We start from the raw sequence: 55709 nt of genomic DNA, 5'->3' as shown, positions 1-55709 counted from the left end.
CGGCCGAGGGGGTGCGGCCGGGATTGCGGCGCAGGATGCGGTTGGCGACGTCCAGCCAGGCCAGCGCGCTGGCCTCGATGATGTCGCGGCTGATGCCGCTGCCCTGGTATTCCACCCCCTCGTGGTGGACGCTCAGCGTCGCCTCGCCCTGGGCATCCGCACCGAGGCCGACGCTGTGCACGCTGTAGCTCTCCAGCGACAGCTTGACGCCGGTGGCGTTGGCCAGGGCCGCGAACAGCGCGTCCACCGGGCCGTCGCCCAGCGCGCTTTCGCTGACCTTGCGCCCTTCCGGGTCCGACAGCTCGACCTGGGCGCTGGCGCGCTGGCCGCGGTCGCTGATCGTCATCGACGCCAGGCGGTAGCCCTGGCCGGTCACGCCGCCGCTGATCAGCCGCTCCAGGTCGTCGTCCTCGACCACGCGCTGCTGTTCGCACAGCGCCTTGAACTGCGCGAACACCTGGTCGAGCTGCTCGTCCTCCATGGTGTAGCCCAGCGCGCGCAGGCGGTGCTCGAGCGCGGCGCGGCCGCTGTGGCGGCCCAGCACCATCTTGGTGTCGGGCCAGCCGACGTCGGACGGGTTCATGATCTCGTAGGTGCTGCGGTTGCGCAGCATGCCGTGCTGGTGGATGCCCGACTCGTGCGCGAATGCGTTCTCGCCCACGATCGCCTTGTTGCGCTGCACCGGCATGCCGATCAGGCGCTGCAGCAGCTGCGAGGTCGGGACCAGCCGGGTGGTGTCGATGCGCGTGTCGAGCTCGTAGAAGGCGTTGCGCACCTTCAGCGCCATCACCACTTCCTCGAGCGCGGCGTTGCCGGCGCGCTCGCCGATGCCGTTGATGGTGCATTCGATCTGGCGCGCGCCGCCCTCCATCGCCGCCAGCGAGTTGGCCACGGCCAGGCCGAGGTCGTTGTGGCAGTGGGCGCTGAACACGACGTCCTTCGCCCCGGGGATGTTGGCGATCATGCGCGCGAACAGGCCGCGGATCTCCTCGGGCGTGGTGTAGCCCAGGGTGTCGGGCACGTTGATCGTGGTGGCGCCCGCGGCGATCGCCACGCCGACCGCCTCGTGCAGGAAGTCCTCCTCGGTGCGGGTGCCGTCCTCGGGCGAGAACTCGACGTCGTCCACGTAGCGGCGGGCCAGGGCGACGTGGGTGGCGATCGAGTCGATCACCTGCTGCTTGCTCATCCGCAGCTTGTGCTCGCGGTGCAGCGGGCTGGTGGACAGGAACACGTGGATGCGCGGCCTGGCGGCGCCCTCGAGCGCGCGCGCGGAGGCCTCGATGTCGGCGGGCAGGCAGCGAGAGAGCACGGCCAGGGTGGTGTCGCGCAGCTCGCGCACGATCTGCGCGGTGGCGTCTCGGTCGGACTGGGAGCTGGCGGGGAAGCCGGTTTCGATGACGTCGACGCCCAGTTCGGCCAGCGCACGCGCCATCACCACCTTCTGCTGCGGGGTCATGCTGCAGCCCGGGGACTGCTCGCCGTCGCGCAGGGTGGTGTCGAAGATGCGTACGAACTCGGGGTTGGTGTTCATGCGAGGAGTTCCTCGGGAAGATCTTTGCCGATGGTACCCGCCGCGGACTCGGTCCGGGGCCGGGGGATGGTGCGTTCGGGGAGGACGCCGGCGGGAAGCGGGGCCTGCTTCGCCGCCGGCGATGGAAGTCGCTCGCGCACGCGCCGGCGCGGCTTGCGCGGCGGGCGCGGGCGGACCTCCGAGAGCAGGGTGGCCAGGACCGGGGCGTCGAGGTTGCCCCCGGAGACCACGGCGCACTTGCGCTTGCCGGCGACGCGCTTGCCGGCGGCCAGGGCCAGGGCGCCGGCGCCCTCGGCGATGATGTGCTCCTCCAGCGCCAGCCGGACCAGGGTCTCGCGCAGCTCGGCCTCGCGCACGATCACCACGTCGTCCAGCAGTTCGCGCAGCAGGCGCTCGGTGAGGTAGCCCGGCTCCTTGACCCGGACGCCGTCGGCCAGCGTCGGCCGCGGGTCGACCGGGGCGCGGTCGCCGCGCAGCGCGCGGGCCATGGCGTCGACGCCTTCGACCTGGGCGCCGACGATGCGCACGCCCTGCGACTTCAGCGCCAGCGCCACGCCGGACGCGAGGCCGCCGCCGCCGATCGGCACCAGCACCACGTCCGGGTTCATTGCGGCGATCTCCAGGCCCACCGTGCCCTGGCCGGCGATCACGTCGGGGTCGTCGAAGGCCGACAGCAGACGGAAACCGTTCTGTTCGGCCAGCTCCCTGGCGAACGCCTTGGCCTCGTCGTAGGTGTCGCCGTGCAGGCGCACGGTGGCGCCCCAGTGGGCCACGCCGGCGACCTTGGTGTCGGGCGCGGTGCGCGGCATCACCGTGATCGCCGGGATGCCGAGGCGGTAGGCGGCCCAGGCCATGCCCTGGGCGTGGTTGCCGGCCGAGGCGGTGATGACGTAGCGGTCGTCGCCGCGTTCGCGCGCGGCCAGCAGCGCGTTGAGCGCGCCGCGGACCTTGTACGACCCCGTGCGCTGCAGGTTCTCGAGCTTGAGCCAGGTGCCGAAGCGTTCGGCGTAGTGGGTCGGGGTGACGTCGAGGTACCTGCGCAGCCGGGCCTGGGCCGCCAGCACGTCGCTGGCGGTCACCTGGGTGGCGGCGGCTACGGCGGGGTCCATCAGACTTCCGTCAGCCAGTGGCGCCAGGCTGCTTCCCGGCCGCGCACGACGCGCGCGTACAGCGCCTGCAGCTCGCGCGTGACCGGGTTGTCGCCGTACTGGCGGTCCTCGATCTGGGCCACCGGCGCGACCTCGGCGGCGGTGCCGCAGGCGAACACCTCGTCGGCCTCGAGCAGCTCGGCCAGCGGCACCGGGCGCGCCTCGGCGCCGGTCAGGCGCAGCAGGGTGTCGCGGGTGATGCCGTCCAGCGAATCGCCGTGCGCGACCGCGGTGAGCCGGCCGTCCCTGACCATGAACACGTTGGCCCCGGTGCACTCCACGACCAGTCCGTCGCGGTCGGTGAACAGGGCCTCGTCGAAGCCGCGCGCCTTGGCCTCGCGCTTGGCCAGGATCGAGTTGACGTAGCCGCCGCACAGCTTCAGCGGGGGCAGCGAATCGGACGGGTTGCGGCGCCAGTTCGACACGCCCAGGCGGGCCCGGCTGCCGTTGAGGTGCACCTGGGTGGCGGTGGTGGCGACCATCAGGTGCGGAACGTGGCCTTCCACGTCGAGGCCGAAGCTGCCTTCGCCGAACCACGCCAGCGGGCGGATGTAGGCGTCGCGGTGGCCGTTGGCGCGCAGGGTCGCGAGCACCGCGGCGGTGGCCTGGGCCGGGTCGAAGGGCAGGCCGAACATCTCGGCGCCGCGGCGCATGCGTTCCAGGTGCTCGGGCAGGCGGAACACGGCCGCGCCGCCGTCGTCGAGGGCGTAGGCGCGGATGCCCTCGAACACGCCGCTGCCGTAGTGCATGGCGTGGGTGGTCAGCCCGGCCTGGAGGCCGTCGGCGGGGACGAGTCCGCCGTCGAACCAGGCCAATGCGACGGACGCGGCGGCCTGCGGGCGGGGGGCTTCGGCGAGGGGAGTGACGGTGGCGCTCATGGTTCGGTATCCGGTGGTGGGGGTCAGCGGTCTGGCGTGGTGCGGGAGGTCCGCGTTACGGGCAGGGCTGTACCGATACCGAGACGCAGTCGTAGAGCTTGGCCAGCTGCTGCTGCAGCGAACTGTCGGAGCGTTCGCCCTCGACCGTCATCCGCAGCGTCCAGTTCCCGTCCTCGGGGTTGGTGGTGCCGTCCACCGCCAGCGGGCGGAAGCCGCGGCGCTCGGTGGTGCCGAGCACGCGCGCCAGCACGCCCTCGGCGCGGCGCAGGGTCAGTTCAAGCTGATAGCGCATTGTTCGGCTCCTGGGAGGCGGACGGGGCGGATGCGGACGGCGCCGCGACCGGCGCGCCGGTGTCCAGCGTGCCGGCGTCGTCCGGGTCCATCATCTGCGCGTTGTTGTGGTTCGGCGGCACCAGCGGCCAGACGTTGGCGGCGGTGTCGATCGCCACGTGCAACAGCGCCGGGCCTTCCGCGGCCAGCAGCGCCTTGAGCGCGTCCTCGACGTTCGCGGCCTTGTCCACGTGCAGCGCCTGGATGCCGAACGCGCGCGCGACCTCGGCGAAGTCCGGGTTGTCGGACAGGTCGATCTCCGAATAGCGCTTCTCGAAGAACAGCTCCTGCCATTGGCGGACCATGCCCAGCGCGGAGTTGTCCAGCAGCACGATCTTCACCGGCAGGCGATAGCGGCGGATCGTCGCCAGCTCCTGGATGTTCATCATGAACGAGCCGTCGCCGCTCACGCACACCACCAGCGCGTCGGGGTTCTCCGCCTGCGCGCCCATCGCCGCCGGCAGGCCGAAGCCCATCGCGCCGAGCGAGCCGCTGGTCAGGTGCTGGCGCGGGTGCTGGAGGCGCCAGTGCTGGGCCACCCACATCTGGTGCTGGCCGACGTCGCAGGTGACGACCGCGTGCGGCGCCAGCTCGCTCAGGCGCCTGAGCAGGGCCGGCGCATACACCGACTCCCCGGGCGCGTCGTAGCGCGGGGCGCAGCGCGCCTTGCGCTCCATGCACAGGTCGCGCCAGGCCTTGCGCGCGACCGAGTGCCGGCCTTCCATCTGCGCCGCCAGCGGCGCGGCCAGGCGCGACAGGCTCTGGTTCAGGTCGCCGGGCACCGAGACGTCGGCATGGCGCAGCTTGCCGATCTCGCTGCAGTCCCCGTCCAGGTGGACCACGCGCGCGTTCGGCGCGAACTCGGCCAGCTTGCCGGTGGCGCGGTCGTCGAAGCGGGCGCCGACCACGAACAGCAGGTCGCACTCCTGGACTGCCATGTTGGCGGCGCGGTTGCCGTGCATGCCCAGCATGCCGAGATTGGACGGGTGGTTCGCGGGCAGGGCGCCCAGGCCGCGCAGGGTCAGCACGGTGGGCAGGCCGGTGAGGTCGACGAACTCGCGGAACGCCTCCACCGCATCGCCCAGGACCACGCCGCCGCCGGCGTAGACCACCGGCTTGCGGCACTGCGAGATCAGCGCGGCGGCCTCGTGCAGCGCCGCGTCCGGCGGGCCGGGCACCGGCTCGACCGGCAGCGGCGAGTGCACCGGCAGGTGCGAGGCGTCGGCCTGCTGGATGTCCTTGGGCAGGTCGATCAGCACCGGTCCGGGGCGCCCGCTGCGGGCGATCCGGAACGCCTCGGCGAACATCCGCGGCAGGTCGTCGACGCTGCGCGGCAGGAAGCTGTGCTTGACGATCGGCATGGTCATGCCGAACACGTCCAGCTCCTGGAACGCGTCGGTGCCCATCAGGAAGGTCGGCACCTGGCCGGTGAGCACCACCATCGGCACCGAGTCGAACATGGCGTCGGCGATGCCGGTCACCAGGTTCGACGCGCCCGGGCCGGACGTCGCGACGCAGACGCCGACCCGCCCGCTGGCGCGCGCGTAGCCGTTGGCGGCGAACGCCGCCCCCTGCTCGTGGCGCACCAGCACGTGCTTCAGCGACGCGCCGTGCAGCGCGTCATAGAACGGCATGATCGTGCCGCCGGGGTAGCCGAAGAGCGTGTCGACGCCCTCGGCCTCGAGTGCCTGCACCAGCCAGTGCGCACCGTTCATCACGCGGCCTCTTTCTGGTCCTTCGGGGAGTTGTCCAGCCACACCATCTTCGCGCGCAGCTTCTTGCCGACCTGCTCGATCGGGTGCTCGAGGTCGGCCTGCTTGTAGCGGTTGTAGTTCGGCAGGCCCGCCTCGTACTCGGCCACCCAGTTCTTGGTGAAGGTGCCGTCCTGGATGTCCTTGAGCACTTCGCGCATGCGCTGCTTGACCGACTCGTCGATCACGCGCGGGCCGCTGACGTAGTCGCCGTACTGCGCGGTCTCGGACACGAACTCGAGCATGCGGGTGATGCCGCCCTCGTAGAACAGGTCGACGATCAGCTTCAGCTCGTGCAGCACCTCGTAGTAGGCGATCTCCGGCTGGTAGCCGGCCTCGACCAGCACCTCGAAGCCGGCCTGGACCAGCGACGAGGCGCCGCCGCACAGCACGGCCTGCTCGCCGAACAGGTCGGTCTCGGTCTCTTCCTTGAAGTTGGTCTCGATCAGGTTGGCGCGCGCGCCGCCCAGGCCGTCGGCGTAGGCCAGCGCCAGCTGGCGGGCGTTGCCGCTGCGGTCCTGGTGGATCGCGTAGATGCAGGGCACGCCGCGGCCGATCTCGTACTCGCGGCGGACCAGCGCGCCCGGGCCCTTGGGCGCGACCAGGATGACGTCGAGGTCGTCGCGCGGGGCGATCATCCCGTAGTGCACGTTCAGGCCGTGCGCGAACAGCAGGCACGCGCCCTGCTTCATGTTCGGCGCCAGCGCCTCCTCGTACACCTTCCGCTGCACCATGTCGGGGGTGAGCACGGCCACCAGGTCGGCGTCCTTCACCGCCTCGGCAGGCGACCTGACCATGAAGCCGTCGGCCTTGGCCTTGGCCTCGGTCGGGCCGCCCGGGCGCAGCCCGACGGTCACGTCGAAGCCCGAGTCGCGCAGGTTCAGCGCATGGGCGCGGCCCTGGCTGCCGTAGCCGACGATGGCGATGCGGGGCTTGGGAAGGGAGGACTGGGTCATGTCGGTTCTCTTGGCGGTGACGGTGTTGGTTGGAGGCTGGCTGGGCAACAAAAAACCCCGCCCTTGCGGTGCGGGGTTCTGCGATTCGGCGCCTTGTGCTTACGCGCCCGATCGACCCGCACCTGTCGGCGAGGTAATAAGGGCGAGTACGAGAATGCTCGACGCGGCAGGCGCGTCGGGGACATTCGGGGCGGTGGTGTGGCAATGCAGCATTCGCGCAAACTAAACCCCGGTTTCGCGGCTTGTCAAGCGCAAACCGCGTGCGCCTGGCGGCAATTTCGTTGCCGGGGAAATCGTTGCAACCGTAACGGTGAAAACTCCCGACAATGCCGCTTTGACGCAATGCGTCATTCCCCCGCGCAGCTCAATGCCTGATTACCGCTCGAAAACCTCCACCCACGGTCGCAACATGGCCGGCGCCCGCGCCCTGTGGCGCGCCACCGGCATGCGCGACGGGGATTTCCAGAAACCCATCATCGCCATCGCCAATTCCTTCACCCAGTTCGTGCCCGGGCACGTGCACCTGAAGGACCTCGGCCAGCTGGTCGCGCGCGAGATCGAACGCGTCGGCGGCGTGGCCAAGGAGTTCCACACCATCGCGGTGGACGACGGCATCGCGATGGGCCACGACGGCATGCTGTACTCGCTGCCCAGCCGCGAGGTCATCGCCGATTCGGTCGAATACATGGCCAATGCGCACTGCGCGGACGCGCTGGTGTGCATCTCCAACTGCGACAAGATCACCCCGGGCATGCTGATGGCCGCGCTGCGGCTCAACATCCCCGCGGTGTTCGTCTCGGGCGGGCCGATGGAGGCGGGCAAGACCCGCCTGGCCGACCACAAGCTCGACCTGATCGACGCGATGGTCATGGCCGCCGACCCGAGCGCGTCCGACGAGCAGGTGGCGGCGGTCGAACGCAGCGCCTGCCCCACCTGCGGCTCGTGCTCGGGCATGTTCACCGCGAACTCGATGAACTGCCTGACCGAGGCCCTGGGCCTGTCGCTGCCGGGCAACGGCACCGTGGTGGCCACCCACGCCGACCGCGAGGCGCTGTTCAAGCGCGCGGGCGTGCTGGCGGTGGAGTTGTGCCATCGCTGGTACGGCGCCGGGGACGAACGCGCGCTGCCGCGCGGCATCGCCACGTTCGAGGCGTTCGAGAACGCGATGACGCTCGACATCGCCATGGGTGGTTCGACCAACACCATCCTGCACCTGCTGGCCGCCGCCCAGGAGGCCGGGGTGCCGTTCACCCTGCACGACATCGACCGGCTGTCGCGCAAGGTGCCGCAGCTGTGCAAGGTCGCCCCGAACACGCAGAAGTACCACATCGAGGACGTGCACCGGGCCGGCGGCATCATGGCCATCCTCGGCGAACTGGCGCGCGGCGGCCTGGTGCATACGGACGTGCCGACCGTGCATGCGCCGACCCTGGGCGAGGCGATCGAACGCTGGGACGTGGCGCGCACCTCCGACGCGGCCGTGCACGCCTTCTACCGCGCCGGCCCCGCCGGCATCCCGAGCCAGGTCGCCTTCAGCCAGGACACGCGCTGGCCGGAGCTCGACCTGGACCGCGCCGAAGGCTGCATCCGCGACGTGGACCACGCCTATTCGAAGGACGGCGGCCTGGCCGTGCTCCACGGCAACATCGCCGTCGACGGCTGCGTGGTGAAGACCGCCGGTGTGGACGAGTCGATCCTCGTGTTCGAGGGCCCGGCGCGGGTGTACGAGAGCCAGGACGCCGCGGTGCAGGGGATCCTCGGCGACGAGGTGCGGCCGGGCGAGGTGGTGGTGATCCGCTACGAGGGCCCGCGCGGCGGGCCGGGCATGCAGGAGATGCTGTACCCGACCAGCTACCTGAAGTCGAAGGGGCTGGGGAAGCAGTGCGCGCTGCTCACCGACGGGCGTTTCTCCGGCGGCACGTCGGGCCTGTCGATCGGCCATGTCTCGCCCGAGGCAGCCGCCGGCGGCACGATCGGCCTGGTCCGGGACGGCGACCGGATCCGCATCGACATCCCGGCGCGCTCGATCGAGCTGCTGGTGGACGAGGGCGAACTGGCCACGCGCCGCACCGCGCAGGACGCCGCCGGGTGGAAGCCCGCGCAGACACGCGCGCGCAAGGTCAGCGCGGCGCTCAAGGCCTACGCCCTGCTCGCCACCAGCGCCGACAAGGGCGCGGTGCGCAACCTCGCGATGCTCGAGGGCTGAGGGCCCCGCCCGTGCGGGCCGCGGTCGCCGGTCAGCCCTCCCAGGCCGGCAGCTTCTTCTTCACCGCCACGTTCTTCAGGGTGACGTAGGCCGGGATCCCGTCCCTGCCGTAGGGCGGCGGCGCCTCGCCTCGGATCAGCGGCTCGAGGTAGGTGCGCGCCTTGTCGGTGATGCCGTAGCCGTCGCGGCGGATGAAGGCCTTCGGGAAGGTCTTCTCGTGGTTGGCGACCTTGTGCAGGGGCGCGCTGCCGATCTTCCAGCGGTACGGGCGGTCGGAGGTGCGCACGATCACCGGCATGGTCGCATTGCGGCCCTCGAGCGCGAACTTCACCGCGGCGCGGCCCACCGCGATGGCCTGTTCGAGGTCGGTCTTCGAGGCCAGGTGGCGGGCGCTGCGCTGGAGGTAGTCGGGCAGGGTCCAGTGCACCTTCAGGCCCAGCTGGTCCTTGACCCGGCCGGCCAGGTACGAGGCCACGCCGCCGAGCTGGGTGTGGCCGAAGGAGTCCTGGCCGCCGCCGGAGTCGGCCACGAAGCGGCCGTCCGCGGTGCGGACGCCTTCGCTGGCCACCACCACGCACCAGCCCACGCGGTCGACCACCTTGCGCACGTTGGCCAGGAAGTCGGCTTCGTCGTAGGGGCGCTCGGGGAACAGGATCAGGTGCGGCGCCTCGTCCGGGCCCTTGCCGGCCAGCCCGGCGGCCGCGGCGAGCCAGCCGGCGTGGCGGCCCATGGCCTCGTAGATGAAGACCCGGGTCGACGTCTCGGCCATCGCCGCGACGTCGAGCGCGGCCTCGCGCACCGAGACCGCGGTGTACTTGGCCGCCGAGCCGAAGCCCGGGCAGCAGTCGGTGACCGCGAGGTCGTTGTCGATGGTCTTGGGCACGCCGATGCAGGTGAGCGGATAGCCGAACTCCGCGGCGAGCCTGGAGACCTTGGCGGCGGTGTCGGCCGAATCGTTGCCGCCGTTGTAGAGGAACCAGCGCACGTCGTGGGCGCGGAACACGTCCAGCAGGCGTTCGTACTTCGCCCGGTCCTGCTCCACCGACTTGAGCTTGTAGCGGCACGAGCCGAACGCCCCGCCCGGGGTGTGGGCCAGGCCGCGGATGGCCGCCGCCGTCTCCTTCGAGGTGTCCACCAGGTCCTCGCGCAGCGCGCCGAGGATGCCGTTGCGCGCGGCCAGCACCTTGACCCCGCGGGCCCGCGCTTCGCCGATCACGCCCGAGGCGGTGGCATTGATGACGGCGGTGACACCGCCGGACTGGGAGTACAGCAGGGTTCCTGAAGCCATGGGCACCTTCCTGCGGGTGGTCGGATGGAGGGGGTCGATGGGTTAAAGTGGCGCCTGATCCGCGGCGACGGGCGAGTGTAGCAACGCCCGGGACCGCGTCCGGCCTTCGTCCTGTGGGGATTTCGTCGATGCGATTGGTACTGTTGGGAGCGCCCGGCTCGGGCAAGGGAACCCAGGCGGCGCGCCTGAAGGAGTATCTGCAGGTGCCGCACATCTCCACCGGCGACCTGCTGCGGGCCGAAGTGGCCGCCGGCAGCCCGCTGGGCCTGCAGGCCAAGGAGGTGATGGCCCGCGGCGAGCTGGTCAGCGACGACATCCTGCTGGGCATGCTGCGCGAGCGCTTCTCGCGCGACGACACGAAGGCCGGCTTCATCCTCGATGGTTACCCGCGCAACCTTGCCCAGGCCGCCGCGCTCGACGAGCTGCTGGGCAGCCTCGGGCAGAAGTTCGACGCCGCGATCCAGCTGACCGTCGACAACGAGCAGATCATCGAGCGCCTGGCCGGCCGCGCCAAGGCCGAGGGCCGCGCCGACGACAACCCCGAGTCGGTGCGCAAGCGGCTGGAGGTCTACGACGCCCAGACCGCGCCGGTGATCGAGTTCTACCGCCAGCACGGCCAGCTCACCGTGGTCGACGGCGTCGGCTCGCTGGACGAGGTGTTCCAGCGGATCATCGAGGCGATCGCGCCGGCCAAGGCGGTCGGCTGAACCCGGAACGGCGGCGACCCGTCGCGGGTCGCCCGGCGGGCATGCCCGCGCCGGGCAGGCCGCTGGCTGGAGCCGGGGGCGCCATCGTCCGCGGCGCGCGCCCGCGGCGATGCGAGGCCGCGGCCGGCGATGCCCGTGCCGGCCCGCTTCGCGCGGCGGTCGCGCGCCCGTCCAGCCGCGCCGCGCGGCATTGGGTAAAGTGCGCGGCTGTCATGCCGTACGCAGGTCCGCCTTGAAACTCCACATCCTCGGCATCGCCGGCACCTTCATGGGCGGCGTCGCCGCACTGGCGCGCGAACTCGGCCACGAGGTCGAGGGCAGCGACCAGGCCGTGTATCCGCCGATGTCCACCCAGCTCGAGCGCCTGGGCATCGGGCTCAGACAGGGCTACCTGCCCGAACACATCTCGGCCGACTGCGACACGGTGGCGATCGGCAACGCGCTCTCGCGCGGCAATGCGGCCGTGGAGGCGGTGCTCGACAGCGGCCGCGCCTACACCTCGGGCGCGGAGTGGCTGCGCGAGCAGGTGCTGCCAGGGCGCGACGTGCTGGCGGTGGCCGGCACCCACGGCAAGACCACGACCTCGACCCTGCTGGCGTTCCTGCTGCAGGCGGCCGGGCGCGAGCCGGGCTTCCTGATCGGCGGGGTGGCGGAGGACTTCGGCGTCTCGGCGCGCCTGGGCGCGCCCGGCGACGCGACGCGGCGACCGCTGTTCGTGGTCGAGGCCGACGAGTACGACACCGCGTTCTTCGACAAGCGCAGCAAGTTCGTCCATTACCGGCCGCTGGTGGCGATCCTCAACAACCTCGAGTACGACCACGCCGACATCTTCCCCGACGTGGCGGCGATCCAGCGCCAGTTCCACCACCTGGTGCGGACCGTGCCCGGGCGCGGCCGGCTCATCGTCAACGGCCACGACGCGCGCCTGCGCGAGGTGCTGGAGATGGGCTGCTGGACGCCGGTCGAGCGCTTCGGCTTCGAGGGCGGCTTCGAGTGGCAGGCGCGCAAGCTGCGCGCCGACGGGAGCGCGTTCGAGGTGCTGCACGGCGGCCGGTCGCTCGGCACCGTCGAATGGCCATTACTCGGCGACCACAACGTGCTCAACGGCCTGGCCGCCATCGCCGCCTGTGCGGCGGCGGGCGTGGACGTCGCCCCGGTGCTCCCGTCGCTGGCGCGGTTCCGCGGGATCAAGCGGCGCCTGGAGGTGCTGGGCTCCGCGCGCGGGATCACCGTGTACGACGACTTCGCCCACCATCCCACTGCGATCGCGACCACGCTCGCCGGCCTGCGCGCCCGGGTCGGCGGTGCGCGGATCGTGGTGGCGATGGAGCCGCGCAGCAATTCGATGCGCCTGGGCGCGCATGCCGACGCGCTGGCGCCGTCGCTCGACGATGCCGACGAGGTGGTGTTCCTGGCCCGGCCCGAACTGCCGTGGGATGCGCAGAAGGTCGTGTCGCGGGTCCGCGGGCGCGCACGCGCGGTCGCCGACGTGGACGCGCTGCTGGCGGCGCTGGGCGAGGCGGCGGGCGAGGACGGCCACGTGGTGTTCATGTCCAACGGCGGTTTCGACGGCGCGCAGCGCCGGTTCCTCGCCCAGCTGGGTGGCGCCTGAGCGGGCGTCACCGGCCCCGCCCCGGCGTTGGGGGAGAATCCGGCCCGTGCCTCCCGCCTCTCGCCATGCCAGAGACCCTGCCCCTGTTTCCCCTGAACGCGGTGCTGCTGCCGGGTGCCGCGCTGGACCTGCGCGTGTTCGAGCCGCGCTACCTCGACCTGGTGCGCGAATGCGGACGCACCGGCAGGGGCTTTGGCGTCTGCCTGATCGCGCGCGGGGTCGAGGTGGGCGCACCGGCCGTGCCGGCCGACTGCGGCACCGAGGCCCGGATCGAGGACTTCGGCACCGGCGCCGGGGGACTGCTGCAGCTGCGCCTGCGCGGCGCGCGCCGGTTCAGCGTGCTCGCCACCCGGGTGCGCGGCAACGGCCTGGTCGAAGCCGACGTGGACTGGCGCGTGCCCGATCCGCCCGACCGCCTGCGCCCGGAGCACGCGCTGCTGGGCGAGGTGCTGCGCCGGATCCTCGAGCAGGTCGACGCCGGCGCGCGGCCGCCGGAGGAGCGCTTCGACGAAGCGGCGTGGGTCGGCTGGCGCCTGGCCGAACTGCTGCCGCTGCTGCCGCCCCAGCGCCAGCGCCTGCTGGAGGAGGACGATCCGGCGCGGCGCCTGGACGAGTTGCTACGGCTGCTGTCCTGACGCCGGCGCGCCGGTGCGCAGGCGCAGCACCGGCATCCCGCCCTGCGGATGCGCTTCCTCGCGCACCTCAAGCCCCGAGAGCGAGTCCCTGAGCGCGAGGTAGGGCGCGTCGTCGTCCACCGCGGGCAGCCAGATTCCGAACAGGCCCGACAGCGGGCGCTGGAACTCCAGGATCTGGGTCACGCCGATCCACAGCGGGGTGCCGTCGTCCAGCCGGGCCGGGGCGCGCCACAGGCGCAGGACGTGGAGGCGGCCGTCGCCGGCCTCGCGGCGCATGAGCAGCGCCTCGGCCTCGGTACCCAGCGTCGCGGGCAGCACCGGCTGCTCCTGCGGCGGCAGGTCGTCGTCGAGCAGTCCCAGGGTGCCGGTCCAGTCGGCCTGCGGCTGCGCCTGCCAGCCGCGTGCTTCCAGGTGCGCGCGCAGCGGCTCCAGCGGACCGGCGACCTGCAGCTCCAGGCTCCAGCGCCGGCTCGGGTCGCGCTCGCGCCGGTGCGCCGGCAGCTGGGCCCAGTCGCGTTCCCACCAGTGCCTGGCGTTGAACACCAGCGCCGGCGGCGGTGCGTGGAAGCGCTCCAGCAGCGGGTCGACGGCCCGCGGCGCGTGCCACAGCGCGGCCACCGCGAAGCTGAGGTAGAAGAGCGTGGCCAGCGGCCGCATCCAGAACGAGCGTTCGACCCGGCGCCGGTAGGCGATGCCCAGCAGCAGCAGCCAGACGATGCCCAGCAGCATCCCGCCGACCACGTCGCTGAGCCAGTGCGCGCCCAGGTACAGGCGGGCGAAGCCGAGCAGCGCCGCGACCAGGCCCGACACCATGTACGGCCAGACCCGGGTGCGGCCGGGCAATTCGCGCGCGATCAGGACCGCGAAGAAGCCGAAGGTGATCGTGGCCATCGTCACCGAGACCGAGGGAAAGCCGAAGCCGCTCGGCGCGGTCGGCGGCAGCGGCATGTCCACCAGGTACGACAGCCCGGTGGTCAGCACCAGCCCGAACGCCAGCGCGGCCACCCAGTGCGCCGCCGCGCTCCAGCGCCGCCGCCAGACCAGCCAGGCCAGGGCCAGGCTCGCGGCCGGCAACAGCACTTCCCAGTCGCCGATCGAGGCGATTCCCGCCATCAGGCGGTCGGCCAGCGGATTGCGCAGCTCGTACATCAGCTGGAACACCGACAGGTCCAGCGCCAGCGGCTCGTCGCGCATCCACACCGTCACCAGCAGCGCGAACCAGGCCCAGCCGATCGCCAGCAGGCAGGCGGCCAGGATCGCCAGCGAAGCCGACTCCGGGCGCTTGGGGTCGATCAGCGCGGCCGCGTAGCGGCCCATGCGCGGATGCGCGCGGGTCCACAGCAGCGCGCGCGCCAGGAGCTGGTTGGCGTGGCGGTCGAACCAGCGGTAGGTGTAGAGCACCGCCGCCCAGGCCAGCCCCAGCACCAGCACCAGCACGCCGAGCACCATCACCAGCCGGTCGGCCACCGCCGCCACGGCGTCGTAGGAGGCGCCGAAGATCCAGCCCGGGGCAAGGAACAGGCCGGCCCACAGGTAGCACGCCAGCAGGCTCATCGGCACGTAGCGCCGCAGCGGCATCCCCAGCATGCCGGCAATGGCGGGCACGAAGGCGCGGATCGCGCCCACGAAGCGCGCGATCAGAATGCCTTTGGCCCCGTGCCGCCGGAACACCTGCTCGCCGCGGTCGAGCAGCTGCGGATAGCGCCGGAACGGCCAGTGGTCGCGCAGCTGCGGCCCCCAGCGATGGCCGACCCAGTAGCCGATGCCGTCGCCCAGGAACGCGCCGATCGCCGCGCAGGTGATCGCGTAGGTGCCGTCGATGTGGCCCAGGCCGATCAGGGCGCCGATCCCGAACAGCAGCGGCAGCGCCGGCACCAGGATGCCGAGCACGACGACCGAATCGCAGAACGCGATCAGGAAGATGAGGCCGCCGGCCGCGATCGGGTGCGCGCTGATCCAGGCGAGCGTGGCGTCGAACCAGCCGGAGTCCATCGGCGGATTATGACAGCCGCGCCGTGGCGCTCGCCTACACTGTCGCCATGCAACGCGACGCCGCCACCGAGCTCCGCGCCCTCAAGGCCGACAGCTTCGGCCGCATCTCCCTGATGCAGGGGCCGGAGGGCACCTTCGTGCGCCGCGACCTGGCGCACGTGCCCGCGTGGCTGCGGCTGCCGGCCTGGTGGCTGGCCCGTCGCGAGGCGCTGGCGCTGGAGCGGATCCGCGGCATGGCCGACGTGCCGCAACTGCTGGGCTGGGACGGGCGGCGGCTCGACCGCAGCTTCATGGCGGGCGCGGCGATGTACCAGCGTCCGCCGCGCGGAGACGTGGCCTGGTTCCATGCCGCCCGGCGGCTGCTGCGGGAACTGCACCGGCGCGGCGTGGCCCACAACGACCTGGCCAAGGAGGCGAACTGGCTCGTGCTCGAGGACGGGCGCCCGGCGCTGATCGACTTCCAGCTCGCCAGCCGCGGCGATCCGCGCTCGCGGTGGATGCGGCTGCTGTTCCGCGAGGACCTGCGCCACCTGCTCAAGCACAAGCGCATGTACTGCCGCGAGGCGCTCACTCCCGTGGAGCAGCGCGTGCTGCGGCGCAACTCGTGGGTGCGCGACCTGTGGTTCCGCACCGGCAAGCCGGCCTACCGGTTCGTGACCCGGCGGATCCTGAAGTGGGAAGACAACGAGGGGCAGGGGCCCAAGCCCTGAACGCCGCCCCGCATCGAGATGGAGCATCCATGAACACGCTGTCCGGCAAGACCCTGTTCATTACCGGCGCCTCGCGCGGCATCGGCCTGGCGATCGCGCTGCGCGCCGCGCGCGATGGCGCCAACGTGGCGATCGCCGCCAAGTCCGCGGTGCCCAACCCGAAGCTGCCCGGCACCATCCACACCGCGGCCGGGGCGGTGGAGGCGGCGGGTGGCCGCGCGCTGGCGCTCCAGTGCGACATCCGCGAGGAGGCCCAGGTCCAGGCCGCGGTGGCAAAGACCGTCGAGGCCTTCGGCGGCATCGACATCCTGGTCAACAACGCCAGCGCGATCTGGCTGCGCGGCACCCTGGACACGCCGATGAAGCGCTTCGACCTGATGCAGCAGGTCAACGCCCGCGGCACCTTCCTGTGCGCCCAGGCCTGCCTGCCGCACCTGCTGCAGGCGCCCAACCCGCACATCCTCACGCTCGCGCCGCCGCCCTCGCTGGACCCGAAGTGGTGGGCGCCGCACACGGGCTACACGCTGGCCAAGATGGGCATGAGCTTCGTCACCCTGGGCCTCGCGGCGGAATTCGCCGACCGCGGCATCGCGATCAACGCGCTGTGGCCGCGCACCCTGATCGCCACCGATGCGCTGAACATGATCCCCGGCGTCAGCACGACCAACGCCCGCCGCCCGGAGATCGTGGCGGACGCCGCGCACGCGATCCTGGTGCGTCCGGCCGCCGGCTTCACCGGCCGCTTCCTGGTCGATGACGAGGTGCTGGCCGAGGCCGGGGTGACCGACCTGTCGCGCTACGCCGTCGATCCCGCCCGGCCGCTGCTGCCCGACCTGTTCCTGGACTGAGGCGACGCGGCGTCGCGCGCGCCCGCCGGGGACGCACGCTCCTACAATGTCCACCCCTGCCATCCGGAACGCACCATGAAGTACCTGCACGCGATGATCCGGGTCCACGACCTGGACAAGACCAGCCGCTTCTTCACCGAGGGACTGGGGCTGAGGCAGACCCGGCGCATGGACAACGAGGCCGGCCGCTTCACCCTGGTCTACTTCGCCGCGCCGGAGAATCCGGAGGTCGAGGTCGAACTCACCTACAACTGGCCGCCCGAGGACGGCTCGCCGCCGGAGGACTACGGCAGCGCGCGCAATTTCGGCCACCTGGCCTTCGAGGTCGACGACATCTACGCGATCTGCGCCCACCTGCAGTCGCTGGGCGTGACCATCAACCGCCCGCCGCGCGACGGCCGCATGGCCTTCGTCCGCACACCGGACCTGATCTCGATCGAGCTGCTGCAGAAGGGCGACCCCCTGCCGCCGGCCGAGCCCTGGGCGTCGATGCCGAACACCGGTACCTGGTAACGCGGCGGGCCCGCGACGCGCAGGCGTGCGTCGCGGCCTGGTTCAGTCCGCCAGCGCCTGCGCCAGGTCGGCGACCAGGTCGCCGCCGTGCTCCAGCCCCACCGAGAGGCGCAGCAGGCCACCGGGCGTGGGCGAATCCGGACCCTCGATCGAGGCGCGGTGCTCGACCAGCGACTCGGTCGAGCCCAGCGAGGTGGCGTTGGTGAACAGGCGCAGCCGCGCTGCCACCGCCAGCGCGGCCTCGCGTCCGCCCGCCACCTCGAACGACAGCATCCCGCCGAAGTCGCGCATCTGCGCCGCGGCCACCGCGTGCTGCGGATGCGAGGCCAGGCCGGGATAGTGCACCGCCGACACTTTCGAATGCGCGGCCAGGAACTCCGCGACCGTGCGCGCATTGCGGCAGTGCCAGTCCATCCGCGCCGGCAGCGAACGCACGCCGCGCAGGATCATCCACGCGGCGAACGGCGAGGCCGTGGCGCCGGCGAGCAGCCGCAGCCGGTGGCAGGCGTCGGCATGGTCGCCGTCGTCGGCGAAGCACAGCACCCCGCCCATCACGTCGCCATGGCCGCCGAGGTATTTCGTGGCCGAGTGCAGGACGATGTCGGCGCCCAGCGCCAGCGGCTGCTGCAGCACCGGCGAGGCGAAGGTGCCGTCCACCAGCAGGCGCGCGCCGCCGGCGTGGGCGATGTCGGCCAGCGCGGCGATGTCGCTCACCTTCAGCAGCGGGTTCGACGGCGTCTCCGCCCACAGCAGGGCGGTGTCGGCGCGCATCGCGGCGCGCACCGCGTCCAGGTCGGTGACGTCGACGATGGTGTGGGTGAGCCCCCAGCGCGGGAACTGCTGCGCGGCCAGGACCCGGAACGAGAAATAGCTGTCGTCGCACAGCAGGACGTGGCTGCCGGGCGGCAGCGCCTGCAGTGCGGTGGCGCCGGCGGCCATCCCGGTCGGGAACAGCAGCGCGCGCGCTGCGCCGTCCAGCGCCGCCAGCACCTGTTCGGCATCGCGCTGGGTGGGATTGTCGTAGCGCTGGTAGAGGAAGCCGTGCGGCAGCCGGCCGTCGGGCGCGTGCTCGAACGTCGTGGCCAGCTGCAGCGGCGGCGACAGCGCGCCGCTGGCGGGATCCGGGCGGCTGCCGGCGCGGGCGGCGAGGGTTTCGATGTGGGTCATGGTGGATCGGCCGATGCGCGCGGAGGTGCCGCGGCGACGCGTCGATGGTACGCGAGCGCACGCAGTGCGGCCGCGGCGTGGCGGCGCGGCAGGCGTGGGCCGATAATGTCGTCCCGGCCGCCGCCGGCTCCAGCCTTCCAAGGAATCCTCGCCGCCATGAACGCCCCGACGCCGGCCCCCGGCGACACCGCCTCCCTGATCGACCTCGGCCACCGCTACTACCTGCCGGTGTACAAGCAGCGCGAAGTGGTGCTGGAGCGCGGCCAAGGCGCGCGCCTGTGGGACAGCGAGGGACGCGAGTACGTCGATTTCGCCGCCGGCATCGCCGTGTGCGGACTGGGCCACAACGATCCGGACCTGCACGCCGCCCTGGTCGGGCAGGCCGGCAAGCTGTGGCACACGAGCAACGTGTTCTTCAGCGAGCCGCCGCTGCGCCTGGCCGAGGATCTGGTGACCGCGAGCCGCTTCGCCGAGCGTGTGTTCCTGTGCAATTCCGGCGCCGAGGCCAACGAGGCCGCGATCAAGCTGGTGCGCAAGTGGGCCGCGGCGCAGGGCCGCGCACCGCGCGACCGGGTGATCGTCACCTTCCGCGGCAGTTTCCACGGCCGCACCCTGGGCGCGGTGACCGCCACCGCGCAGCCGAAGTACCAGGAAGGCTACGAGCCGCTGCCCGGCGGTTTCCGCTACGTCGATTTCAACGACATCGTGCAGCTGGAGACCGCGATGGCCGCCGGCGACGTCGCCGCGGTGATGCTCGAGCCGGTGCAGGGCGAGGGTGGGGTCACGCCCGCCGCCTCCGGCTTCCTCAAGCAGGTGCGCGAACTGTGCGACAGCCACGGCGCGCTGCTGGTGCTGGACGAGATCCAGGCGGGCATGGGCCGCACCGGTACCCTGTTCGCGCACTGGCAGGACGACGTGGTGCCCGACATCGTCACCCTGGCCAAGGCCCTGGGCGGCGGCTTCCCGGTGGGCGCGATGCTGGCCGGCCCGAAGGTCGCCGGGGCGATGGGCTACGGTGCCCACGGCACCACGTTCGGCGGCAATCCGCTGGCGGCGGCGGTGGCGCGGGTGGCGCTGCGCAAGCTGGCCTCGCCGCAGATCGCGGCCAACGTCGCGCGCCAGTCGCGCGCGCTGCGCGAGGGGCTGGCGGCGATCGGCGAGGAATACGGCGTCTTCGCCGAAGTGCGCGGCCGCGGCCTGATGCTGGGGGCCGTGCTCGGGCCGGAGTTCGCCGGCCGCGCCGGCGAGATCCTCGACCTCGCCGCGCACGAGGGCCTTCTCGTGCTGCAGGCAGGCCCCGACGTACTGCGCCTGGTCCCGGCGCTCAACATCACCGATGCCGACGTGGCCGAGGGCCTCGCGCGCCTGCGCGGCGCGGTGGCCAAGCTCGCCGCCTGAACGCCTGCGGGCGTCCGCGGCCCGCCCGGGCCAGGCCGCAGCGCTCCGGCCGGCAGCCCGGCCGGGCGAAGCCCGTCCGGGATCCGGGCGATCCATGCCCTGGCGCGCCCCGGACGCGGCCTTCGGCCGTTCCGCGCCGCCCACGATGTGCGCCATGGCCTGCGACCGGGTCGCCCGGGTAAGCGCGGCGCACCCGGGACCCCGCCTGCCGGCCTTGTCCGTCCGCTCAGGCCAGGCCGAAGCGCTTCAGCACCCGGCCCAGGGCCCGGGCATCGCGCACGCTGTCGGCGTGCAGCCCGGCGGCGCGCGCGCCCTGGACATTGCTGAACAGGTCGTCGACGAACAGCGTGTCGGCCGCGCTCCAGCCCAGCCGCTCCAGCGCCAGCAGGTAGACCCGCGGATCGGGCTTGCGTCCGCCCAGGCTGCCGCTGCAAAGCACCCGGCCTTCCAGGCGCGGCGCCAGCGGTCCGACGACGCGCGGCACCACCCGCGCGGCCAGTTCGCCGTTGTTGGTCAGCACTGCCATCGGCAGTGCCGGGTCCAGCGCCAGCAGCCGCGCCAGGACGCGTGCGTCGGCCGTAGTGGCGGCCAGGCGCGCCTCCAGCCAGGCCTGTTCGTCCACCGCCGCGCCGATGCCTTCGCCCAGTTCGCGCAGGTAGTCGGCGGTGGCGACCTGTCCGGCGTCGTAGCGCGCTTCCAGTCCGGACTCGTACAGTGCCTGCCACACCCGCGAAAAGCGCGTGCCCGCATGCGCGGCCAGGTGCGCCACGCGGACCTCGCGCCGGTAGCGGGCGAGCACATTGTCGAAGTCCAGCAGCAGCCGGCGCGCGCGCGGCCTCACCGGCATCGCGGCCTCCGCGGACCGGCGCCGGTCATTGCTCCGGGGGCAGGGCGCGCCCGCACTTGCGGCAGTGCCATGCGTCGGCCTCGTGGTCGGGCAGCCCGCACTCCGCGCAGCGCACGCGGCGGCGCCGCGGCTGGAGCGAGCGCGCGAGCTCGGCGGTGTAGATGCCGGTCGGCACCGCGATGATGCTGTAGCCGATCACGATCAGGACCGAGGTCACGAAGCGCCCGAACGGCGTGGTCGGCGCGATGTCGCCGAATCCCACCGTGCCCACGGTCACGATCGCCCAGTACATGCCGGCGGGGATGCTGCTGAAGCCGTTCTCCGGCCCTTCGACCACGTACATCAGCGCGCCGAAGATCACCACGATGGTGAGCAGGGCCGCGATGAACACGAAGATCTTGCGCCGGCTGCGCAGCAGGGCCTCGACCAGCACCCCCGCCTCGCTGGAGTACTCCACCAGCTTGAGCACCCGGAACACCCGCAGCAGGCGCAGGGCCCGGATCACCGCGAACGAGGCCGTGGCCGGGAACAGCAGCGACAGGAACGTGGGCAGGATCGCGAGCAGGTCGATGATCCCGAAGAAGCTGCGCGCATAGCGCAACGGCCGCTTCACCACCCACAGCCTGACCCCGTACTCCACTGCGAAGGCGATGGTGAACATCCATTCCGCCGCGTACAGCCAGGCGTGCCAGCGCGCCTTGACGGTGGGCATGCTGTCGAGCAGCACGACCACCACGCTGGCCAGGATCACCAGGATCAGCACCAGGTCGAAATTGCGTTCGTCCGGTGCGTCGTGGTGGAAGATCAGACGGAACCAGCGGTAACGCCGGCCTTCGGTCGACGCCGGCAGGTACTCGCGCTCGAACAGGCTGCCGTCGCCGCGCGCGCGTCCCTCCGGTTCAGCGGGCGCGGGCATCGCCGATGTCCCGGAACGCTTCGCGCGCCGCTTCGAGGGTCGCGTCGATCACCGCCTCGTCGTGCGCGCTGGAGACGAAGCCCGCCTCGTAGGCGCTCGGCGCGAGGAACACGCCGCGCCCGAGCATGGCGTGGAAGAAGCGGTTGAACGCGGCGGTGTCGCAGGCCGTGGCCTGGGCGTAGGTCTCCACCTTCTCGCTGGTGAAGAACAGGCCGAACATCGCGCCGACCCGGTTGGTGGTGACCGCCACCCCGGCCTCGTGCGCAGCGGCCTCGAGGCCTTCGCACAGGCGGGCCGTGGTCGCGGCGAGGCGCGCGTGGAAGCCGGGCGCCTGCACCAGCTCCAGCATGGCCAGGCCGGCGGCCATCGCCACCGGATTTCCGCTCAGCGTGCCGGCCTGGTAGACCGGTCCGGCCGGGGCGACCTGCGACATCAGCTCGCGGCGCCCGCCGTAGGCGCCCACCGGCATGCCGCCGCCGATGATCTTGCCGAAGGTGGTCAGGTCCGGGACGACGCCGTAGTGCGCCTGCGCGCCACCGAGCGCGACCCGGAAGCCGGTCATCACTTCGTCGAAGATCAGCAGCGCGCCGTGCCGGGTGCACAGCGCGCGCAGGTGCTGCAGGTAGCCGTCGCGCGGCGGGATGCAGTTGGCGTTGCCCACCACCGGCTCGATGATCAGGCCGGCGATCTCCGCGCCCGATTCCTCGAACAGGGCCGTGGCCGCGTCGAAATCGTTGTAGGGCAGGGTGAGGGTGAGGTCGGCCAGCGCCTTGGGCACGCCCGGGGACGTGGGCACGCCTAAGGTCAGCGCGCCACTGCCGGCCTTCACCAGGAAGGAGTCGCCGTGGCCGTGGTAGCAGCCCTCGAACTTCACGATCTTCGCCCGCCCGGTGGCGCCGCGCGCCAGGCGGATCGCCGACAGCGTGGCCTCGGTGCCGGAATTGACCATGCGCACCATCTCGCACGAGGGCACCAGCCGGGTGATGGCCTCGGCCATGGTGACTTCGGCCGGGCACGGCGCGCCGAACGACAGGCCGTCGGCGATCGCCTTCTGCACCGCCTCGCGCACCGCGGGGTGGTTGTGGCCGACGATCATCGGGCCCCACGAACCGACGTAGTCGATGTAGCGGTTGTCGTCGACGTCGTACAGGTAGGGGCCGTCGGCGCGCTGGACGAAGAACGGCTCGCCGCCCACCGAGCGGAAGGCGCGCACCGGCGAGTTGACGCCGCCGGGCAGCAGCTGCTGCGCGCGGGAGAACAGGGCGTGGGAGCGATCGTGGTTCATGCGGGATCCTGCTGGAGCGGATGGCGGCGGCTTCAGCCGTCGCGGGTATGCGGGGGGAAGAAGGCGGCCCGGAAGGCACGCGCGGCGGCGGCGGGATCGGCGGCGCCGAAGACCGCGCCGACCACCGCCGCCAGGTCGGCCCCGGCGGCCACCAGGGACGGCGCATTGTCGACCGTGATGCCGCCGATCGCCACCCGCGGCACGCCGAGGCCCGCGGCCTCGCGCAGCAGCGCGACGGTGGCGCGGCGGGTGGTCGCCTTGGTCGTGGTCGGGAAGAACGCGCCGAAGGCGACGTAGTCGGCGCCGGCCGCCACCGCCTCGCGCGCCAGCGCCAGCGAGTCGTAGCAGGAGGCTCCGAGGATGGCGTCCGGCCCGAGCGCCGCGCGCGCCTCCCGCAGCGCACCGTCGTTCTCGCCGAGGTGGGCGCCGTCCGCGCCGATGTCGGCGGCCAGCCGCCAGTCGTCGTTCACGATCAGGGGCACGCCGTGCGCGCGACAGGCGCCGAGCAGGGCCAGGGCCTGTTCGCGTCGCAGGTCCGGACCCGCCTGCTTGTTGCGGTACTGCAGCCAGGTGGCGCACGGCAGCACCGGTTCGACCTGCGCCAGCAGCGCGCCGGTGTCGGCAGTGTCCGGAGTGATCGCGTACAGGCCGCGGGCAGCCCGGCCCGGGCCGCGTCCGCCACCGGGCATTCCGCCCTCACGCATGGAATGGGACAATGCCGTGCTTCCTCGACGACCTGGCGCCCATTATCCGATGAACGACACGCCCTACCGCAGCTGGATGTGCGTCGTGTGCGGTTTCATCTACAACGAGGCCGATGGCCTGCCGGACGACGGCATCCCGCCGGGCACCCGGTGGGAAGACATTCCCGAGACCTGGACCTGCCCGGACTGCGGCGTGACCAAGGACGACTTCGAGATGGTGACCCTGTGACCAGGGGCCGGCGTCGCGTTCAGTGCAGGCGCGCGCTGGCGAGTCCGGTCTCGACCAGCCGCCTGCGTACCGTCGCGGCGTCGCCGGCGTGGGGACGCAGCAGCAGGTAGCGCTGCAGGTCCTCGCGCGCGCCGGCAAGGTGGCCCAGCTCCAGGTAGCCGATCCCGCGCTCGCGCAGCGCCTCCGGATCGCCCGGCAGCAGCCGCAGCACGCGGTCGGCGCAACGCACCGCGCGCTCCCAGTCGGCGCGCTCCTGGTAGACCGCGTGCAGGTTGCGCAGCACGCGCACCAGGATCGCCCGGTTGGTGGCCGGGTAGAGGATCCGCGACAGGACCTCGTCGTCGGGCGCGTTGCCGCCGAGGTGGGCCTTCGCGCGCTGGCGCAGCTCGTCGACGTCCAATGGACGCCCGCGGTTGAACGGATCCATCACCAGCACCCCGTCGTCCACCGGCAGCCGCACCAGGAAGTGCCCGGGGAACGAGATGCCGTCGAGCGGCAGCCCCACTTCGCGCGCCACCGCCATCTGCACCAGCGCGAGCGAGACCGGGTTCCCGAGTCGCCGTTCGAACACCTCGTTGAGGTAGCTGTTGCGCGGGTCGTAGTACTCGTCGTGGTTGCCCGCGTAGCCGACCTCCTCGAACAGGTACTGGTTGATCGCGCGCATCTTCAGCGCCGGATGCGCTTCGCGCTCCACCGCCCCGCGCAGGTGCGCGGCGTGGCCCTGCACGCGCAGCGCGTAGCGGCGGGGGTCGAGGTCGGGGTACTCGTCGCGCGCGATCAGCAGCGCGACGCCCAGCAGCGGAAGCGCGTCGTCGTCGTAGACGGCGAGCGAGTCCCAGTCCGGGAGTTGGTCCTTCGCGTCCATGCCGCAAGACTGCGCCGCGCCGTGCGTGCGCGCAAGCCTCGGCGGCGGGTTACGGCCGGGGCTGGATGTCCGGGGAAAGCCGCAGCCGCATGCCGTCGGTCAGGCCCAGGCGCGCAGCCTCGCCCGCATTGAGTTCCAGCACGTAGCGTGCCGGACGCCCGCTCGGGTAGGGAGGGCAGGCGTTGCCCGCAGAACACGGCGGCACGTCGCGCTGCTGGGACACCAGCGCGAGCGACGCGTCGAAGTACAGGATGTCGAGCGGGATCCGGGTGTTCTTCATCCAGTACGCCTGCGGTTCCTCGCGCTCGTGGATGAAGAGCATGCCGCGGCCTTGCGGAAGCGAATCGCGGAACATGAGTCCGCGCTGCCGTTCGGCGTCGTCGTCGGCGATCTCCACCACGTAGCGCTCGCCGGCCAGTTCCACCCACGGTTCGCCGCCGCCGGCGCAGGCGCACAGCGGGAAGCACAGGGCGAGGACGGAGACCAGGGTCGAATGGCGCATCGGCGGGCTTCCGGCAGGGCGCGAGGCCCGCAACATCGACCAGCCACCCGGGCGAGTCAAGGCGCGCCGGCACGAGGGGCTAGGCAAGGGCCGCGTGACGGTGCAGAATGCGCGCCCCGCACAGCCGGGCCCGCCGCCAACCCGCGACGGGCGGCCCCCGAAGCCGGCCTGGATCGCCCCTCACGGGGTGTTGACGGAACGGAAAAACGGGCTAGAATGTGCGGCTCCCTTCGACGAAACGGCCTCGCGGCCCGGAAGCTGAAGGGGGCGTCAAGAACCCCGTCACGGGGTGTTGACGAAAGCAAAAACCGCGCTATCATGTGCGGCTCCCTGAGGCGAAACGCCGACGGGCTCGGAAGCGAGGCGATGAGGCCTGTTTCCCGGATCTTTGACAGTGTGCGCAGGTGACTTGTGCGGGCGTCTGGCAAGTGGATGGTTGTCCATCTTGCAGACGTTCGAACAGAACCAAGTCGATTCAAAGCATGCAAATGCAGCGAGTAATTTGGCCTGGACGACGACTGCACTCAAAGCTTTGGACTTCGGTCCGAAAATTTAAGTGAAGAGTTTGATCCTGGCTCAGAGTGAACGCTGGCGGCAGGCCTAACACATGCAAGTCGAACGGCAGCACAGGGGAGCTTGCTCCCCGGGTGGCGAGTGGCGGACGGGTGAGGAATACGTCGGAATCTGCCTTTTTGTGGGGGATAACGTAGGGAAACTTACGCTAATACCGCATACGACCTACGGGTGAAAGTGGGGGACCGCAAGGCCTCACGCAGAAAGATGAGCCGACGTCGGATTAGCTAGTTGGCGGGGTAATGGCCCACCAAGGCGACGATCCGTAGCTGGTCTGAGAGGATGATCAGCCACACTGGAACTGAGACACGGTCCAGACTCCTACGGGAGGCAGCAGTGGGGAATATTGGACAATGGGCGAAAGCCTGATCCAGCCATGCCGCGTGGGTGAAGAAGGCCTTCGGGTTGTAAAGCCCTTTTGTTGGGAAAGAAAACTTTCCGGCTAATACCCGGAGAGAATGACGGTACCCAAAGAATAAGCACCGGCTAACTTCGTGCCAGCAGCCGCGGTAATACGAAGGGTGCAAGCGTTACTCGGAATTACTGGGCGTAAAGCGTGCGTAGGTGGTTCGTTAAGTCTGATGTGAAAGCCCTGGGCTCAACCTGGGAATTGCATTGGATACTGGCGGGCTAGAGTACGGTAGAGGGTGGCGGAATTCCTGGTGTAGCAGTGAAATGCGTAGAGATCAGGAGGAACACCCGTGGCGAAGGCGGCCACCTGGACCAGTACTGACACTGAGGCACGAAAGCGTGGGGAGCAAACAGGATTAGATACCCTGGTAGTCCACGCCCTAAACGATGCGAACTGGATGTTGGGTTCAACTAGGAACTCAGTATCGAAGCTAACGCGTTAAGTTCGCCGCCTGGGGAGTACGGTCGCAAGACTGAAACTCAAAGGAATTGACGGGGGCCCGCACAAGCGGTGGAGTATGTGGTTTAATTCGATGCAACGCGCAGAACCTTACCTGGCCTTGACATCCACGGAACTTTCCAGAGATGGATTGGTGCCTTCGGGAACCGTGAGACAGGTGCTGCATGGCTGTCGTCAGCTCGTGTCGTGAGATGTTGGGTTAAGTCCCGCAACGAGCGCAACCCTTGTCCTTAGTTGCCAGCACGTAATGGTGGGAACTCTAAGGAGACCGCCGGTGACAAACCGGAGGAAGGTGGGGATGACGTCAAGTCATCATGGCCCTTACGGCCAGGGCTACACACGTACTACAATGGGAAGGACAGAGGGCTGCGAACCCGCGAGGGCAAGCCAATCCCAGAAACCTTCTCTCAGTCCGGATCGGAGTCTGCAACTCGACTCCGTGAAGTCGGAATCGCTAGTAATCGCAGATCAGCATTGCTGCGGTGAATACGTTCCCGGGCCTTGTACACACCGCCCGTCACACCATGGGAGTCTGTTGCACCAGAAGCAGGTAGCCTAACCGCAAGGAGGGCGCTTGCCACGGTGTGGCCGATGACTGGGGTGAAGTCGTAACAAGGTAGCCGTATCGGAAGGTGCGGCTGGATCACCTCCTTTAGAGACCAAAGACAGCTAATTGCCTGTCAGGCGTCCGCACAAGTAACCTGCACAATCCGCACAAGACAGACTGGGTCTGTAGCTCAGGTGGTTAGAGCGCACCCCTGATAAGGGTGAGGCCGGTGGTTCGAGTCCTCCCAGACCCACCACTTCGGGCCTCGGCACCAGCTGGGGTGGGGTCCGCTGGCACAGGCAGACGGCAAACCGCCGCCTGGCCAGGTCGCAAACGGGGCCTTAGCTCAGCTGGGAGAGCACCTGCTTTGCAAGCAGGGGGTCGTCGGTTCGATCCCGACAGGCTCCACCACTCCCCAGGTACCGCGGATTGCAGCGCACACATAAAGATTTGAAGCCGCCCGGCGCTGAAGCCGAGCGGTGTTCTTTGAAAACAAGGGAAGTAGCGAGCGTTTGAGACGAAACTGTCCAGACGTGTCGTAGAGGCTAAGGCGGGAATCGAAAGATTCCTTATTTGAGTCGTTGCAATATTCGCGTCTGGAGCTTGTAACTCCAGGCACTGCGACCCCGAGGCGACTTGGGGTTATATGGTCAAGCGAATAAGCGCACACGGTGGATGCCTTGGCGGTCAGAGGCGATGAAGGACGTGGCAGCCTGCGAAAAGTGTCGGGGAGCTGGCAACAAGCTTTGATCCGGCAATGTCCGAATGGGGAAACCCACCCCGCAAGGGGTATCGTGCAGTGAATCCATAGCTGTACGAGGCGAACGCGGTGAACTGAAATATCTAAGTAACCGTAGGAAAAGAAATCAACCGAGATTCCCTTAGTAGTGACGAGCGAACGGGGAACAGCCCAAAAGTCTGTGTGGTTCTAGCCGAACGGTCTGGAAAGGCCGGCCATAGAAGGTGACAGCCCTGTATGCGAAAGGGCCACGCAGATGAAACTGAGTAGGGCGGGGCACGAGAAACCCTGTCTGAACATGGGGGGACCATCCTCCAAGGCTAAATACTCCTGACCGACCGATAGTGAACCAGTACCGTGAGGGAAAGGCGAAAAGAACCCCGGTGAGGGGAGTGAAATAGACCCTGAAACCGTGTGCGTACAAGCAGTAGGAGCCCTTCGGGGTGACTGCGTACCTTTTGTATAATGGGTCAGCGACTTATTGTCTGTGGCGAGCTTAACCGTGTAGGGGAGGCGAAGGGAAACCGAGTCTGATAAGGGCGCATAGTCGCAGGCAATAGACCCGAAACCGGGTGATCTAGTCATGCCCAGGGTGAAGGTACCGTAACAGGTACTGGAGGCCCGAACCCACTCCCGTTGCAAAGGTAGGGGATGAGGTGTGATTAGGAGTGAAAAGCTAATCGAACCCGGAGATAGCTGGTTCTCCTCGAAAGCTATTTAGGTAGCGCCTCGCATGTATCTTCTTGGGGGTAGAGCACTGTCATGGCTAGGGGGTCATCGCGACTTACCAAACCATTGCAAACTCCGAATACCAAGACAGACTGTGCGGGAGACACACGGCGGGTGCTAACGTCCGTCGTGAAAAGGGAAACAACCCAGACCCACAGCTAAGGTCCCAAATTACCGCTAAGTGGAAAACGATGTGGAAAGGCACAGACAGCCAGGAGGTTGGCTTAGAAGCAGCCACCCTTTAAAGAAAGCGTAATAGCTCACTGGTCGAGTCGGTCTGCGCGGAAGATTTAACGGGGCTAAGCGGTAAACCGAAGCTTGGGGTGCACACTTCTTGTGTGCGCGGTAGAGGAGCGTTCCGTAAGCCTGCGAAGGTGGATCGAGAGGTCTGCTGGAGGTATCGGAAGTGCGAATGCTGACATGAGTAACGATAATGCGGGTGAAAAACCCGCACGCCGAAAGCCCAAGGTTTCCTTGCGCAACGTTAATCGGCGCAGGGTGAGTCGGCCCCTAAGGCGAGGCAGAAATGCGTAGTCGATGGGAAGCTGGTTAATATTCCAGCACCTCGCGCAAGTGCGATGGAGGGACGGAGAAGGTTAGGCAGGCCGGGCGTTGGTTGTCCCGGTGAGAGAGTTGAGGCGGTCCCCTTAGGCAAATCCGGGGGGGCAACGTTGAGACTAAGGACCAGCCCTTTAGGGCGAAGCTGCTGATATCACGCTTCCAGGAAAAGCTCCTAAGCTTCAGCTTGCGCAGACCGTACCGTAAACCGACACAGGTGGGTAGGATGAGAATTCTCAGGCGCTTGAGAGAACTCGGGTGAAGGAACTAGGCAAAATAGCACCGTAACTTCGGGAGAAGGTGCGCCTCCTCTGGTGAATAGCTGGGGGGGGCCGAAGTGACCAGGCCGCTGCGACTGTTTATCAAAAACACAGCACTCTGCAAACACGAAAGTGGACGTATAGGGTGTGACGCCTGCCCGGTGCCGGAAGGTTAATTGATGGGGTCAGCCGCAAGGCGAAGCTCTTGATCGAAGCCCCGGTAAACGGCGGCCGTAACTATAACGGTCCTAAGGTAGCGAAATTCCTTGTCGGGTAAGTTCCGACCTGCACGAATGGCGTAACGACAGCGGCGCTGTCTCCACCCGAGACTCAGTGAAATTGAAATCGCTGTGAAGATGCAGCGTTCCCGTGGCAAGACGGAAAGACCCCGTGAACCTTTACTATAGCTTCACACTGAACGTTGAGTTCGTCTGTGTAGGATAGGTGGGAGGCTGTGAAACCCTGGCGCCAGCTGGGGTGGAGCCAACCTTGAAATACCACCCTGATGTGCTTGACGTTCTAACCTAGGCCCGTGATCCGGGTCGGGGACCGTGTGTGGTGGGTAGTTTGACTGGGGCGGTCTCCTCCCAAAGAGTAACGGAGGAGCTCGAAGGTACGCTCAGCGCGGTCGGACATCGCGCACTGTGTGCAAAGGCATAAGCGTGCTTGACTGCAAGATCGACGGATCAAGCAGGTACGAAAGTAGGACTTAGTGATCCGGTGGTTCTGTATGGAAGGGCCATCGCTCAACGGATAAAAGGTACTCCGGGGATAACAGGCTGATACCGCCCAAGCGTCCATAGCGACGGCGGTGTTTGGCACCTCGATGTCGGCTCATCACATCCTGGGGCTGTAGTCGGTCCCAAGGGTATGGCTGTTCGCCATTTAAAGTGGTACGCGAGCTGGGTTCAGAACGTCGTGAGACAGTTCGGTCCCTATCTGCCATGGGCGTTGGAGATTTGAGAGGGGCTGCTCCTAGTACGAGAGGACCGGAGTGGACGAACCTCTGGTGTTCCGGTTGTCACGCCAGTGGCACTGCCGGGTAGCTATGTTCGGAAGCGATAACCGCTGAAAGCATCTAAGCGGGAAGCGCGCCTCAAGATGAGATCTCCCGGGGCACAAGCCCCCTGAAGGAACCATCAAGACCAGGTGGTTGATAGGCTGGGTGTGTAAGCGCAGCAATGCGTTGAGCTAACCAGTACTAATGATCCGTGAGGCTTGACCATATAACCTCAAGTGGCCTTGGACTCTGCGACGACGTCGCGACAGCCAGGACCAGACCGTTCGCTACTTCCCCCCTTTGAGAGCGTGTGCGCTGCACGTCCGTGGGCAATCCCACCGATGCGCCGGCGACCCTCCACCCTCTCCCTGGTGACAATAGCTTTGTGGAACCACCCGATCCCATTCCGAACTCGGAAGTGAAACGCAAACGCGCCGATGGTAGTGTGCATCCGCATGCGAGAGTAGGTCATCGCCAGGGTCTTTACCCAAAACCCCCAGCCGGGAACGGCTGGGGGTTTTTCTTTGCGCGTCGCACCGCGCCCGCCGCAGCGCATGCGCAGGGCGCCGACTTCCGACACTCCGACGGGTCGGGCGCGTGTGCTACGTTCGATGCAATTCCGCGGAGAATATCCATGACCAGACTGATTCCAGCAGCCGCGACACTGGCGCTTGCAGCAGGCCTCGCGGCGGGCCTGGCCCACGCGAACGAGGAGATGGCGGTGTCCGATCCCCACCAGTGGCTCGAGGGCGTCGAGGACCCGATGGCGCTCGACTGGGTGAGGCAGCAGAACGCGAAGGCGGAAGCCGAACTGGCCGGGACGCCAGAGTTCCGCCAGCTCGAGTCCGAGCTGCTGGCGATCTACGACTCCGACGACAAGATCCCGGGCGTCTACAAGCAGGGCGACTGGTACTACAACTTCTGGCGCGACCGGAACAACCCGCGCGGCGTCTGGCGCCGCACCACGCTCGAGGAGTACCGCAAGCCGCGCCCGCAGTGGGAGGTCCTGATCGACCTCGACGCGCTCAACCAGGCCGAGGGCGAGAACTGGGTCTGGCACGGCGCGAACTGCCTTCGCCCGGACTACACCCGGTGCCTGGTGGCACTTTCGCGCGGCGGCGCGGACGCCGACGTGACCCGCGAGTTCGACCTGTCCACCAAGTCCTGGGTGAAGGACGGCTTCTATCGCGACGAGGCCAAGGGCGCACTGCGGTGGATCGACCGGGACACGGTGTACGTGTTCACCGATTTCGGTGAGGGCAGCCTCACCAGCTCCGGCTACCCGCGCATCGTCAAGGAGTGGAAGCGGGGCACCCCGATCGCCGATGCCAAGGTGGTGTACGAGGGCCAGGACGGCGACATGTACATCTCGGCCGGCCGCGACCATACCCCCGGCTTCGAGCGCGACTTCGTGGTCCGCACCATCGCCTTCTACAACGACGAGCTCTACCTGCGGAACGCCGACGGCAGCCTGAGCAAGGTGGACGCGCCGAACTCGGCGCAGAAGTCGGTGCAGCGCGAGTGGCTCGGCCTGGAACTGCGCGAACCCTGGACCGTGAACGGCAGGACCTACAGGGCCGGTTCGCTGCTGGTCGCGAAGTTCGACGACTTCATGGCCGGCAAGCGCGAGTTCGAGGTGCTGTTCGAGCCCACCGGTACCACGTCGCTGGCGGGCGCCTCGTTTACCCGCAACCACCTCGTGCTCAATGTCCTGGACGACGTCAAGAACCGCCTGTTCGTGCTCACCCCGGGCGCGAACGGCTGGACCCGCCGGCCGCTGGCCGGACTGCCCGAGTTCGGCACCGTGTCGGCCCAGGCCGTGGACGCGGACGAGTCCGACGCCCTGTGGATCACCGTCACCGACTTCCTCACCCCGACCACGCTCATGCTGGGCGACGCGGGCGAGGGCGCGGCGCCTCCGGAAGTGCTCAAGACCATGCCGACGTTCTTCGATGCCTCGAAGCACGTGGTCGAGCAGCATTTCGCCACATCGAAGGACGGCACCCGCGTGCCGTACTTTCTGGTGCGACCGAAGGACATGGCGCACGACGGCAGCAACCCGACCCTGCTGTACGGCTACGGCGGGTTCGAGATCTCGCTCACGCCGGGCTATTCCGGCGGCATCGGCAAGGGCTGGCTGGAGAAGGGCGGCGTGTACGCGGTCGCCAACATCCGCGGCGGCGGCGAGTACGGGCCGCGCTGGCACCAGGCCGCGCTCAAGGCCAACCGCCACCGCGCCTACGAGGATTTCGCCGCGGTCGCGCAGGACCTGATCCAGCGCCGCGTGACCTCGCCGGCGCACCTGGGCATCCGCGGCGGCAGCAACGGCGGCCTGCTCACGGGCAACATGCTGGTCCAGTACCCGGAGCTGTTCGGGGCGATCGTGATCCAGGTGCCGCTGCTCGACATGCAGCGCTACAACAAGCTGCTCGCGGGCGCGTCGTGGATGGCCGAGTACGGCGATCCGGACAAGCCGGAGGAGTGGGAGTTCATCCGCACCTTCTCGCCCTACCACCTGTTCGATCCGGCGAAGGACTACCCGCCGACGCTGCTGCTCACGTCCACCCGCGATGATCGCGTCCATCCGGGCCACGCCCGCAAGATGATGGCCAGGATGCTCGAGGCCGGCAAGGACGTGCGCTACTACGAGAACATCGAAGGCGGGCACGGCGGCGCGGCGGACAATCGCCAGGCCGCGCACATGGACGCGCTCTACCTGACCTTCCTCTGGCAGCAGCTCGGCCGCAAGTGAGCCGCTCCCCGCGCCCGGCCCGTCCGGGCGCGGCCCCCGAACCCCGCCGGACGCCCCGATGAGAACCGCATTCCTGCTCGCAACGACGATCCTCATGACCCTTTCCAGCCTCCCTGCCATCGCCGCCGCCCCCACGCCGCCCGACGTCGAGAAGCGTCCCCACGTGGTGCGCGCCCCGCATGGCGCCGAGCGCCAGGACGAGTACTACTGGCTGCGCGACGACAAGCGCGAGGATCCGGCGATGCTGGCCTACCTCCAGGCCGAGAACGCCTATGCGGACCAGGTGCTCGCGTCGCTCAAGCCGGTCCAGGAACAGCTGTACTCGGAAATCGTCGGCCGGATCAAGCAGGATGACAGCTCGATTCCGGTGCGCGAGCGCGGCTGGTGGTACTACGCGCGCTACGAAACCGGCAAGGACTATCCGATCCACGCCCGCCGCAAGGACGGGCCCGGCGTGGACGCGCTCTCGATCCAGCAAGCCAACGAGGCCGGCGACTTCGCCGGAGAGGAAGTCCTGCTCGACGTCAACGTGCTGGCCGAGGGCAAGGACTACTACGCCGTCGGCGCGATCGAGGTCAGCCAGGACAACACGATCATGGCCTGGGCGGACGACACCAACGGCCGCCGCCAGTACACCTTCCGCTTCCGCAACCTGGTCACGGGCGAGGACTACCCGGAGGAGATCAAGGGGACCTCCGGCGACCTCGTGTTCACCGACGACGCGCGGGTCGTGCTCTACGTCGAGAACGATCCGGAGACCCTGCTCACCAAGCGGGTCAAGCGCCACGTCATCGGAACCGACCCGGCCACGGACACCGTGGTCTACGAGGAGCCGGACGACAGCTACTACATGGGCATCGACCGCACCCGCGACGACCGCTACATCGTCATCGGCGTGAGCAGCACGGTGTCCGACGAACTGCGTTACGCGCCGGCCGCGGACCCGCGCGAGTTCACCGTGCTGGCGCCGCGCGAGCGCGACCTGGAGTACAGCGCCGACCACCTCGACGGGCGCTGGGTGATCCTGACCAACGCCGACGGCGCGAAGAACTTCAAGCTGGTCCAGGCGCCGAGCGGCTCCCGCGACCGGCGCGACTGGCAGGACGTGGTCGGCCACGACCCCGACGTGCTGCTCGAGGACTTCGAGCTGTTCGACGGCTTCATCGCGCTGGGCGAGCGTTCGCAGGGACTGGAGCGCGTGCGCATCCTGCGCGCCGACGGCAGCGCCGAGTACGTCAAGGCCGACGAACCGGCCTATTCGATGGGTCTGGCCGCCAACAGCGAGCACACCACCACGCGCCTGCGCTACACCTACACCTCGCTGACCACGCCCGCCACCACCTACGAGCTGGACGTGGCCACCGGCGAGCGCCGCCTCCTCAAGCAGCAGCCGGTGATCGGCTACGATGCCACGCAGTACGTCACCGAGCGGGTGTGGGCGCCGGCGCGCGACGGCGAGAAGATCCCGGTCTCGCTGGTGTACCGGAAGGGTTACGCGAAGGACGGCACCGCGGCCCTGCTGCAGTACGCCTACGGCAGCTACGGGATCTCCTCCGACCCCGGCTTCAGCGTCACCGCGATCAGCCTGCTCGACCGTGGCGTGGTCTACGCCATCGCCCACATCCGCGGCGGCCAGGAACTGGGACGGCGCTGGTACGAGGACGGCAAGCTGCTGAAGAAGGTCAATACCTTCACCGACTTCATCGACGTCACCGACTTCCTGGTGGCCGAGGGCTACGCGGCGAAGGACCGCGTCGCCGCCTACGGTGGCAGCGCCGGCGGCCTGCTGATGGGCGCGGTGGCGAACATGGCGCCGGACAGGTACCGCGTGATCCTGTCCCAGGTCCCGTTCGTGGACGTGGTCACCACGATGCTCGACCCGAGCATCCCGCTGACCACCAACGAGTACGACGAGTGGGGCAACCCGGAGCAGCGGGAGTACTACGACTACATGGCCACGTACTCGCCCTACGACAACCTCAAGGCCCAGGCGTATCCGGCGATGTTCGTCGGCACCGGCCTGTGGGACTCGCAGGTGCAGTACTGGGAGCCGGCCAAGTACGTGGCGCGGCTGCGCGACCTCAACACCGGGACCGCGCCCGTGGTGTTCCGCATCAACATGGAGGCCGGCCACGGCGGCAAGTCGGGCCGGTTCCGCCGATTCCGCGAACAGGCGGAGATGTACGCCTTCATGCTCGACCAGCTCGGCGTGAAGTAGCGCGGGCGACCGGGGTGGCGGGAGCGGTAGCATGCGCGCATGCGCCCGCCGTCCCGTCTCCGCTGGGCCTGGTGGCTGGTGGCATGGGCCAGCCTGGGCCTCGGCCTGCTCGGCATGTTCCTGCCGGTCCTGCCGACGGTGCCGTTCATCCTGCTCGCGGCATTCGCCGCGGCCCGGGGGTCGGAGCGGCTGCACCGCAGGTTGCTCGCCGATCCGCGCTTCGGTCCGATGATCCGCGACTGGCGGGCGGGGGGCACCGTCCGGCGCCGCGCCAAGTGGACGGCGACCTGGACCATGCTGGCCTCGGCGCTGGTGCTGGTGGGCCTGGTGCTGCTGCGTGGCGGTGACCGGTGGTGGATTGCGGCGCTGCCGATCGCCTGCATGGCCGCCGTCGCGACCTGGCTGTGGCGTCGCCCCGAGCCGGCACCGCGGCGCGATCCGGGACAGGACTGAACGCCACGGGCACGGGACTCGTCCTGCCCCCGCGGCCCGGGCTACACTGCCGCCATGCGCCGATCCTCCATGCTCCTCGCGCCGATGGCGCTGCTGTTCGCCCTGGTCCTGGCCGCCTGCGGCAACAAGGGCCCGCTGGTATATGCGCCGGCGCCGGATGACGAGGACGTCGAAGAGGTCGAGGAGTCCGGGGAGCCCGAGGCCATCGACGATGCCGGGACGTCGGAGGACGGTGACCCGGCCGATGCCGAGGCCCTGCCGCCCGGCGACGCGCCCGTCGATCCGCCGCCCGCGGGCGACGACAACGGTTGATCCGGTGGCCGTGCCCGCCACCCGCCCGCTCCACGAAGCCATGTCGCGCCCTCCGCTGCGCTTCACCAAGATGCACGGCGCCGGCAACGACTTCGTGGTGCTCGACCTGCGCGACGGCACGCCGCCGCCGGCGCCGGCGTTGTGCCGGGCGCTCGCGGACCGGCATGCCGGCGTGGGCTGCGACCAGATCCTGACCATCGAAGCGCCGGCGGATGCCGCTGCGGTGGCGCGCTACCGGATCTGGAATGCCGACGGCTCGGCATCGGGCCAGTGCGGCAACGGGGCGCGCTGCGTCGCCGCCTGGCTGGTGCGCGAAGGCGCGGCCCGCGGGCCGCGCTTCCTGCTCGAGAGCCCGGCCGGCGTGCATGCGGTCGAGTCGATGGGGGGAGGGCATTACCGGATCGCCATGGGCGTGCCGCGTTTCGCCCCCGCGTCGGTCCCGATGCACGGCGTCGAGCGCGAGTCCACCGGCTACGAGGCCGACGTGCCGCCGCTGGGACGCCTGCGCTTCGGTGCGGTCTCAATGGGCAATCCGCATGCGGTGCTCGAGGTCGACGACGTGGACCGCGCCGAAGTCGCGCGGATCGGGCCGGCGCTCCAGGCCAGCGGCATGTTTCCCGAGTCGGCCAACATCGGCTTCGCCCAGATGCTCGACCGTGGCCGGATCCGGTTGCGCGTGTACGAGCGCGGCGTCGGCGAAACCCTGGCCTGCGGCAGTGGCGCGTGCGCGGCGGTGGCGGTGCTGGTCCGCGCCGGCAGGATCGACCGCGACGTCGCGGTGTCGCTGCCGGGCGGAGAGCTGCGGATCACGTGGCCGGACGATGGCGCCGAGGTGCTGATGGCGGGGCCGGCCGCATTCGTTTTCGAAGGGGAATGGACCCAATGAGCAACAGCGAGACACTTGGTGCCCACGAAGTCGCGGCCTGGCTGCGGCGGCATCCGAAGTTCCTGCAGCAGTTCCCGGACCTCGCGCTGAGCCTGGTGGTGCCGCGCGAGGACGGTCCGGCCGCCTCGCTGGCCAGCTACCAGCTCGAGGTGCTGCGGGACAAGAACCGCGAGCTCTCGCGCCGGTTGCACGACCTGTTCGCGATCTCGCAGGAGAACGAGCGCCTCGCGGTGCGGACCCACCAGCTGACCCTGGCGCTGATGCGCCAGTCGGACGCGCCCGGGGTGGTGCGGGCGATGGCCGCGACCCTGGAGGAAGACTTCGCCGGCGACCTGGTGCGCGTGGTGCTGTTCCGACCGGTCGAGGGCCTGGGCGGCGAGCCCTGGCTGCAGGTGATCGACCGCGACGATCCGCTGCTGCGGCCCTTCGCCGACGCGCTCAAGTCCGGCGAACCGCTGTGCGGCCGGCTGCATCCGGACAAGCACGCGCTGCTGTACGGCGCGCGCAGCGACGAGGTCCAGTCCAGCGCGCTGCTGGCGCTGGAAGGCACCGGCCTGGTGGCCGTGGGCAGCACCGATCCGAACCGCTTCTATCCCGGCATGGGCACGCTGTTCCTGCGCATGATGGGCGAGGCGTTCGAAGTCGCGCTGCGGCGCTTCGATGCCTGACACGGAGCCGACGGCGGGTCGCGCGCGCGACGCCGCTTCGCGCGCCCCGGAACCGCGGTCGACGGTCGAACTGCCGGCGCCCATCGCCGACTACCTCGCCCACCTGCAGGTGGAGCGACGCGCGTCGCCGCACACGCTCGCCAACTATCGTCGCGACCTGGAGGCGCTGGCCGCATGGGCGACGGAGGCGGGCGTGGACGTCGCCGCCCCGGGCGAAGCCGACATCCGCGCCTTCGTCGCCTCCGAGCATCGCCGGGGACTGTCGCCGCGCAGCCTGCAGCGACGGCTGTCCGCGGTGCGTGGGTTCTACCGCTGGCGGCTGCGGCACGGCCAGCTCGCGGCCAATCCCGCCGCGGGGGTGCGCGCGCCGAAGGCGCCGCGCCGGCTGCCGCAGGTGCTGGACCCGGACGAAGCCAGGACCCTGGTCGAAGTGCCGGCCGAAGCGCCTCTGGGGCTGCGCGACCGGGCGATGCTGGAACTGTTCTATTCGTCGGGACTGCGCCTGTCGGAGCTGTGCGCGCTGCGCTGGCGCGACCTGCACCTGGACGACGGCCTGGTGAACGTACTTGGCAAGGGCGGGCGCGAACGGATCGTGCCGGTGGGCTCGTTCGCGCGCGAGGCGCTGCGCGAGTGGCGTGCCGAAAGCCGCGGTGCCGACGACGCCCCGGTGTTCCCCGGGCGTGGCGGAAGGCACATCAGTCCGCGCGCGGTGCAGCTGCGCATGCGCCAGCTCGCCCAGCGCCAGGGCCTGTTCAAGCGCGTGCATCCGCACCTGCTGCGGCACTCCTTCGCCAGCCACGTGCTTGAATCCTCGGGCGACCTGCGCGGCGTGCAGGAGCTGCTCGGCCACGCCGACATCGCCACCACCCAGATCTACACCCACCTCGATTTCGGCCACCTTGCCAGGGTGTACGACGCCGCGCACCCGCGGGCGAGGCGCAAGCGGTGACGTCGGCAGGCGTGTCCTTCGCGTCGCGCCGGGTGGCCGCCGCGGTCCTCGCCTGCCTCGCCATCCTGCCGGTGCAGGCGGGCATTGCCGAAGCGGGGTGGCAGCGGCTGGTCGGGCAGAACCGGCCGCTGGCCGCGGTACGGGAACTCGAACGTTCGCCGGAGCTCGCCCAGCTGCACGCGCAGGTGTCGGTCTTCATCGGCGACGAGGCGCCATCGTGCGGGCTGTCCGGCCGTCTCGTGCTGCCGGATGACGTCGAGTACCGCGACGCGCTGCCGGTGATCGCCGAACTGGCCCGCGACCGGCGCGTGGTGATGCTCAACGAATCCCACTTCCGCGGCGTGCACCGCGCCTTCCTGGCGCGCGTGGTGGCGCTGCTCGACGGACTTGGCTTCGATGCGCTGGCGGCCGAGACGTTCACGCCGGCCGCGCCGGAGCGCCTGCGGGCGTCGGCGCCCGGCACGGACACCGGGTTCTACCTGGCCGATCCGCTGTTTGCCGCCGCGGTCCGCGAGGCGCGCGCGCTCGGTTGGGAGTTCGTGCACTACGAGGCGGACACGACGCACGACCGCGAGTCCCGGGAGGCCGGGCAGGCGCACCGGCTGGCGGAGTGGCTCGCCGCCCACCCCGGGCGCAGGCTGCTGGTCCATGCCGGGGGCTCGCACGTGTCCGAAGCGGCGGAGGCGGGCTGGATGGCTGCGCGCCTCGCCGCAGCGACCGGCCTCGACCCGTTGACCGTGCGCCAGGCCGCGACCGCATGTCCCGGCCAGGCCGGTGCGTGGCCGGTGGAAGCGGACGAGGCGCTGGTGCCGTTCCGGGAGGGACGTCCGCTTGCGGTTGCGGGGACCGACCTGGCGGTGGTGCACCCGCCCGCCGCGGTCGAGGCGGCCCGGCAGGTGCTGGGTGCGCCGGTGGTCGTGTGCGCGCCTGCCGTGGCGCAGGATTCCCTGCTGCGCGCGTTCGGCGAGGCCGATGCGCCGCTCGCGATCGCGCATGACCAGCGCCTGCTGGCGGCGGGCGCCGACCGCGTCCGGCTCCACCTGCGGCCCGGTCGGTACCGGATCGAACGCGAGGATGCCGACGGTCGCCACCCGCTGGGCCGGGTCGAAGTGGCGGACGAAGGGGACGCCGCCTGCCTGCGGCCGGTGCCCTGAATCCCGGTCCGGGTGCGCGGCCATCACGCGCCCGGAATGCGATGTCCGGATCCGGCGAGCGTGCCCGCGTCGCCTGCCGCAGGCTGGCGCCGACTCCACCACGCAGACGACCCTCCATGACGTTCCAGCTGTCCGGCATCGACCCCACGCCCTTCGCCCCGCTGTTCGCGCTGGACGACGGCGCGCTCGCGAGAATCGGCGCGACGCGCTGCGTCGCCGATCGCGACTTCGCTTTTCCCTGCCGCGTCAGCCTGCAGGACGCCAGTCCCGGCGAGGAACTCCTGCTGCTGTCCTGGGAACACCAGCCGGCGGCCTCTCCCTATCGCGCGTCCGGGCCGGTGTTCGTGCGCCGCGACGCGGAGCGCGCGGTGCTGCGCCCGGGCGAGGTCCCGCCGTACGTGACCCGCCGGCTGATGTCGCTGCGGGCCTACGACGCGGCGCACGCGATGGTGGATGCCGAGGTGTGCGAGGGCGTGGACGTGGCGCGGCAGCTCGAGCGGATGTTCGCCGATCCAGGCGTGGCCTATGTGCACCTTCACAACGCCCGCCGTGGCTGCTACTCCTGCCTCGCCCTGCGCGCCTGATGGCCGCGTCGCGGACGACGGCGGGGCTTGATCCGGCCTCCGGCGCCCTCATGTCGGGTGGACCGGACCCGGAGGCCCCATGGATCCCAGCCAGAACCCCAACGTGTTCCACGCCACCACGATCCTGTCGGTGCGCCGCGACGGCAAGGTGGCCGTGGCCGGCGACGGCCAGGTGACCCTCGGCCACACCGTGATGAAGTCCAACGCACGCAAGGTGCGCCGCCTGGGCAAGGACGGCCAGGTGCTGGCCGGGTTCGCCGGCGCCGCGGCCGATGCGTTCACCCTGTTCGAGCTGTTCGAGTCCAAGCTCGAGAAGCATGGCCAGCTGCAGCGCGCCGCGGTCGAGATGGCCAAGGACTGGCGTACCGAACGCCGCTTCGGCAAGCTCGAGGCGCTGCTGGCGGTGGCCGACAGGGACACGTCGCTGATCGTCAGCGGCACGGGCGACGTGATCGAACCCGAGGACGGGATCATCGCCATCGGCTCCGGCGGCAGCTACGCGCTGTCGGCGGCCCGCGCGTTGCTCGCGCACACGCAGCTGGACGCGCGCACGATCGCCACCGAGGCGCTGGCCATCGCCGGCGACATCTGCATCTACACCAACCGCAACGTGGTGGTGGAAGAGCTGTGACCGGCGGCCCGCGCCGCGGGTCGTCGCGCCTGCCGCACCCCGTCGCCGACGCGGTCCCCGGCCGCGGCCGACCGGGCAGGCGCGCGACGACCCGCCCGGGCCACCGGCCACCCGCCACATCACCCTGCACCACTGCATGAAGAGGGCCCGCAGGCCATGACCGATTCCGCTTCCGCCACCATGACCCCGCGCGAGATCGTGCAGGAGCTCGACCGCCACATCATCGGCCAGCAGGCCGCCAAGCGCGCGGTCGCGATCGCGCTGCGCAACCGCTGGCGCCGCGCGCAGCTGCCCGACGAACTGCGCAACGAGGTGATGCCCAAGAACATCCTGATGATCGGCCCGACCGGCGTGGGCAAGACCGAGATCGCGCGCCGCCTGGCCACGCTGGCCAACGCGCCGTTCGTCAAGGTCGAGGCGACGCGCTTCACCGAGGTCGGCTATGTCGGCAAGGACGTCGAGCAGATCATCCGCGACCTGGCCGACACCGCGGTCAAGCTGCACCGCGAGCAGGCCAAGAAGAAGGTCCGCACCCAGGCCGAGGAGCGCGCCGAGGAGCGCATCCTCGACGCGCTGCTGCCGCGGCGCGAGGCGTCGCCGCCGGCGTTCGGCTTCGGCGTGCAGGCCACCACCGTGGACATCGGCGCCGAGCCGTCGGCGAAGGAATCGGAGACCCGGCAGAAGCTGCGCCGCCAACTGCGCGCCGGCGAGCTCGACGAGCGCGAGATCGAGATCGAGCTCTCGACCAGCATCGGGGTGGACATCATGACCCCGCCGGGCATGGAGGAGATGGGACAGCAACTACGGCAGATGTTCTCCAGCCTCGGCGGCGCGAAGACTCACACCCGCAAGCTCACGATCAAGGCCGCGCGCCCGCAGCTGATCGAGGAGGAGGCGGCCAGGCTGGTCAACGAGGACGAGGTGCGCGAGGCCGCGATCGAGTCCTGCGAGCAGCACGGGATCGTGTTCATCGACGAGATCGACAAGGTCGCCAGGCGCAGCGAGGGCGTCGGCGCCGACGTCAGCCGCGAGGGCGTGCAGCGCGACCTGCTGCCGCTGGTGGAGGGCTCGACGGTGAGCACCAAGTACGGGCCGGTGAAGACCGACCACATCCTGTTCATCGCCTCCGGCGCGTTCCACCTGGCCAAGCCGAGCGACCTGATCCCAGAGCTGCAGGGCCGCTTCCCGATCCGGGTCGAGCTGGCCGCGCTGACCAAGGACGACTTCGTGCGCATCCTCACCGAGCCGCGCGCCGCGCTGACCCGCCAGTACGTGGAGCTGCTGCGCACCGAGGGGGTCGAGCTGGAGTTCGTCCCCGACGCCATCGAGCGCGTGGCCGAGATCGCGGCCCAGGTCAACGAGCGACAGGAGAACATCGGCGCGCGCCGCCTGCACACCGTGCTCGAGCGCCTGCTCGACACGCTCAGCTACGAGGCGCCCGACCGCGACGGCACCCGCGTGACGATCGATCGCGCCTACGTCGACGCGCACCTGGGCGAGCTCGTCCAGGATCCGGACCTGAGCCGCTACATCCTGTGACCCGCGCGGCCGCCTGACGCGGCGGCCGCCCCGGAAAACAGGCGCGATCCTGAACGGGTGGCGCGTGCGGCTGTCGCCGCGGGCGGCCGCCGGGCTATGTTTGCCGCGCCCGAGCGCCACACGCCAAGGAGCCCGCCATGCGCATCCGCCATGCCACCATCGCCGCCGCACTCGCCTCGCTGCTGCTGGCCGCGGCGCCTGCCGCCGCGCGCGACGTGTCCTGCCGGCTCACCTTCACCATGAGCGGCTGGTCGGTGCTGTACCGCACCGCCTCGGGCACCGGCACCATCCGCTGCGACAACGGCCAGAGCATGGCGGTGCGGATCAGCGCCAAGGGCGGCGGGCTGACCGTGGGCAAGTCGGAGATCCGCGACGGCCGCGGCGAATTCTCCGGCGTTCGCGACATCCGCGAGGTGCTCGGCACCTACGCCACCGCCGAGGCCCACGCAGGCGCGGTCAAGTCGAGCAAGGCGCAGGTGATGACCAAGGGCGAGGTCTCGCTGGCGCTGGCCGGCACCGGCAGGGGCTGGGACCTGGGCGTGGCGTTCGGCGCGTTCACGATCGAGCCGCGCTGACCCCGCGCGCCCGCGGCGGGGCGGCTCAGTCGACCCCGATGTCCTCGTTCCACACGCCGGGGTTGCGCGCGATCCAGTCGCCCAGCATCGCGATGCACCCGGGATCGGCCAGGTCGACCACCCGCACCCCGTGCGCGCGCAGCCAATCGTGGCCGCCGCTGAAGTTCACCGACTCGCCCATCACCACCGTGCCGATGCCGAACTGGCGCACCAGTCCGCTGCAGTACCAGCAGGGCGACAGGGTGGTGACCATGATCGTGTCGCGATACGAGCGCTGGCGGCCGGCCTTGCGGAAGGCGTCGGTCTCGCCGTGCACCGACGGATCGCCTTCCTGCACCCGGCGGTTGCGGCCGCGGCCGAGCAGGGTGCCGTCGGCGCGGAACAGCGCGGCGCCGATCGGGATGCCGCCTTCGGCCAGGCCGGCGCGGGCTTCGTCGATCGCGACCTGGAGCATGGCCCGGTAGTCGGGCGCCGGGGGCTGGCTGGACATTCGACCGTCCTCACGGCTCGGGGGGACTGCCCCATTATCACTGCTTCGGGTAGTGTGTCCCGGCCCGGGCCGCTCGCGCGGCAGGGCGGACGACCGCAACAGGGGGATGGGGATGGGGATTCGTATCGGAGTGCGGGGTGCGATGCTGGCAGGGCTCGGCCTGCTGGCGGCGCCCGGCGTGCAGGCGCAGGTGGTGCCCGGGCACCTGGAGTTGCACTGGGGCGACCCGGTCCCGCAGAGCGCGCAGGCGCCGCGGTTCAAGGCCAGCCTGGCGCTGGACAACGGCGCCAGGCTGGCGCTCGACCCGGCCCAGGCGCGGCGCGGCGCGGGCGACCTCTACACGCTTTCGGGCCGGCGGGTCGCGGTGCAGTTCGTGCCCGACAAGTCGACCGGCGGCCGCCGGATCGAGGCGATCGTCGCCGCCGACGACCCCGACACGGGGCGTCCGCACGGCCTGACCGGAGACCGGGGACTGGCCAAGGCCACCCTGGGATCCACGCGCTGGATCACCCTGGCCTGCCGGTTCAAGGACATCGCCGAAGAGCAGGAGTCGATCGACTTCTTCCGGGAGCTGTACGGCGACGCGCCGGGCCAGCTCGGCCACTACTGGCGCGAGGTGTCCTACAACAGGATCAACCTCGCCGGCAGCGACGCCAAGGGCTGGTACGAACTGCCGCAGCCGCGCTCGCACTACGTCCCCGAGGACGGCAGCGCCGACCTGAAGCAGCTGTTCGAGGACTGCACCGCCGCCGCCGACGCGGAAGTGGATTTCGCCAGCGTGGTCGGCGTCAACATGATGTTCAACGGCGACCTGGACGGCTACGCCTGGGGCGGCAGCCAGTGCGCCGAACGCGACGGCGCGTTCCGCTGCCTGTCGAGTACCTGGAACCCGCCCTGGTCGTTCCAGAACCTCGCCCCGCTGGCGCACGAGATGGGCCACGGCTACGGCCTGCCGCATTCGGACAACTCCGATGGCGACACCGACACCTACGACAATCCGTGGGACGTGATGAGCGACAGCTGGGGCAATGCCGTCGTGCACGACGATTACGGCAGCCTGCCCAAGCACGTCAACATCCTCCAGCGCGACCGCCTCGGCTGGGTGGACCCGGCGCGCAAGCGCACGATCCAGTGGGGCGGCGCCCCGGTGCGCGTGCAGCTGGACTACGCCAGCCTGGCCAGCGCGTCGAACGCGCAGATGGTGCTGCTCGAGACCCCGCCGCCGCCCGACCCGTACCGCGGCACCTGGTACACGGTCGAGGCCCGCACCCGGACCGGCCACTACGAGGCCAACCTGGCCGGCACCGCGGTCATCATCCACGCCCTGGGCGGCAGCTACGAGCGCGACATCGCCCAGAGCCAGGACGCCGACTGGCCGGCGGCCGACAGGTCCTGTAACGAGGGCTCGATGTTCACGGTCGGCGAGATATGGATTTCGCCCGACGGCCTGTACGGCGTCTACGTCGAGTCCGCCACCCCCACCGGGTTCGTGGTCGTGGTGTACTCCAGCCCGCACGCCACCGGCGGCCCGGGCCCGCGCCGCCTGCGCCGCTGAGCCCGTCCGCCGCACGGCGCCGTGACGACCGCGGCGCCGCGCGGTGCGATAATGCGCGCATGACCGCACCCGACGACTCCGGCACCACCCATTTCGGCTTCCGCGAGGTCCCGGTGGCCGAGAAGCGCCGCCTGGTCGGGCAGGTGTTCTCGTCGGTCGCCGGCAACTACGACCTGATGAACGACCTGATGAGCCTCGGCATCCATCGGGTCTGGAAGCGCTATTTCGTCGCCACCGCGCAGGTCCCGCGCGGCGGCCGGGTCCTGGACCTGGCCGGCGGCACCGGCGACATCGCCGCGCTGCTGCGCGGGCGCCTGGGGCCGGAAGGCGAGGTGGTGCTGGGCGACATCAACGCGCAGATGCTGCGCACCGGGCGCGACCGCATGACCGACCGCGGCAGCGTGCGCGGCCTGCACTATGTCCAGTGCAACGCCGAGGTGCTGCCGTTCCCGGACGGCAGCTTCGACCTGGTCACGATCGCCTTCGGCCTGCGCAACGTCACCGACAAGGACGCCGCGCTGCGCGAGATGCTGCGCGTGCTCAAGGTCGGCGGCCAGGCGCGGGTGCTCGAGTTCTCCGAAGTGAAGGCCGACTGGTTCCGGCCGGTCTACGACTTCCACTCGTTCCAGGTGCTGCCGCGCCTGGGCCGGCTGTTCGCCGGCGACGCCGACAGCTACCGTTACCTGGCCGAATCGATCCGCCGCCATCCGCCGCAGGAGGAGCTGCGGGCGATGATGGAGGCGGCCGGGTTCGCGCGTGCGCGCTACCGCAACCTGACCGGCGGGATCGTGGCGATCCACGACGGCTGGAAGGCCTGATCCGCGGCATCGCCGGACGCGGCACTGCGCCCGCCGCGCGCGGGGATTAGAATCGGGCCACTGTTCCCGCACGAGGTTTCCCCCGGCGATGCGTCTTCCCCGCGTGCGCGCGCTGCGCGCCCTCCCGATCCTGCTGTCCCTGTTCCTGCTGGCCGCATGCCAGCGCGACGCCTCCAACCCCGAACCCGCGGCCGCGAAGCCGGCCAGGCCCGCGATGTCCGAAACCGACGAGCATTCCCGCGCCGAACCCGATAAGGTCGTGATCGAGGACCTCGCCCTCGACTTGGCGCTCGACTTCGACAGCCGGACCCTCTCCGGCACCGCCACCTACCGCCTGGACTGGAAGGATCCGTCGGCGACGGTGCTGGCGCTGGACACGCGCGACCTGTCGATCGCGAAGGTCGAGGCCGAGGTCGACGGCGCTTGGCAGCCGCTGCAGTTCGCGCTCGACGAGGCCGATCCGGTCCTGGGCAGCCGATTGCGGATCGAGGCGCCGCAGCGCCCGGCGCGGGTGCGCGTCACCTACCGCACCTCGCCCGGGGCCTCCGGCCTGCAATGGCTGACGCCGGAGATGACCGAGGGCAAGCAGCTGCCCTTCATGTTCAGCCAGTCGCAGCAGATCCACGCCCGTTCCTGGGTGCCGCTGCAGGACACCCCGCAGGTGCGCTACACCTACACCGCCCGCGTCACCACGCGTCCGGACGTGATGGTGCTGATGAGCGCCGACAACGACCCGGCCGCCGAGCGCGACGGCGAGTACCACTTCGCCATGCCGCAGCCGATCCCGTCGTACCTGATGGCGATCGCGGCCGGCGACCTGGTGTTCAAGCCGATCTCCGAACGCTCGGGCGTGTGGGCCGAGCCGGCGATGGTCGAGCGCGCGCACGCCGAGTTCGCCGACACCGAGCAGATGATCGCCGCTGCCGAGGCGCTGTACGGCGAGTACCGCTGGGGCCGCTACGACCTGCTGGTGCTGCCGCCGTCGTTCCCGTTCGGCGGCATGGAGAACCCGCGCCTGTCGTTCATCACCCCGACCGTGATCGTGGGCGACAGGTCGCTGGTGGCGCTGATCGCGCACGAGCTCGCGCACAGCTGGTCGGGCAACCTGGTCACCTTCGCCAACGCCCGCCACGGCTGGCTCAACGAGGGCATGACCAGCTACGTCGAGAACCGCATCGTCGAGGCGCTGTACGGCAAGGAGTTCAGCGACATGGAATGGGTGCTCGCGCGCGACGCGCTCAAGCGCGACATCGGCGCGATGCCGGAGCCGCGCCAGGCGCTGGCGATCCGCCCCGGCACCGAGGTCGACGCCGACGACGCGCTGAGCGGGGTGAGCTACGACAAGGGCGCCTGGTTCCTGCACTTCCTCGAGGAGCGCTACGGCCGCGACGTGTTCGATCCGTTCCTGCGCGGCTACTTCGACCACTTCGCGTTCCAGAGCATCACCACCGAGACCTTCCTGGCCTACGCGAAGGAGCACCTGCTGGGCCCTAACCCGGGCGTGGTGAGCGAGGGCGAGCTGGAGGAGTGGCTGTACGGCCCCGGCATCCCGGCCAGCGCGCCGCAGGTGCTCTCGCCGCGCCTGGGTATCGTCGATTCGGCGCGCCTGGGCTGGCGCGGCAGCAAGCAGCTGCCGCCGGCCCAGATCACCGCCAAGTGGAGCACCCAGGAGTGGCTGCATTTCCTGGAAGGCATGCCCGGGACCCTGCCGCTGGCCGACCTGGAGCAGCTCGACGCCGCCTACGGGTTCACCGGCACCGCCAACGGCGAGATCGCGATGCGCTGGTACCCGCTGGCGATCCGCAGCGGTTATGCCGCGGCGTATCCGGCGGCGGCGGAGTTCATCAGCCGCGTCGGACGGCGCAAGCTGATCATCCCGGTGTACCAGGCGCTGGCGGAGACCGCGGAGGGGCTGGCGCTCGCGCGCGAGACCCTGGAGGCCGCACGGCCCGGCTACCACCCGATCACGACCGCCTCGGTGGCGAAGGTGCTGGCCGAGGCGAAGCCGGCGCCTTCGCCCGCGCCCGGGCCGACCGGCGGCGACGGCGGGGCCGAGTCGCAGGACGAGGCCCGGGCGGACGAGCCCTCCGGAGGCTGAGCTCGGGAGGACGCCGCGGGCTTGCGGCGGCGCACGGCGCGCCCGACACTGCCCGCGTCGCCGGCCGCGTGCCGGCCTGGTTGCGAGGACAGCGCCCGATGTCGCCACGCCCGTTCGCCATCGCCACCCTGGCCCTGCTCCTGCTCGCCGGTTGCAGGGACCGTGAAGCCGAGGCCGCGGCCCAGGCCGCGGCGATCGCCGCCGCCAACGAACAGGCGGCCGTCGAGGCCGAGAAGGCGTTCGATGCCGCGGTCGCCGACGGCAACTGGGCGCTGGCCAAGGCGCAGGGCGACATCGTGTTCGCGCGCTGGCCCGACACCGAGGCCGCGGCCCGCCTGCGGCCGCGCTACGAGGAGGCGCGGGCCAAGGGGCAGGCCGAGGTCGAGGCGCGCCGCCTGGCCGCGCTGTGGACCTACCAGAGCATCGCGGTGAAGGGTGGCCAGCAGGTGTCGGCGGCCATCCACGCCAAGGATCCACTCGACGTCGACGGCAGCGGCCCCAGGCCGGTGCAGCTGATCTTCCGCGACCACCCCGAATGGGGCCGCAGCAGCTACCTCGTGCTCAAGGCCGGCGACTTTGCGCGGCCCTGCTACCGCGGCTGCCGGGTCAAGGTCACCGTCGACGAGCAGCCGCCGCGCAACATGGCCGCCAACCGTCCCGACACGGACGAGGCGATCGCCATGTTCATCGAGGACGAGAAGGCGCTGTGGCGCATGCTTCGCGACGCGTCGGTACTGCGGATCGAGTTCCCGACCCGCGACGCGGGCACGCAGGTGGCCGAGTTCGAGGTTGGCGGGCTCGACCGCGCGAGGATGCCGAAGTGGGACTGAGCGCGAACGGCTGACCCCGGGGTCGCGCCGGGGCGTGCCGCCGGTCCCGTCGCGAGCTGCAGGTGCCGGGCGGACGGCTGCAACAGGTCCCAATGGTTGGCGCGGGTGTCGCGCCTCACGGCTACGGTGCTGGACGGCTCCACCTGGAGAGGAGGTGGGCGGCCGGGCGCGTCGGCCGCCATGCCACGGGCCGCGGCCCGGCGTCAGCGTCCACGCACGGGCGTCAGGTGGGTCAGCATGCAGCGCCACTGCCCGTCGACGCGGCGATAGATGTCGGTGACGTATTCGTCGGCCTGGATCGGTTCGCCATTGAAGGTCCCCGTGTTCTGGCCGCGACCGGTCACCCAGGCCATGTCGCCGGCCACGCAGGCATGGGTCGCGGTCTTGGTCATCGTGGCGTGGGTCAGCACGCCCGAGGCGATGACGCCCAGGATGCGTTCGCGCGGGACCGGCCCGGCCTCGGGCGTGACCAGGATCCAGTCGTCGGTGATGCAGCGCGCGATCTGCTCGACGTCGTTGGAGACCATCGCGCGGTTGAAGGCCTCCTCGAGTTCGACCAGGAAAGCCGGGACGGGGCTGTGCGTCATCGTTTCTGGATCCTCAGGTCGCGGGCGGGATGCGCATGGGTTCATGCGCGCACGTAGCGCAGGTGGGTGGCGGTGGCGTCGTGGACGACGCCGTCGATCCGGAACCGCGGCCCGGGTTCGGCCAGGTTCGCGAACAGCCGCGTGCCGCCGCCGAAGAACACGGGCGCCAGGGCGATCTCGAGCTCGTCCACCACGCCGAGGTTCAGGTACTGCTGGATCACGTCGGCGCCGCCGGAGATGCGCACGTCGCGCCCGCCCGCCGCTCGGCGCGCGAGGGCCAGCGCCTGCTCCGCGCCTGCGTCGACGAAATGGAAGGTCGTGCCCCCGGGGCGTGCCCAGGGATTGCGCCTTTCGTGGGTCAGTACGTAGACGGGAGTATGGAAAGGGGCGTCCTCCGGCCAGCTGGCCTCGCCCTGGTCGAACATGCGCTTGCCCATGATGTGGGCGCCGGTGCGTTCGAAGGTGTGGCGGACCATGTCGTTGACGGCGCCCGTCCGGCCTCCGGGGCCAAGCCCGAGCCGGTCGCGCAGGTACTGCTGCTCGAGGGCCCATGCCATCAATGCGCCCCACTTCGCGCCCCAGCCCTTGTGGGTGGGGTCGCTCATGGTCATGCCCTCGGGGGCGAGGTAGCCGTCGAGGCTGAGGGCGATGTTGACGAAAATCCGGGTCATGGGGCCTGTTCTCCGGCGCGTGCGGGCGGGTGCGTGCCGGGCCGCGCAGGGAGCGCGGTCCCGGCGGGCGCGTCATGCGGCGGACGGGCAGCCGCCGGGCTTGTGGATGCGCTGGCGCGATGGCGGGTACTTGGCCAGCAGGCGGGCGGGCCGGATCGGGCGCGGCGAGAGGTTGCCCCCGCAGTTGGGGCAGACGCCGGCGAGGCGGTCCCGGGCGCAGTCGGGACAGAACGTGCACTCGAACGTGCAGATCAGCGCGGGCGCCCCGGGGGGCAGGTCCCGGTCGCAGCATTCGCAGTTGGGTCGGAGTTCGAGCATGGCGGGATTCCTTGTCGGGCAGTGGCAGGGACGTGGCGGCCGCGGGATCCCGATCCCGCGCGCCCGCGCAGGACGATCTTGCGGCAGATGCGCGCGACGGGCCATGGCCGTCGGCATGCACGGGCGCTCGTCTGGTGCAGGCATGGCATGTCCCCGGGGCGGTGGGTCTGGTACCGGGCGACGAACGGGACTGCCGCGAATCGACATCCGCGCTGCAGGGTGGACGGTCGGGGCGGACAGTGACGCGGGCGCCACCGGTCTCCAACGCGCTTCCGCAGGAGGGGGCGCACGCATGCGGATCCAGCGAAGCTGCGTGGGCGGCCGGCGCGGCTGCACGCCTGGCGGCGCCCGGGCCTGCCGGGCGGACGGGACGGAAGGCCCGCGAGCCCGATGCCTAGAGCGAGTACCCGAACTGCTGCCGGAACTGCTCGGCGAACTCGGGGAAGTCGAAGCGCTGGTTCTGGGTGCCCGGATGCTCGACCTTCAGCGCGCCCATCAGGTTGCCGATCCGGCCGATCGTCATCCAGTCGTAGCCCTTCTCGATGCCGAAGATCAGGCCGGCGCGGAACGCGTCGCCGCAGCCGGTGGGGTCGGTGACGCGGCGTTCGTGCGCCGGCGGGACCTCGTAGCTCTTGTCCGGGGTGTGGATCACCGCGCCCTTGGGCCCGCGGGTGACGATGTAGGCCTTCACCCGCTGCACGATGTCCTTCTCGTTCCAGCCGGTGCGCTCCTGCAGCAGGTTGGACTCGTAGTCGTTGACCGTGACGTAGTCGGCCTGCTCGATGAAGGCGCGCAGCTCCTCGCCGTTGAACAGCGGCATGGCCTGGCCGGGGTCGAAGATGAAGGGGATGCCGCACTCGGCGAACTCCTTCGCGTTCTGGACCATGCCCTCGTAGCCGTCCGGGCTGACGATGCCGATGGTGACGCCCGGCACGTCCCTCACGTGGTTCTCGTAGCTGCGCATCATCGCCCCCGGGTGGAAGGCGGTGATCTGGTTGTTGTCGTGGTCGGTGGTGATGAAGGCCTGGGGGGTGAACAGGTCCTCGATCACCTTGACCCGCTCGAGGGTGATCCCGTTCTCCTCGAACCACTGCCGGTAGGGGCCGAAGTCCTGGCCGACTGTGGCCATCGGCACCGGGTCGCCGCCCAGCAGCTTGAGGTTGTAGGCGATGTTGCCGGCGCAGCCGCCGAACTCGCGCCGCATCCGCGGCACCAGGAACGAGACGTTCAGGATGTGCACCTTGTCCGGCAGGATGTGGTTCTTGAACTGGTCGGGGAACACCATGATGGTGTCGTAGGCCAGGGAACCGCAGATCAGGGCGGACATCGGGCGACTCGGCGGGAGAAGGGGCCGCTAGGGTAGCGGGGCGGCGGGCCCGAGGCCAGCGCGGGTCCTCCCCGGCCACCGGGCCCGGGCCATGGTGCCCGGGATCCGGACTGGTGCGGGAATGGGGCGCCGGTCCCGCCCGAAAAGCGCTTTTTTGCTAGGCTAGCCGCCTCGCGCGTGCGCCCCTGACGGACCCCGTTCCCCGATGTTCAAGAAGTTCCGCGGCATGTTCTCCAACGACCTGTCCATCGACCTGGGCACGGCCAATACCCTGATCTTCGTCCGCGGGCAGGGCATCGTCCTGAACGAGCCGTCGGTGGTGGCGGTGCGCCAGGACCGCGCCGGCGGGCAGAAGGCGGTGGCGGCGGTGGGCAGCGAGGCCAAGATGATGCTGGGCCGCACGCCCGGCAACATCACCACCCACCGGCCGATGAAGGACGGCGTGATCGCCGACTTCACCTACACCGAGGAGATGCTCAAGCACTTCATCCGCAAGGTCCACAAGAGCCGGTTCCTGCGCCCGAGCCCGCGCGTGCTGATCTGCGTGCCGGCCGGTTCGACCCAGGTGGAGAAGCGCGCGATCCGCGACTCGGCGATGGAGGCCGGTGCCCGCGACGTGTCCCTGATCGAGGAACCCATGGCCGCGGCGATCGGCGCCGGCATGCCGGTGACCGAGGCGCGCGGCTCGATGGTGGTCGACATCGGCGGCGGCACCACCGAGGTGGCGGTGATCGCGCTCAACGGCATCGTGTACTCGCAGTCGGCGCGCATCGGCGGCGACCGCTTCGACGAGTCGATCATCAACTACGTGCGCCGCAACCACGGCATGCTGATCGGCGAAACCACGGCCGAAAAGATCAAGATCGAGCTCGGCTGCGCCTATCCGCAGGAGAAGGTCGAGTCGATGGAGATCTCGGGCCGGCACCTGGCCGAGGGCGTGCCGAAGGTGGTGACCATCACCTCCAGCGAGGTGCTCGACGCGCTGCGCGAGCCGCTCTCGGGCATCGTCGCCGCGGTGCGCCAGGCGCTGGAGCAGACCCCGCCGGAACTGTGCGCGGACGTGGCCGAGCGCGGGATCGTGCTCACCGGCGGCGGCGCGCTGCTGCGCGACCTCGACCGCCTGCTCAGCGAGGAGACCGGCCTGCACGTGCAGATCGCGGAGGACCCGCTGACCTGCGTGGCGCGCGGCGGCGGCCGCGCACTGGAACTGCTGGACCTGCACGGCAACGAGTTCTTCGCCTCCGAATGAGGGTGGTCGGGGACGACGGCGGGTGACCGGATGAACCGGCTGGGGACCGGCCGGTCCCCAACCGCAGCCCCATCGGCGGCCGGCCGCGGCGCCGGCCTTCCCACACCAGCCCAGCATTCGACGGTCCCCTATCGTGCCTTCCTTCGCCAACCCGGCCGCTCCCCGACCAGGCGACGTCGCCGGGACCCTGCGGCTGCTGGCCTACCTGGCGTTGTCGGTGGCGCTGATCGTGTTCGACCATCGCGGCGGCTGGCTGACCCGCGCGCGGGAGACGGCCGCCGTCGCGGTCCAGCCGCTGTGGCAGCTGGCGGGCCTGCCGGCGCGGCTCGGCCAGGCGATGCGCGAGGACGCGGTGACCCGCTCGATGCTGTCGGAGGACAACCGCCGGCTGCGCAACGAACTGCTGGTGATGGCCGCGCGCCAGGCCCAGCTGCAGGTGGAGGCCGACGAGAACGCGCGCCTGCGCGGGCTGCTGGGCGCGGCCGCGCGCGGCGGCCTGGACGTGCAGCTGGCGCCGATCCTGGACATCGACCTCGATCCCTCGCGCCAGCGCCTGCTGCTCAATGCCGGCAGCCGCGACGGCGTGCGCCAGGGCCAGACCGTGATCGATGCCGGCGGCGTGCTCGGCCAGGTCATCGCGGTCACCCCGGACACGGCGACGGTGCTGCTGCTCACCGACCTCGACCACGCGGTCCCGGTCTCGATCTCGCGCACCGGCGTGCGCCTGCTGGCCTACGGCATCGGCCGCGCCGACCGCCTGGAACTGCGCAACATCCCGGTCTCGAGCGACGTGCAGGTGGGGGACGTGGTGGTGACCTCCGGCCTGGGCGGGCGCTTTCCGCCCGGCTTCCCGGTCGGGCGCATCGTCGACCTGCGGCCGGATGACAGCCAGGCCTTCCTGATCGGCGGGCTGGCGCCCGCGGCCCAGCTCGACCGCGGCCGCGACGTGCTGCTGCTGCGCGGGACCGCGCCGAGGGCCCGGGCCCCGGAGGCCGCGGAAGATGCGTCGGGCGAACCTGGCGAAGGCACCGCGGACGAGGCGGACGCGCCAGGCGCCGAGCCGCCGGACGGGGAGATGGCCCGATGAACCGCCGCGGCCGCCTCTGGCTGCTTCCGGTGACCGTGCTGGTGGCGCTGCTGCTGGCGCTGCTGCCGCTGCCGGCACCGGTCCAGGGGCTGCGGCCGTACTGGCTGGCGCTGGTCGTCGCCTACTGGGTGATCGAGGAGCCCGGGCATGCGGGCCTGGGCTTCGCCTTCGTCACCGGCGTGGTCGCCGACCTGGTCACCGGCTCGCTGCTCGGCGAGCATGCGCTGCGGCTGGTCGTCATGGCGTTCATCCTGCAGCGTTTCCGTGCCCAGCTGCGCTTCTTCCCGCTCGGGCAGCAGGCGCTGGCGATCGGCGGGCTGCTGCTCAACGACCGCGTGGTCGCGGCCGCGATCCACCTGCTGCTGGGCCTGCCCCAGCTGCCGTGGCTGCACTGGCTGGCGCCGGTGGTCGGGGCGATGCTCTGGGTGCCCCTGTTCCTGGTGCTCGAGGCGTTCAGGGCGCGGAGGCCGCGTTGATGCGCAAGCGGCAGGAGAGGATCCGCAATCCGTCCGCCGAAGCCGCCCAGTTCCGCCTGCGCGCCTTCGTCGGCTTCGGCCTGGTGCTGCTGGCGCTGGCCGGCCTGGCCGGCTGGTACTTCCGCCTGCAGGTGGTGCAGCACGACGACTTCGCGCGCCAGTCCGAGGCCAACCGGATCAAGCCGCGCCCGGTGGTGCCCGCGCGCGGCCTGATCTACGACCGCAAGGGCCGCCTGCTGGCCGACAACGTGCCGGCCTACCGGCTGGACGTGACCCCGGAGGACGCCGGGGACATCCAGCGCATGCTGCGCGAGCTGTCGCAGGTGGTGGAACTCTCGCCCGAGGAGATCGAGCGCTTCGAGGCCGCGCGCAGGGCCACCCGCAGCTTCCGCTCGATCACCCTCAAGCAGCGCCTGAGCGACGAGGAGGTGGCGCGCTTCGCGGTGGACCGCTGGCGCTTCCCGGGGGTCGAGGTGGTGGCCTACCTCAACCGCCGCTACCTGCACGGCGACCTGCTGGCGCACGTGATCGGCTACGTCGGCCGCACCGACGAGAACGACGTCGAGCGCTACGGCAAGGACCACGTGCTGTTCCCGCACACCGGCCGCACCGGGATCGAGCGCTACTACGACGAGCTGCTGCGCGGGAAGATCGGCTACGAGCAGGTGGAGACCAACGTCGAGGGACGCGCGTTGCGCAGCATCGGCATGGTCCCGGCGCAAGCCGGCACCGACCTGCGCCTGGGCATCGACCTGGAGCTGCAGCGGGCGATGGTGATGGCGTTCGGCGACCAGACCGGTGCGGCGATCGCGGTCGACCCGCGTACCGGCGAGATCCTGGCCATGGTCAGCCTGCCCTCGTTCGATCCCAACCTGTTCGTCAACGGCATCTCCAACGCCGACTACCGGCGTCTGATGGACGACCCCTCGCGTCCGCTGTTCAACCGCCTCGTGCTCGGCGGTGTGGCGCCGGGTTCGACGATCAAGCCGATGCTCGCGCTCGCCGGCCTCGACAGCGGCCTGCGCAAGCCCGAGGACCGGGTGCTGTCGACCGGCATGTTCTACCTGCCGGGCACGAGCCGCGGCTGGGGCGACGCGAGCCGCGGCGGCCACGGCTGGACCGACCTGCGCAAGTCGATCTCGGCCTCGGTCAACACCTATTACTACAAGCTCGCGCTCGACCTGGGC

47 protein-coding genes, 2 tRNA genes, 3 rRNA genes and 2 pseudogenes (2 of these 54 cut by a window edge) are annotated in these 55709 nt (G+C 70.4%); 34 read left to right on the top strand and 20 right to left on the bottom strand.

Annotated features, from left to right (window positions below):
• The 6 genes in view from LUTJ29_RS0104400 to ilvC are tightly spaced (at most 55 nt apart) and all read right to left on the bottom strand, a layout consistent with a single transcriptional unit that may run on beyond the window.
• A protein-coding gene (locus tag LUTJ29_RS0104400; protein WP_027071488.1) for a 2-isopropylmalate synthase crosses the window boundary here: on the bottom strand, positions 1-1531 show its 5' portion. It extends 20 nt beyond the left edge of the window; the window shows 1531 of its 1551 coding nt (coding positions 1-1531); its start codon is at positions 1529-1531; the stop codon falls past the left edge of the window.
• The gene (locus LUTJ29_RS0104395; RefSeq protein WP_043740366.1) at positions 1528-2640 is read right to left on the bottom strand and encodes a threonine dehydratase; all 1113 of its coding nucleotides are present in this window, start codon (positions 2638-2640) and stop codon (positions 1528-1530) included. Before LUTJ29_RS0104395 ends, LUTJ29_RS0104400 begins: the two co-directional genes overlap by 4 nt.
• Positions 2640-3557, bottom strand: a complete 918-nt coding sequence (locus LUTJ29_RS0104390) for an aminotransferase class IV (protein WP_084524638.1) — start codon at positions 3555-3557, stop codon at positions 2640-2642. Before LUTJ29_RS0104390 ends, LUTJ29_RS0104395 begins: the two co-directional genes overlap by 1 nt.
• 55 nt (positions 3558-3612) lie before the next feature.
• Positions 3613-3849 (bottom strand): ACT domain-containing protein, encoded by a 237-nt coding sequence (locus LUTJ29_RS0104385; RefSeq protein ID WP_027071485.1) that lies wholly within the window; start codon positions 3847-3849, stop codon positions 3613-3615.
• A complete protein-coding gene (gene ilvG, locus LUTJ29_RS16075) occupies positions 3833-5602 on the bottom strand; it encodes an acetolactate synthase 2 catalytic subunit (protein WP_051322682.1) in 1770 nt (589 codons plus the stop codon). Before ilvG ends, LUTJ29_RS0104385 begins: the two co-directional genes overlap by 17 nt.
• Complete coding sequence (gene ilvC, locus LUTJ29_RS0104375) at positions 5602-6594, bottom strand: ketol-acid reductoisomerase (RefSeq protein ID WP_027071484.1); 993 nt, start codon at positions 6592-6594, stop codon at positions 5602-5604. Before ilvC ends, ilvG begins: the two co-directional genes overlap by 1 nt.
• A gap of 367 nt (positions 6595-6961) precedes the next feature.
• Between ilvC and ilvD the strand changes: the two genes are divergently transcribed.
• On the top strand, positions 6962-8800 hold the full coding sequence (gene ilvD / locus LUTJ29_RS0104370; protein ID WP_027071483.1) for a dihydroxy-acid dehydratase: 1839 nt from the start codon (positions 6962-6964) through the stop codon (positions 8798-8800).
• A gap of 31 nt (positions 8801-8831) precedes the next feature.
• Here ilvD and LUTJ29_RS0104365 read toward each other — a convergent pair whose 3' ends face one another.
• Positions 8832-10088 carry a 6-phosphofructokinase gene (locus LUTJ29_RS0104365; protein ID WP_027071482.1) on the bottom strand — a complete coding sequence of 419 codons (1257 nt, stop codon included), beginning with the start codon at positions 10086-10088 and terminating at the stop codon, positions 8832-8834.
• 128 nt (positions 10089-10216) lie between these two features.
• Here LUTJ29_RS0104365 and LUTJ29_RS0104360 point away from each other — a divergent pair, with 128 nt between their 5' ends.
• The 3 genes from LUTJ29_RS0104360 to LUTJ29_RS0104350 all read left to right on the top strand — a co-directional run bounded on the left by LUTJ29_RS0104360 (position 10217) and on the right by LUTJ29_RS0104350 (position 13042).
• On the top strand, positions 10217-10795 hold the full coding sequence (locus tag LUTJ29_RS0104360; protein ID WP_027071481.1) for an adenylate kinase: 579 nt from the start codon (positions 10217-10219) through the stop codon (positions 10793-10795).
• Between the two features lie 232 nt (positions 10796-11027).
• Complete coding sequence (gene mpl / locus LUTJ29_RS0104355) at positions 11028-12407, top strand: UDP-N-acetylmuramate:L-alanyl-gamma-D-glutamyl-meso-diaminopimelate ligase (RefSeq protein ID WP_027071480.1); 1380 nt, start codon at positions 11028-11030, stop codon at positions 12405-12407.
• Between the two features lie 65 nt (positions 12408-12472).
• Complete coding sequence (locus LUTJ29_RS0104350; protein ID WP_027071479.1) at positions 12473-13042, top strand: LON peptidase substrate-binding domain-containing protein; 570 nt, start codon at positions 12473-12475, stop codon at positions 13040-13042.
• On the opposite strand, the gene LUTJ29_RS0104345 is transcribed toward LUTJ29_RS0104350, so the two are convergent.
• A complete protein-coding gene (locus tag LUTJ29_RS0104345) occupies positions 13025-15034 on the bottom strand; it encodes a bifunctional DedA family/phosphatase PAP2 family protein (RefSeq protein WP_027071478.1) in 2010 nt (669 codons plus the stop codon). The genes LUTJ29_RS0104350 and LUTJ29_RS0104345 overlap by 18 nt on opposite strands.
• A 47-nt stretch (positions 15035-15081) precedes the next feature.
• Between LUTJ29_RS0104345 and LUTJ29_RS0104340 the strand changes: the two genes are divergently transcribed.
• The 3 genes from LUTJ29_RS0104340 (at position 15082) to LUTJ29_RS0104330 (ending at position 17105) form a co-directional block, all read left to right on the top strand.
• Positions 15082-15744, top strand: a complete 663-nt coding sequence (locus LUTJ29_RS0104340; protein WP_027071477.1) for a serine/threonine protein kinase — start codon at positions 15082-15084, stop codon at positions 15742-15744.
• A 29-nt stretch (positions 15745-15773) separates the two neighbouring features.
• Positions 15774-16592 (top strand): NAD(P)-dependent oxidoreductase, encoded by an 819-nt coding sequence (locus tag LUTJ29_RS0104335; RefSeq protein WP_027071476.1) that lies wholly within the window; start codon positions 15774-15776, stop codon positions 16590-16592.
• Positions 16593-16667: 75 nt separating this feature from the next.
• Positions 16668-17105 (top strand): VOC family protein, encoded by a 438-nt coding sequence (locus LUTJ29_RS0104330; protein WP_027071475.1) that lies wholly within the window; start codon positions 16668-16670, stop codon positions 17103-17105.
• A gap of 42 nt (positions 17106-17147) precedes the next feature.
• Here the strand turns inward: LUTJ29_RS0104330 and LUTJ29_RS0104325 are convergent, their stop codons facing one another.
• On the bottom strand, positions 17148-18272 hold the full coding sequence (locus LUTJ29_RS0104325) for an aminotransferase class I/II-fold pyridoxal phosphate-dependent enzyme (RefSeq protein ID WP_027071474.1): 1125 nt from the start codon (positions 18270-18272) through the stop codon (positions 17148-17150).
• 156 nt (positions 18273-18428) lie between these two features.
• On the opposite strand from LUTJ29_RS0104325, the gene LUTJ29_RS0104320 reads away from it, so the two are divergent.
• Positions 18429-19670, top strand: coding sequence for an acetylornithine transaminase (locus LUTJ29_RS0104320; RefSeq protein ID WP_043740363.1), 1242 nt, complete (start codon positions 18429-18431; stop codon positions 19668-19670).
• A 226-nt stretch (positions 19671-19896) separates the two neighbouring features.
• Here the strand turns inward: LUTJ29_RS0104320 and LUTJ29_RS0104315 are convergent, their stop codons facing one another.
• From LUTJ29_RS0104315 to thiE, 4 genes are read right to left on the bottom strand one after another with little or no spacing between them, the layout of a single operon-like run.
• Positions 19897-20517 carry an HAD-IA family hydrolase gene (locus LUTJ29_RS0104315; protein ID WP_027071472.1) on the bottom strand — a complete coding sequence of 207 codons (621 nt, stop codon included), beginning with the start codon at positions 20515-20517 and terminating at the stop codon, positions 19897-19899.
• Positions 20518-20542: 25 nt separating this feature from the next.
• Complete coding sequence (locus LUTJ29_RS0104310; protein ID WP_084524635.1) at positions 20543-21433, bottom strand: ion transporter; 891 nt, start codon at positions 21431-21433, stop codon at positions 20543-20545.
• Positions 21417-22718, bottom strand: a complete 1302-nt coding sequence (gene hemL / locus LUTJ29_RS0104305) for a glutamate-1-semialdehyde 2,1-aminomutase (RefSeq protein WP_027071470.1) — start codon at positions 22716-22718, stop codon at positions 21417-21419. Before hemL ends, LUTJ29_RS0104310 begins: the two co-directional genes overlap by 17 nt.
• 32 nt (positions 22719-22750) lie before the next feature.
• Complete coding sequence (gene thiE, locus LUTJ29_RS0104300; RefSeq protein ID WP_232221145.1) at positions 22751-23422, bottom strand: thiamine phosphate synthase; 672 nt, start codon at positions 23420-23422, stop codon at positions 22751-22753.
• A 49-nt stretch (positions 23423-23471) separates the two neighbouring features.
• Between thiE and LUTJ29_RS0104295 the strand changes: the two genes are divergently transcribed.
• Positions 23472-23651, top strand: a complete 180-nt coding sequence (locus tag LUTJ29_RS0104295; protein ID WP_027071468.1) for a rubredoxin — start codon at positions 23472-23474, stop codon at positions 23649-23651.
• A 19-nt stretch (positions 23652-23670) separates the two neighbouring features.
• Here the strand turns inward: LUTJ29_RS0104295 and LUTJ29_RS0104290 are convergent, their stop codons facing one another.
• Both LUTJ29_RS0104290 and LUTJ29_RS0104285 read right to left on the bottom strand, forming a co-directional pair.
• The gene (locus LUTJ29_RS0104290; RefSeq protein WP_027071467.1) at positions 23671-24516 is read right to left on the bottom strand and encodes a SirB1 family protein; all 846 of its coding nucleotides are present in this window, start codon (positions 24514-24516) and stop codon (positions 23671-23673) included.
• Between the two features lie 49 nt (positions 24517-24565).
• On the bottom strand, positions 24566-25018 hold the full coding sequence (locus tag LUTJ29_RS0104285) for a DUF192 domain-containing protein (RefSeq protein WP_027071466.1): 453 nt from the start codon (positions 25016-25018) through the stop codon (positions 24566-24568).
• A gap of 553 nt (positions 25019-25571) precedes the next feature.
• Between LUTJ29_RS0104285 and LUTJ29_RS16070 the strand changes: the two genes are divergently transcribed.
• From LUTJ29_RS16070 to LUTJ29_RS0104200, 17 genes are all read left to right on the top strand, one after another.
• Positions 25572-27116: ribosomal RNA gene (locus LUTJ29_RS16070) — 16S ribosomal RNA — on the top strand.
• Positions 27117-27188: 72 nt separating this feature from the next.
• Positions 27189-27265: transfer RNA gene (locus tag LUTJ29_RS0104275), tRNA-Ile, on the top strand.
• 79 nt (positions 27266-27344) lie between these two features.
• Positions 27345-27420 (top strand) — tRNA-Ala (locus LUTJ29_RS0104270).
• 237 nt (positions 27421-27657) lie between these two features.
• Positions 27658-30521, top strand: a 23S ribosomal RNA gene (locus LUTJ29_RS0104265).
• 141 nt (positions 30522-30662) lie between these two features.
• A 5S ribosomal RNA gene (gene rrf, locus LUTJ29_RS0104260) occupies positions 30663-30775 on the top strand.
• Together the 16S, 23S and 5S rRNA genes with 2 tRNA genes alongside form the textbook arrangement of a ribosomal RNA operon.
• A gap of 166 nt (positions 30776-30941) precedes the next feature.
• Positions 30942-33047, top strand: coding sequence for a prolyl oligopeptidase family serine peptidase (locus tag LUTJ29_RS0104255; protein WP_027071465.1), 2106 nt, complete (start codon positions 30942-30944; stop codon positions 33045-33047).
• 58 nt (positions 33048-33105) lie between these two features.
• On the top strand, positions 33106-35265 hold the full coding sequence (locus tag LUTJ29_RS0104250; RefSeq protein WP_027071464.1) for a S9 family peptidase: 2160 nt from the start codon (positions 33106-33108) through the stop codon (positions 35263-35265).
• A gap of 39 nt (positions 35266-35304) precedes the next feature.
• Entirely contained in the window at positions 35305-35718 is a 414-nt protein-coding gene (locus LUTJ29_RS0104245; RefSeq protein ID WP_027071463.1) for a YbaN family protein, read from the top strand.
• Between the two features lie 54 nt (positions 35719-35772).
• Positions 35773-36030: a lipoprotein gene (locus LUTJ29_RS16065; RefSeq protein ID WP_144774426.1), complete on the top strand. Its 258-nt coding sequence runs from the start codon at positions 35773-35775 to the stop codon at positions 36028-36030.
• A 40-nt stretch (positions 36031-36070) separates the two neighbouring features.
• Positions 36071-36916 carry a diaminopimelate epimerase gene (gene dapF, locus LUTJ29_RS0104235; RefSeq protein ID WP_027071462.1) on the top strand — a complete coding sequence of 282 codons (846 nt, stop codon included), beginning with the start codon at positions 36071-36073 and terminating at the stop codon, positions 36914-36916.
• On the top strand, positions 36913-37584 hold the full coding sequence (locus LUTJ29_RS0104230) for a DUF484 family protein (protein ID WP_027071461.1): 672 nt from the start codon (positions 36913-36915) through the stop codon (positions 37582-37584). The genes dapF and LUTJ29_RS0104230 overlap by 4 nt, the downstream gene beginning before the upstream one ends.
• Positions 37577-38533 (top strand): tyrosine recombinase XerC, encoded by a 957-nt coding sequence (gene xerC / locus LUTJ29_RS0104225; protein WP_027071460.1) that lies wholly within the window; start codon positions 37577-37579, stop codon positions 38531-38533. The genes LUTJ29_RS0104230 and xerC overlap by 8 nt, the downstream gene beginning before the upstream one ends.
• Entirely contained in the window at positions 38530-39687 is a 1158-nt protein-coding gene (locus LUTJ29_RS0104220; protein WP_027071459.1) for a hypothetical protein, read from the top strand. The genes xerC and LUTJ29_RS0104220 overlap by 4 nt, the downstream gene beginning before the upstream one ends.
• Before the next feature lie 116 nt (positions 39688-39803).
• Complete coding sequence (locus LUTJ29_RS0104215; protein WP_027071458.1) at positions 39804-40271, top strand: DUF1203 domain-containing protein; 468 nt, start codon at positions 39804-39806, stop codon at positions 40269-40271.
• Positions 40272-40350: 79 nt separating this feature from the next.
• Positions 40351-40902: an ATP-dependent protease subunit HslV gene (gene hslV, locus LUTJ29_RS0104210; RefSeq protein ID WP_027071457.1), complete on the top strand. Its 552-nt coding sequence runs from the start codon at positions 40351-40353 to the stop codon at positions 40900-40902.
• A 156-nt stretch (positions 40903-41058) separates the two neighbouring features.
• A complete protein-coding gene (hslU, locus tag LUTJ29_RS0104205; protein WP_027071456.1) occupies positions 41059-42441 on the top strand; it encodes an ATP-dependent protease ATPase subunit HslU in 1383 nt (460 codons plus the stop codon).
• A 137-nt stretch (positions 42442-42578) separates the two neighbouring features.
• A complete protein-coding gene (locus LUTJ29_RS0104200; protein ID WP_027071455.1) occupies positions 42579-43016 on the top strand; it encodes a hypothetical protein in 438 nt (145 codons plus the stop codon).
• Between the two features lie 25 nt (positions 43017-43041).
• On the opposite strand, the gene LUTJ29_RS0104195 is transcribed toward LUTJ29_RS0104200, so the two are convergent.
• Complete coding sequence (locus LUTJ29_RS0104195; RefSeq protein WP_027071454.1) at positions 43042-43506, bottom strand: nucleoside deaminase; 465 nt, start codon at positions 43504-43506, stop codon at positions 43042-43044.
• 142 nt (positions 43507-43648) lie between these two features.
• On the opposite strand from LUTJ29_RS0104195, the gene LUTJ29_RS0104190 reads away from it, so the two are divergent.
• The 4 genes from LUTJ29_RS0104190 to LUTJ29_RS0104175 all read left to right on the top strand — a co-directional run bounded on the left by LUTJ29_RS0104190 (position 43649) and on the right by LUTJ29_RS0104175 (position 48807).
• Positions 43649-45061, top strand: coding sequence for a zinc-dependent metalloprotease family protein (locus tag LUTJ29_RS0104190; RefSeq protein ID WP_027071453.1), 1413 nt, complete (start codon positions 43649-43651; stop codon positions 45059-45061).
• A 59-nt stretch (positions 45062-45120) separates the two neighbouring features.
• A complete protein-coding gene (ubiE, locus tag LUTJ29_RS0104185) occupies positions 45121-45879 on the top strand; it encodes a bifunctional demethylmenaquinone methyltransferase/2-methoxy-6-polyprenyl-1,4-benzoquinol methylase UbiE (protein WP_027071452.1) in 759 nt (252 codons plus the stop codon).
• A gap of 88 nt (positions 45880-45967) precedes the next feature.
• Complete coding sequence (locus LUTJ29_RS16060; protein ID WP_084524631.1) at positions 45968-47977, top strand: M1 family metallopeptidase; 2010 nt, start codon at positions 45968-45970, stop codon at positions 47975-47977.
• A gap of 98 nt (positions 47978-48075) precedes the next feature.
• Complete coding sequence (locus LUTJ29_RS0104175) at positions 48076-48807, top strand: hypothetical protein (RefSeq protein WP_043740353.1); 732 nt, start codon at positions 48076-48078, stop codon at positions 48805-48807.
• A gap of 203 nt (positions 48808-49010) precedes the next feature.
• Here the strand turns inward: LUTJ29_RS0104175 and LUTJ29_RS0104170 are convergent, their stop codons facing one another.
• From LUTJ29_RS0104170 to LUTJ29_RS0104155, 4 genes are all read right to left on the bottom strand, one after another.
• Positions 49011-49394, bottom strand: a complete 384-nt coding sequence (locus tag LUTJ29_RS0104170; RefSeq protein ID WP_027071450.1) for a nuclear transport factor 2 family protein — start codon at positions 49392-49394, stop codon at positions 49011-49013.
• A gap of 41 nt (positions 49395-49435) precedes the next feature.
• A complete protein-coding gene (locus LUTJ29_RS0104165; RefSeq protein ID WP_027071449.1) occupies positions 49436-50065 on the bottom strand; it encodes a dihydrofolate reductase family protein in 630 nt (209 codons plus the stop codon).
• Positions 50066-50137: 72 nt separating this feature from the next.
• Positions 50138-50383: a DUF1272 domain-containing protein gene (locus LUTJ29_RS0104160; RefSeq protein WP_027071448.1), complete on the bottom strand. Its 246-nt coding sequence runs from the start codon at positions 50381-50383 to the stop codon at positions 50138-50140.
• 394 nt (positions 50384-50777) lie between these two features.
• Positions 50778-51710, bottom strand: a complete 933-nt coding sequence (locus LUTJ29_RS0104155; RefSeq protein ID WP_027071447.1) for a carbohydrate kinase family protein — start codon at positions 51708-51710, stop codon at positions 50778-50780.
• Positions 51711-51915: 205 nt separating this feature from the next.
• Here LUTJ29_RS0104155 and LUTJ29_RS0104150 point away from each other — a divergent pair, with 205 nt between their 5' ends.
• The 4 genes and pseudogenes from LUTJ29_RS0104150 to mrdA all read left to right on the top strand — a co-directional run.
• Positions 51916-52959 carry a rod shape-determining protein gene (locus LUTJ29_RS0104150; protein WP_027071446.1) on the top strand — a complete coding sequence of 348 codons (1044 nt, stop codon included), beginning with the start codon at positions 51916-51918 and terminating at the stop codon, positions 52957-52959.
• Between the two features lie 133 nt (positions 52960-53092).
• Positions 53093-54007 (top strand): annotated as a pseudogene (mreC, locus tag LUTJ29_RS16055) (rod shape-determining protein MreC); the annotation flags it as partial.
• A 35-nt stretch (positions 54008-54042) separates the two neighbouring features.
• Positions 54043-54522 carry a rod shape-determining protein MreD gene (gene mreD / locus LUTJ29_RS0104140; protein ID WP_027071445.1) on the top strand — a complete coding sequence of 160 codons (480 nt, stop codon included), beginning with the start codon at positions 54043-54045 and terminating at the stop codon, positions 54520-54522.
• A pseudogene (mrdA, locus tag LUTJ29_RS16050) lies at positions 54522-55709 on the top strand (penicillin-binding protein 2) (its annotated part continues 669 nt past the right edge of the window); the annotation flags it as partial. The gene mreD and the pseudogene mrdA, both read left to right, overlap by 1 nt.

It is taken from the genome of Luteimonas sp. J29 (assembly GCF_000472505.1).
Lineage (GTDB): Bacteria > Pseudomonadota > Gammaproteobacteria > Xanthomonadales > Xanthomonadaceae > Luteimonas.
This window is presented reverse-complemented; position numbering and strand designations above follow the sequence as displayed.

Excerpts from the sequence above, each read along its gene's own strand:
- LUTJ29_RS0104395 (WP_043740366.1), bottom strand. The coding sequence starts at position 2,640 with ATGGACCCCGCCGTAGCCGCCGCCACCCAGGTGACCGCCAGCGACGTG.
- LUTJ29_RS0104390 (WP_084524638.1), bottom strand. The coding sequence starts at position 3,557 with ATGAGCGCCACCGTCACTCCCCTCGCCGAAGCCCCCCGCCCGCAGGCC.
- LUTJ29_RS0104385 (WP_027071485.1), bottom strand. The coding sequence starts at position 3,849 with ATGCGCTATCAGCTTGAACTGACCCTGCGCCGCGCCGAGGGCGTGCTG.
- ilvG (WP_051322682.1), bottom strand. The coding sequence starts at position 5,602 with ATGAACGGTGCGCACTGGCTGGTGCAGGCACTCGAGGCCGAGGGCGTC.
- ilvC (WP_027071484.1), bottom strand. The coding sequence starts at position 6,594 with ATGACCCAGTCCTCCCTTCCCAAGCCCCGCATCGCCATCGTCGGCTAC.
- ilvD (WP_027071483.1), top strand. The coding sequence starts at position 6,962 with ATGCCTGATTACCGCTCGAAAACCTCCACCCACGGTCGCAACATGGCC.
- LUTJ29_RS0104365 (WP_027071482.1), bottom strand. The coding sequence starts at position 10,088 with ATGGCTTCAGGAACCCTGCTGTACTCCCAGTCCGGCGGTGTCACCGCC.
- LUTJ29_RS0104360 (WP_027071481.1), top strand. The coding sequence starts at position 10,217 with ATGCGATTGGTACTGTTGGGAGCGCCCGGCTCGGGCAAGGGAACCCAG.
- LUTJ29_RS0104350 (WP_027071479.1), top strand. The coding sequence starts at position 12,473 with ATGCCAGAGACCCTGCCCCTGTTTCCCCTGAACGCGGTGCTGCTGCCG.
- LUTJ29_RS0104345 (WP_027071478.1), bottom strand. The coding sequence starts at position 15,034 with ATGGACTCCGGCTGGTTCGACGCCACGCTCGCCTGGATCAGCGCGCAC.
- LUTJ29_RS0104340 (WP_027071477.1), top strand. The coding sequence starts at position 15,082 with ATGCAACGCGACGCCGCCACCGAGCTCCGCGCCCTCAAGGCCGACAGC.
- LUTJ29_RS0104335 (WP_027071476.1), top strand. The coding sequence starts at position 15,774 with ATGAACACGCTGTCCGGCAAGACCCTGTTCATTACCGGCGCCTCGCGC.
- LUTJ29_RS0104330 (WP_027071475.1), top strand. The coding sequence starts at position 16,668 with ATGAAGTACCTGCACGCGATGATCCGGGTCCACGACCTGGACAAGACC.
- LUTJ29_RS0104325 (WP_027071474.1), bottom strand. The coding sequence starts at position 18,272 with ATGACCCACATCGAAACCCTCGCCGCCCGCGCCGGCAGCCGCCCGGAT.
- LUTJ29_RS0104320 (WP_043740363.1), top strand. The coding sequence starts at position 18,429 with ATGAACGCCCCGACGCCGGCCCCCGGCGACACCGCCTCCCTGATCGAC.
- LUTJ29_RS0104315 (WP_027071472.1), bottom strand. The coding sequence starts at position 20,517 with ATGCCGGTGAGGCCGCGCGCGCGCCGGCTGCTGCTGGACTTCGACAAT.
- LUTJ29_RS0104310 (WP_084524635.1), bottom strand. The coding sequence starts at position 21,433 with ATGCCCGCGCCCGCTGAACCGGAGGGACGCGCGCGCGGCGACGGCAGC.
- hemL (WP_027071470.1), bottom strand. The coding sequence starts at position 22,718 with ATGAACCACGATCGCTCCCACGCCCTGTTCTCCCGCGCGCAGCAGCTG.
- thiE (WP_232221145.1), bottom strand. The coding sequence starts at position 23,422 with ATGCGTGAGGGCGGAATGCCCGGTGGCGGACGCGGCCCGGGCCGGGCT.
- LUTJ29_RS0104295 (WP_027071468.1), top strand. The coding sequence starts at position 23,472 with ATGAACGACACGCCCTACCGCAGCTGGATGTGCGTCGTGTGCGGTTTC.
- LUTJ29_RS0104290 (WP_027071467.1), bottom strand. The coding sequence starts at position 24,516 with ATGGACGCGAAGGACCAACTCCCGGACTGGGACTCGCTCGCCGTCTAC.
- LUTJ29_RS0104285 (WP_027071466.1), bottom strand. The coding sequence starts at position 25,018 with ATGCGCCATTCGACCCTGGTCTCCGTCCTCGCCCTGTGCTTCCCGCTG.
- LUTJ29_RS0104250 (WP_027071464.1), top strand. The coding sequence starts at position 33,106 with ATGAGAACCGCATTCCTGCTCGCAACGACGATCCTCATGACCCTTTCC.
- LUTJ29_RS0104245 (WP_027071463.1), top strand. The coding sequence starts at position 35,305 with ATGCGCCCGCCGTCCCGTCTCCGCTGGGCCTGGTGGCTGGTGGCATGG.
- LUTJ29_RS16065 (WP_144774426.1), top strand. The coding sequence starts at position 35,773 with ATGCGCCGATCCTCCATGCTCCTCGCGCCGATGGCGCTGCTGTTCGCC.
- dapF (WP_027071462.1), top strand. The coding sequence starts at position 36,071 with ATGTCGCGCCCTCCGCTGCGCTTCACCAAGATGCACGGCGCCGGCAAC.
- LUTJ29_RS0104230 (WP_027071461.1), top strand. The coding sequence starts at position 36,913 with ATGAGCAACAGCGAGACACTTGGTGCCCACGAAGTCGCGGCCTGGCTG.
- xerC (WP_027071460.1), top strand. The coding sequence starts at position 37,577 with ATGCCTGACACGGAGCCGACGGCGGGTCGCGCGCGCGACGCCGCTTCG.
- LUTJ29_RS0104215 (WP_027071458.1), top strand. The coding sequence starts at position 39,804 with ATGACGTTCCAGCTGTCCGGCATCGACCCCACGCCCTTCGCCCCGCTG.
- hslV (WP_027071457.1), top strand. The coding sequence starts at position 40,351 with ATGGATCCCAGCCAGAACCCCAACGTGTTCCACGCCACCACGATCCTG.
- hslU (WP_027071456.1), top strand. The coding sequence starts at position 41,059 with ATGACCGATTCCGCTTCCGCCACCATGACCCCGCGCGAGATCGTGCAG.
- LUTJ29_RS0104200 (WP_027071455.1), top strand. The coding sequence starts at position 42,579 with ATGCGCATCCGCCATGCCACCATCGCCGCCGCACTCGCCTCGCTGCTG.
- LUTJ29_RS0104195 (WP_027071454.1), bottom strand. The coding sequence starts at position 43,506 with ATGTCCAGCCAGCCCCCGGCGCCCGACTACCGGGCCATGCTCCAGGTC.
- LUTJ29_RS0104190 (WP_027071453.1), top strand. The coding sequence starts at position 43,649 with ATGCTGGCAGGGCTCGGCCTGCTGGCGGCGCCCGGCGTGCAGGCGCAG.
- ubiE (WP_027071452.1), top strand. The coding sequence starts at position 45,121 with ATGACCGCACCCGACGACTCCGGCACCACCCATTTCGGCTTCCGCGAG.
- LUTJ29_RS16060 (WP_084524631.1), top strand. The coding sequence starts at position 45,968 with ATGCGTCTTCCCCGCGTGCGCGCGCTGCGCGCCCTCCCGATCCTGCTG.
- LUTJ29_RS0104175 (WP_043740353.1), top strand. The coding sequence starts at position 48,076 with ATGTCGCCACGCCCGTTCGCCATCGCCACCCTGGCCCTGCTCCTGCTC.
- LUTJ29_RS0104170 (WP_027071450.1), bottom strand. The coding sequence starts at position 49,394 with ATGACGCACAGCCCCGTCCCGGCTTTCCTGGTCGAACTCGAGGAGGCC.
- LUTJ29_RS0104165 (WP_027071449.1), bottom strand. The coding sequence starts at position 50,065 with ATGACCCGGATTTTCGTCAACATCGCCCTCAGCCTCGACGGCTACCTC.
- LUTJ29_RS0104160 (WP_027071448.1), bottom strand. The coding sequence starts at position 50,383 with ATGCTCGAACTCCGACCCAACTGCGAATGCTGCGACCGGGACCTGCCC.
- LUTJ29_RS0104155 (WP_027071447.1), bottom strand. The coding sequence starts at position 51,710 with ATGTCCGCCCTGATCTGCGGTTCCCTGGCCTACGACACCATCATGGTG.
- LUTJ29_RS0104150 (WP_027071446.1), top strand. The coding sequence starts at position 51,916 with ATGTTCAAGAAGTTCCGCGGCATGTTCTCCAACGACCTGTCCATCGAC.
- mreD (WP_027071445.1), top strand. The coding sequence starts at position 54,043 with ATGAACCGCCGCGGCCGCCTCTGGCTGCTTCCGGTGACCGTGCTGGTG.